This window comes from Spirillospora sp. NPDC048911 (assembly GCF_043198015.1).
In the GTDB taxonomy this organism is placed as follows: Bacteria; Actinomycetota; Actinomycetes; order Streptosporangiales; family Streptosporangiaceae; genus Spirillospora.
In genome coordinates this window covers 111,914-166,815 of sequence record NZ_JBICUD010000001.1, presented here as the reverse complement: position 1 = coordinate 166,815, position 54,902 = coordinate 111,914, and the positions used below count along the sequence as shown (strand labels likewise).

Genomic DNA, 54,902 nt, shown 5'->3' with positions numbered 1-54,902 from the left:
GGCTGGCGGTCGGAGGAGGTTCGGGAGGCGCTCGACCTGTGCCTGTCGTGCAAGGCGTGCGCGAGCGACTGCCCGGTCAATGTCGACATGGCGACCTACAAGGCGGAGTTCCTGCACCGGCACTACGGCGGGCGGATACGGCCGGTGGCGCACTATTCGATGGGCTGGCTGCCGTTGTGGTCGCGGGCCGTGACGGCCGTCCCGGGCGCGGCGCGGCTCACCAACGCGGCCCTGCGGCGGCGCCCGGTGGCCGCGCTGGCGAAGCGGCTCGCGGGGGCCGAGCCCCGCCGCGAGATGATCTCTTTCGCGGAGGAGACGCTGAAGCAGTGGTTCCGCGGGCGTCCAGGCAAGGACGGCACGCGCAGGCATCCCCCGCGCAAGGACGGCCCGAAGGTCGTGTTGTGGCCGGACACGTTCACCGCCTTTCACTCGCCGGAGGTCGGACAGGCGGCGGTCGAGGTGCTGGAGGCGCTGGGATACCGGGTACTGATGCCGCCCGGCCGGGTCTGCTGCGGGCTGACCTGGCACTCGACCGGGCAGCTGAAGGTCACCAAGCGGGTCCTCAGCCACACCCTGGACGTGCTGGAGCCCGCGCTGAAGGCCGGACTCCCCGTCGTCGGGCTCGAACCGTCCTGCACCGTGATGTTGCGCGACGAGGCGCCCGAACTCCTGCCGGACGACCCACGAGCGAAACTTCTCGCCGAGGGCATGGTGACGCTCGCCGAGGTCGTCGAGAAGCATGAGGGCGACTGGCCGTTCGAACGGCTGGACGTGGCGGCGGTGTCGCAGGTGCACTGCCACCAGGAGGCCAAGGGCTCGTACGACCCGGATCGCGCCGTCCTGGAGCGGCTCGGCGTCGACACCGACGTCATCGGCGCCGGATGTTGCGGGCTCGCGGGCAACTTCGGCTTCGAGCCCGGCCATTGGGAGGTCTCTCAGGCCTGCGCCGAACGCGAGCTCTACCCCAAGGTCCGCGAGGCCGGAGACGACGCGCTCGTCCTCGCCGACGGCTTCTCCTGCCGCACGCAGGTGGCTCAGGGAACCGAACGGCGCGGGCTTCACCTGGCCGAAGTCCTGCGCCGAGCCCTCCCCTGATCCTCCCCTGAGGCGACCCTGAACCTCCCCTGAGATCGGTTCTCAGCGCCGGATCGCGGGCCTAGCGTGACGAACGCCCCAAGATCCATTCAGGAGGAATCGTTCATGCTCAAGGCCAGACCCGCCTTGCGGCGCACCGTCATCTGGAGCACGGGCGCAGCCGCATTGATCACCGCGGGCGCCGTCGTCGCCCCCTCCTTCGGTGACGCCGCTCCCCAGGCGAACGTGACGGCCGTGGCCGCGACGAGCGTCCAGTGGTCGCCGTGCAAGCCGGACACCCCCGAGTGGGCGGCCTGGAAGGGGTCCGAGTGCGCGACCCTGCGGCTGCCCATCGACTGGGCCCGCCCGGACGGCCCGAAGTTCGACTTCGCGATCGCCCGCCGCAAGGCCGATCCCGCGACTCGTACCGGGACCCTCGTGTTCGGCCCCGGCGGCCCGGGCGACTCCGGTGTCGAACGCGTCGGGACCGGCCTCGCCCGGTTCAGCGCCGAGGTCCGCAGCCGGTTCGACATCGTCAGCTTCGACCCGCGCGGGGTGGGCCGCAGCAGCCCGATCACCTGCTCGCCCGAGCTGGTCGCCGAGCGGCCGGCGCCGGAGATGAAGAGCCAGGCCGACTTCGAGGCCACCGTCGCGTACAACGAGCGCCTGCGCGACGACTGCCGGGAGAAGACCAAGCCCGCGGGCATCTTCGACCACGTCGACTCGGGCCAGACCGTCCGCGACCTGGAGGCGATTCGCATCGCTCTCGGCGAGAAGAAGCTGACGTTCCACGGGAGCTCGTACGGCACGTTGCTCGGCGCGCAGTACGCCGAGACCTATCCCCGCAATCTCCGGGCGCTGGTGCTGGAGAGCGTGATGGACCGCGGCGTTCCCACCACGCGCGCCTTCGTGAAGGACGGTGCGGCCGCCGGGCAGGATCTCTTCAACGAGTTCGTGGAGTGGTGCGCGGACAAGGGCAACACGGACTGCGCCCTGCGAGGCCGCGACGTGCGCGCTGTCTGGACGACGCTGCTGGCCAAGGCCGAACGTGGCGAACTGGCCACCCCGGCGAGGCTGGCGGGCAAGCTCGGGCCGCGGCTGACGGCGAACGACCTGGTCAACATGGTCGCTTTCCGGTCGTTCTATCAGGCCAACTTCAAGGTGCTCTCGGCCGACATCGTCGAAATGGAGACGCGTGAGGCGTCCGGCCCGCCCGCGAAGCTCTCGCCGGTCCCGCCTGCGTGGCCGGTGTTCTGCGGGGACTGGCGGCTTCCGGCGCGCAATTACCGCGAGTACGCGTCGCTGGTGCGGACGATGAACAAGACGGCCCCTGACATGCCGTACCTGCTGCCCGCCCGGCTCGTGACCTCCTGCCTCGGAGGTCCCACCGCCAACCCGCAACACCGTCTGAAGCCGGCGGCGCGCACCGCCCCGCCGGTCCTGCTGGTGAACTCGATGCACGACCCGGCCACGCCGCACAAGTGGGCCGCCTCGGTCGAGCGTCAGTTCGGCCGCAAGAGCGTGCTGCTCACGTATGACGGCCGGGGACATGGCAGCTCCAACGACACCCGCTGCATGGAGAGCGCGGTCGACGCTTACCTGACCGACCTGAAGCTGCCCGCACGAGGCACGCACTGCCCGGCCGCGTAGGGACCCGGCCATAAGGCCTGGCCACAAGACCCGGCCTAAGGACGCGATCACATGACACAGCCGCCCCGGTCCCGCCGCGTGTTCAGCGGCGGGACCGGGGTGCTGGGCGCCTGATACCCGGCAGGGAGGGGTTCGCCGGAGATCGGGCGCGGGACGCGTCCGGATGTGGGCGGCCAGACGCACGTGGTTCTCACGGGGGGCGTTACGGGGCCGGGGCCGTCACGGGGTGGCGAGGGCCTCGGTCGGGGCCAGGCGGGCGGCGCGGATCGCCGGGTAGAGACCGGCGATCCCGCCGATCAGCAGAGTCGCGGCGACGCCGCCGACCATGGCCCAGGGCGGTACGACGGTCGGCCAGTCCTGGCTCAGCGCGTAGATCGCCGTGACGACGATGCCGAGCGCCACCCCGCCCACTCCGCCCAGGGCGGCCAGCAGCTGCGACTCGGTGAGGAACTGCAGCCGGATCTGTCCCCGCGTCGCGCCCAGCGAGCGCCGCAGGCCGATCTCGGCCCGGCGTTCCAGCACCGAGATGACCATGGTGTTGGCGACGCCGACGCCGCCGACCAGCAGCGCCACCCCGCCGAGTCCGAGGAGCAGCCCGGTGAACGCCTTGTCCGTGGCCTGCTCGGCGGCCAGCGCGTCCGACGGGCGGCTGACCTTGACCTCGTTCGGCGACTCGGGGTTGGCCGTTTCGGCGAGCAGCCCCCCCACGGACTCGATCGCCTCCTTCTCCACCCGCGTGTAGACGGTGGTCGGATGGCCGTCGAAGCCCAGCTGCGTCCCGGCGGCCTCCCAGCCCACGAGCGCGGCGGAGTCCAGCTCCGGCGCGAGGGCGTTCGGGCGCAGGACGCCCACGACCGTGAACCACTTGGAGCCGAGCCAGACCTGCTGGTTCGGCTGCGCGACGCCGAGCCGCTCGGCCGCGTCCCAGCCCAGCACCACGGCCGGATACCGGCTGGTGCCGGCGTTCAGCCAGGTGCCGGTGGCCATCTCGAGGCCGATCGTGGCGGGCAGGTCCAGCTTGGTCGCCTGCACGCTGATCCCGCCGCTCTCGCCCGCCGGGATGTGGTCGTTGCGGTAGACCTTCGCGTCCCCGACCTTGCCGGTGGCGGACGCGGACAGCACGCGCGGGATCCGGCCGATCATTCCGACGGCGTCCTTGGGCATCTTGGCGTCCGAGCCGAAGAAGTCCTGGCCGGGGGCCACGGTCAGCAGGTTGGTGCCCAGCCGGTCCAGCGTGGCCTGGAGCTGCGCGCGGCTCGACGTAGAGATGCCGACGACGCCGATCATCGCGGCGATGCCGATGGCGATGCCCAGGGCGGACAGGAACACCCGCAGCGGGCGGGCCCGCAACCCCGCGCCGCCGACCTTGATCACGTCACGCGGGCCCAGCCGCGCCGGCACGTCCTCGGCTCCGTCGAGCGGGCGGCCGTTCGGGCGGCCCCTCCTGCCTCTCATCGCGCGGCCTCTCATCGTGCGGCCTCCGCCCAGACGTCGTCGTGCTCGATGCGGCCGTCGCGCATCTGGACCTGCCGGGGCAGGAGGCCGGCGATGTCGCGGTCATGGGTGATCAGGATGACCGTGGTGCCGCCCCGCGCAAGCTCCCGCAGCAGGTCGATCACCCCGGCGCCGGTCGTGGAGTCCAGCGCGCCGGTGGGTTCGTCGGCGAGGAGCATCGCCGGTTCGCCGACGACCGCGCGGGCGATGGCCACGCGCTGCTTCTCTCCTCCGGACAGCTGGTGCGGCCGGTGGCTCAGCCGGTGCCCGAGCCCGACGCGTTCGAGCGCCACCCGGGCCCGGCGCCGCCGTTCCGCCGCGGCGACGCCCCCGTACAGCAGCCCGTCGGCGACGTTGTCGAGCGCGCTGACCCCGGCGGCGAGATGGAACTGCTGGAACACGAACCCGATCCGGCGGGCGCGCAACGCCGACAGCCGCCGGTCGGTGAGCCGCGAGACGTCCCGGCCCTGGACCAGCACGGTGCCCTCGCTCGGCCGGTCGAGCGTCCCGAGCAGGTGCAGCATCGTCGACTTGCCCGAGCCGGACGGCCCGACGACCGCCACCAGCTCGCCGGACTCGACCGTCACCGACACCCGGTCGAGCGCGGTGACGTCGCCGGGATAGGTCTTGGTGACCTCCCGGAGCTCCACGACCGGCGTCACTTCGGGACCCCGACCTTCATGCCCTCGGCGAGCCCGCTGCCGGAGATCTCGACGCGTCCCTCGGAGAAGACGCCGGTCTCGACCTTGACCGTACGGGTCGTCGATCCCTGGACGACCTGGACGCCGTAACCGCCACCGGGCTGCGCGACCAGCGCCCCGACCGGCACGGCCAGGACGTTCGCGTGCTTGCCGGCGGTGAACGCGACGTCCACCGGAGCCTTGTCGTAGGAGCCGAGCGCGTTCTGCTTGCGGACCGCGATGGTCACCTCGACGCTGGTGGGGTTCTCACCCTCGCCCTCCTTGGCGACCTTGCCGATCTTGGTGACCGTGCCCTTGGTGGTCTCGTCCTCGGTCAGCTCGATCGTCACCTCGGCGCCCTTCTTGACCAGGCGCTGGTACTTGACGTCGAGGTCGACGGTCACCACCCGGGTCGTGCCGGTGTAGGTGAACGCGGGGCCGCCGGCCTTGTCGCCGACCGCGGCCTTCCGCTCGGCCACCCGGATCTCCCGGCGGGTGACCATGGCCGAGCCGGGCGTCACCTTGCCCGTCTCCGCGACGCCGAGGTCCTCCTGCCACTCCTTCACCGCCGTGGCGGTGGCGGCGCTGAAGGTCTTGTCGACCGTGAACCCGGTGTAGCCGAGGGCCTGCAGGTTCCGTTCGAGCTGCCTGACGTCGGGGCCCTCACTGCCGGTGGCCAGCGTCCGGTAGATCGGCAACGTCCCGTACAGCAGCGGCACGGGCTTGTTGTCGACCTTGTACGCCGCGCGTCCCCGCGAGATCACCGTGCCCGGAGAGGGCAGCCAGGTGAGCGTGCCGCCGCCCGCGCTGGACGCGGTGCTGGTGGTGCCGTACGCGAGCGTGCCGCCCACCGACTCCGTTTCGACCAGGGTCGTGCGTTCGATCTCCGCGGTGGCGGGCGGAAGGGCGCTGTGCGCGACCGGGGTGCCGCCGCCCCCGCCCAGCCCGGCGGTCGCGAGCCCGGCGCCGCCGATCACGACCACCCCGGCGACGCCGAGCAGCGCCGCCCGCTTGCCGTTCAAGGTCAGTTCCCCTTCTCATCGCGCATGGGCCGGAGATGCGCGCAGGCCTTGTCGGCCGCCTTGAACTTCTGGCTTTCGGGGTTCTCGCCGATGCTCTCCTTCTGCGGCGCCCGGCCGCCCTTGGACTCGACCTTGTGCTGGATCATGCCGCTGTCATCGGGGTCGGGCATCTCGATGCCGTGCTCGCGCATGCACTTGGCGAACGCGCGCATCTTGGCGACCTCTTCGCGGCTGAGCTTGGGCGGCTTGCCGCCGTTCGGCTGCAGGTGGCGGCACTTCGCCTCGGCGGCCTTCATCTTCTCGGGGCCGTCGCCCTTCCCGGCCTTCTCGGCCCTCACCTCTACCTTGATTCCCCCAGAGCCGTCGGTCTGGGGGTCGGGCATGTCGATGCCGTTGTCACGCATGCACTTGGCGAAGGCGCGCATCGCCGAAAGCTGGTCGGTCTTCTTGCTGGAGGGCTGGGCGTTGGCGGTGCCGCCGTTGCCGCCGCAGGCGGGCAGGCAGAGGGCGAGCATCGGCACCATGGCCAGCGCCGCGAGGGTTTGTCGTCGCATCGATTCGTCTCCTTGTCGACTTCCGCCCGCAGCGTTCCGGCGGACGATCCGAAGTCCAGCGCGCGTGCGTTAAACCCCCCGTAACCACTTCCGGTTATGCCGGCGTTACGCCCGCTGCCGCAGGCTGTACCTCGGACACCGGTGGAGCGAGCGCTTTCGCATGGCGTGAGGACGGGAACGTGCGGGTACTGATCGCCGAGGACGAGCGCATGCTCGCCGACTCGATCGCCGAGGGCCTGCGGGCCGAGGCGCTGGCCGTGGACGTGGTGTACGACGGCGACGCCGCCCTGGAGAACCTCGGCGTGAACGACTACGACGTGCTGGTGCTCGACCGCGACCTGCCGGTCGTCCACGGCGACGACGTGTGCCGCGCCGTGGTGGAGTCCGGCGCCCCGGTACGGGTGATCATGCTCACCGCCGCCGTCACCGTGCCCGCCCGGGTCCAGGGGCTCCGGCTGGGCGCCGACGACTACCTGACCAAGCCGTTCGCGTTCGAGGAACTGGTCGCCCGCATCCATGCCCTCGGCCGCCGCGCCCGGCCCGCCGACCCGCCGACCCTGGAACGGGCGGGAGTCCGGCTCGATCCGGCGCGCCGGGAGGTCTATCGGGACGGGCGGTACGTCCAGCTGGCGCGCAAGGAGTTCGGCCTGCTCGCCGAGCTGCTGCGGGCGGACGGAAAGGTCGTCTCGGCGGAACAGCTGCTGGAGAAGGTGTGGGACGCGCACACCGACCCGTTCACCAACACGGTGCGCGTGACGCTGATGAAACTGCGCCGGAAACTCGGGGACCCGGCCATCATCGAGACCGTTCCGGGAGTGGGGTACCGCATTCCATGACGACGTTGAGAGGGACGCTCGCCGGGAAATTCCGGCCTACGGTCCGGGCCCGGCTGACACTGGTCTACGGAGGACTCTTCCTGGTCGGCGGCATCGTGCTCCTGGGTTTGACCTACTTCCTCGTGGACGCGAGCCTCGGGCCCAACGGGCCCAAGGAGGCGATCTCCGGCAACAGCGTCGGTCCCGGGGCCGCTTCTGGCGCGGAGCAGAGGATTACCTCGTTCGAGGAGGTGCCACCTGAAGCTCAGATCCCGAAGGACCAGGTCGGGCATCTGCTGATCGAGGCCAGGGGCGACACCCAGCGCGAGACGCTGAACGCCCTGCTCACCCAGGGCGGCATCGCGCTGGGCATGGTGGGGGCCATCGCGCTGGGCCTGGGCTGGTTCTTCGCGGACCGGGCGCTGAGCCCGATGCACAAGATCACTGAGACCGCGCGGCGGGTGGCGCGCAGCCATGACCTCGGCGAACGCATCGCCTACGACGGCCCGCGCGACGACGTGAAGGAGCTGGCCGACACGTTCGACACCATGCTGGAACGGCTGGCCAGGGCCTTCGACGGGCAGCGCCGCTTCGTCGCCAACGCCTCGCACGAGCTGCGCACCCCGCTGGCGATCAACCGGACCCTCGTCGACGTCGCGGTGCGCCGGCCCGACGCGACCGAGGACGTCAAGCGCCTGGGCGAGTCGCTGCTCGTCGTCAACGAACGCCACGAACGCCTCATCGACGGTCTCCTCACGCTCGCCGGCACCGAGAACACCGTCGTCGACAGGTCCCCGCTCGACCTGTCCCTCGTCGCCGGGCACGTGCTCGACCAGGCCGCCGCCGAGGCGGCCGAGCACGGGGTCATGGTGCACCGCCGCCTCGGGCCCGCGTCGGCCGAGGGCGATCCGGTACTGCTGGAACGCCTCGTCCAGAACCTCGTGGAGAACGCCATCCGCCACAACCACGAGGGCGGCGAGCTCTGGGTCTCGACCACGGCCGGCAACGGCCGGATCGAGCTCACGGTCGCCAACACCGGCCCGGTCGTCCCGCCCTACGACGTTGAGACGATCTTCGAGCCGTTCCGCCGGCTGGGCAACGACCGGGTGCGGTCGGACCGGGGCACCGGCCTCGGCCTGTCGATCGTCCGCGCCACCGCCGTCGCGCACGGCGGCGGCGTCAACGCCGTCTCCAGGCCCGCCGGGGGCCTCGTCCTCACCGTCGTGCTCCCGAGCTGGCCGCCCGCTCTGAGCCGTTCACCCGCTCTGGGCCGCCCGCAATCTGCCGAAACGTTGAACCTTGGCCCGGGTCGGGGCCGTACCTCGGACTGAAAGGACCATCGGGGCCGATCGCATCACCACACCTCGCTGGGGAGGCGCCGAGAGCGACATGGCCTCTCGATCTCGACCGCGAGGGCGGAGAGATGGCGATCATGACCGGACGGCGGGGGCTCGACGCACAGCGGTTCGAGCAACGAGTGCGGGCGGTGCCCGCCGCGGTGGGGCTGCTGCGCGACCTCACCGAGTTCCATCTGTCGATGTGGGGGATGACGGCGCACACCCCGGATCTCGTGCTGATCGTCAGTGAGCTGGCGACCAACGCGGTGAACGCGGCGCCGGGCGCGCAGATCGATCTGCGGTTCTGGGCCGAGGAGGGCGTCGTCGGCATCGAGCTGGAGGATCCGGCCGCGGCCCTGCCGGCCCTCCGGGCCGCGGCCCCCGAGGAGATCGGGGGCCGGGGACTGGAGATCGTGGACCTGCTCGTCGAGGAGTGGGGGACCCGGCAGGAGCCCCGGGGCAGCAAGGTCGTCTGGGTCCGCTACCGCGTCGGGGACGCGTCCTAGACCGGCGGGTCGCTGTGGGCGAGCTTCGCCGCGTCGGCCGGATCGAGGGCCACGTCGAAGACCTCGTCGAGCAGCCTGGGGAGCTCGGACTGCTCGACCTCGCGGGTCTCCGCGGTGCCGTCCGGCCGGGTGGTCGTCCAGGTGGTCCCGTCGAGGACGTGGAGTGCCTCCGCGGTGAATCGCTGAGCGTACGGCCGGGTCGTGAACGGCGAGCGCGGGCTGGTGGAGACGTAGTGGCTGCCCACCACGTAGTCCAGCGTGTACTGCGGGTTCAGCGTGAAGGTATGACGGTCGAGCCAGCCTTCCGGGCCGGCTTGGTGGAGCACCCACAGATCCGTGTTCAGCTCGCCGGTCCCGCGTTCCAGCCGGAACCGCCAGCCATCTTCCAAGATCTCCGCTCCGTCCGTGAACTCGATCGGCGCGTGCGGCCCGGCGCCGAAGCCGACGTCGCACAACCACACCCGGTCGTCGCCGGCCGTCGTGACCCGCAGGACCGCGTGGGTGGCGGGCCGGATCGCGGCCGCCCCCATCGTCACGCGCGCCGACAGGGCCGTCACGCCGAAGCCGAGCCGTTCGAGCGCGGCGGCGAACAGCAGGGTGTGCTCGTAGCAGTATCCGCCGCGGCGGTTCTGGACCAGCTTGTCCTGGAGGGCCTTCAGATCCAGCGGGATCGAGCGGCCCAGAATGATCTCCAGGTTCTCGAACGGGATCGACGTGGTGTGCCCGCGTTGCAGGGCCCGCAACGTCTCCAGGGTGGGCGCGCGGTCGCCGCCGAACCCGATCCGCGCGAGATAGGCGTCGAGATCGAGCTCGCCGCCGTTCCATCCGTACCCGTCGTCCGCCACCGTGGCCTCCTTCGCTCTCCCAGCGTTCAACTCCCGCGGTGCCGCCGAAGATTCCGGACGTCCGTCAGCGCTCGTCCGGAGGTGCGTTACGTGCGGGTGTAGGTGAGAACGGCCGCGCCGTTGTCGAACGTGCGGGTGCCGGTCAGGTCGAAGTGGCCGGCCTGGAGCTCCCGCGTGGCGAAGGCCCGGATGCCCGTGCCGATGACGACCGGGTAGAGCTTGAGGATGAGCTCGTCGATCTCCGGGAGCAGGGAACCGGCGAGCTTCCCGCCCCCGGACAGCCAGATGCCGAGCCCTTCCTCCTCGTTCTTCAGCCGCCGTACCGCTTCGAGCGCGTCGCCCTGGACCAGCGTGACCCCGGGCTCGTCGATCGCCGTGATGCTTCCGGAGAACACGTACTGCCGCAGGTGCTGCCAGGGGCTGGTGACCCCGTCCTGGAGGCCCATGCGGTAGGTGGTGGCGCCCATCAGAACCGTGTCGAAGCGCTCGTTGGCCGCTTCCGCCAGGCCCGCGGGCGCCCGGAAGGCGGTCGGGACGGTCTCGGGCATGCGCTCGTTCAGGTACTCCACCATGTCCGGCGACCAGGGGAGGAACTCGGACTTCCCGTCCGGCCCGCCGATGAAGCCGTCGATCGTGCTCGCCACGTAGTAGGTCAATTTTCGCATCACACTACTCCATTCGAAGTGCTTCAGTTGTAGTGGTTTGAAGGTAGTACTCTGTCTGTAGTGGTGTCAATCCTTGACGTGTTTGGAGGCCGGATGCGGCAGAACCCGGAGCGGCGTGCGGCGCTCATCGACGCGGCCATCGAGGTCCTGGCCCGCGAGGGCGCGCGCGGCCTGACGTTCCGGGCCATCGACGCCGAGGCGGGCTGCCCGATCGGGACGGCCTCGAACTACTTCGCCAACCGGGACGACCTGTTCGACCAGGTCGGCGGCCGGATCTACGAGCGCTACCAGCCGGACGAGGCCACGCTCGCCCGGAACCTGTCGGGGCCGAGGACCAGGGAGCGCCTCGTCGAGGTCATGCGCACCACCGTGGAGAACGTCGCCGCGTTCCGCTCGGGCTACCTCGCCCTCTTGGAGCTACGCCTGGAGGCCACCCGGCGGCCCGAGTTGCGCGAGGTCCTCACGCGAACGATCCGGCGCGACGTCCAGGCCAACATCTCGCATCACCGGGACTCGGGGCTGCCGGGTGACGAGACCACGGTCGTCCTGCTGCAGTTGGCGCTCAACTGGCTGATCGTGGAGCGGCTCACGCTGCCGGACGTCTTTCCGGAGGACGAGATCGACGCGCTGGTGGCCGCGGCCGTCGAACGCGCCCTGCCGCGCGAGCTGCCATGACGATCGCCGCACGTGCCGGATCCGGTGCCCGATCGCCGATGAGTTTTCGTCAGGGCCGCGGTCTACCCTCACGAAACCACGTTCCACAAAGGAGATGACCATGGCCGGCACCATGATTTTCGTGAACCTCGCCGTGCGGGACCTCGAGCAGAGCAAGGCGTTCTGGAGCAAGCTCGGCTACTCGTTCGACCCGATGTTCACCGACGAGAACGCGGCCTGCCTGGTGCTCGCCGAAGGGCACAACTACGCCATGCTCCTCACCGCGGAGTTCTTCGCCGGATTCCTGGTCAAGGGGAAGGCGGCCGCCGACGCCGCGACGACCACCGAGACCATGATCGCGCTGTCCGCGGACAGCCGCGAGGAGGTCGACCGGCTCGTCGACACGGCGCTGGCGTCGGGCGGCTCGGCCGCCGGCGACACCATGGACATGGGGCCGATGTACGGGCGCAGCTTCCAGGACCCCGACGGCCACCACTGGGAGGTCATGCACATGGACATGGCCGCCATGGAGCAGGCGGGACAGCAGGCGGGTCAGTAGGGCGTGGCCACGTGAAGGCCCGTGACCGTCCGGGGGACGGTCACGGGCCTTGTGCGTGCTCGGTTTGTTTTTGTGGCCCGGGTCAGCGCACGTAGACGCGGAAGCCGACCGGGATGATCTTGAACATCAGATCGGCGGTGTGCTTCATCGGGAGGCGCGCGCAGCCGTGCGAGGCCGGGTAGAGCGGCACGCTCGGCGAGCCGTGCAACGCGTAGCCCTGGTAGAAGTAGATCGGCTTGTAGAGGTCACCGAGCTTGGCGTGCCGCCAGCCGTTGATCTTGCGGGTGACCTTGAAGTTGCCGGTGGGCGTGCGCGCGACGTCGCACTCGCCCTTGTAGCAGTAACGCTGGTTGTTGCCGGTCGAGGTGTGCGTGATCAGGTAGACCTTGTTGTTCTTGTAGACCACGACCAGCTGGCGCTTCTTGGAGATCTCGACGCGGCTGGCGGCCGGCTTCTTGACGATCTTCACGGGCGCCTTGGGCTTGGCCAGCGCCTTCCAGGTCCCCTTGCCGACGGTGCCCTTGCTGCCGGGCTTGAGCCCGTTCACCTTCTGGAACGCCCAGACGGCGTAGAGCGTGTCCTTGCCGTACTTCCCGTTGATCGAACCCGGGTCGTAACGGAGCGCCCGCAGGCGCTTCTGCAGGTAGGTGACGTACTTGCCCTTGGAGCCGTAGTACAGCGTGGGCGCCGCCGCGGCCTTGGCCGTGGGCGCCGCCGTCGTGGCCGCGGCGCTCGGCGCGGATGTGGCCGCCTCGGCGGGTGCGGAGATGAGCGGTGCCGCCATGGCCCCGGCGACCAACGCTAGTCCGGCGATCTTCAGGCGCATGCCTACCGGCCCCCTGTCCTTGGAATTGTCAATTGACCCAAGGGCACCTTAGATCACACAAGTTGTGATTGGGGCCAGGGTGGACCATTCGCGGCCGTGTTGATGGCCACGATGCCGGCGCGGCCGTTGACGCGTGCCCTCAGCGGACACCGCGGGGGCGGAACTGCACGCTGATCCTGGGGCCGGTGGCCTTCGTGCTCTTCGGAATCGCGTGCTCCCAGGTGCGCTGGCAACTGCCGCCCATCACCAGCAAGTCGCCCGGACCCATGCCGTGGCGCTGCGCGGTACCCCCGCCGCGCGGTCGCAGCAACAACGATCGGGGCGCGCCGAACGAGATGATCGCGACCATGGTGTCCGCGGTCCGGCCGCGCCCGGTCCGGTCGCCGTGCCAGGCGACGCTGTCGTGCTCGTCGCGATAGAGGCAGAGGCCCGCGGTCTGGAACGGCTCGCCCAGCTCCGCCGCGTAGTGCGCGCTGAGGGCGGCCTTCGCCTCGTCGAGCACCGGATCGGGGAGCGGGGCGTCCTCGTCGTAGAAGCTCATCAGCCGCGGGACGTCGACCACCCGGTCGTACATCTGCCGCTGTTCGGCGCGCCAGGGCACCTCGGTCAGCAGCCGCTCGAACAGCGCGTCCGAGCCGGAGATCCAGCCGGGCCGGACGTCGACCCAGGCGCCGTGCTCCAGGCGGGTGCGCCGCACGGAACCGCCGAGCGCCTCGACGCGCGTCTCCTCGGTGCAGTCGAGCAGCAAGCCCTGGATGGGTCCGTTCATGCCGCCCAATCTACCCGGGCATGTCAAACATATGTTCGAATGTCCAGTCCCCGTCGCACTCAGCGCAGCTCGACCCGGATCCGCTCGTTGTCGGGCGGCGGATGGCTGGAGACCACCGGCGGCACGCGCAGATCCTCGTCGGCGTACGCGGCCTGGACGCGGTCGAGCGTCACCTCGGGGTCGTTGATGAGCGCGGCGAGGGCGTCCATCCGCTCGAACATGGGCTCGTCCGGCGCGTCCCTCGTGTCGATCACGCCCCAGCCGTCCCAGAGGAGCATCTCGTCCTTGTTGAGCGCGGCGAGGTCGAACACGAGGTTGTGGACCAGGTACGGCCACGACTTCAGGAACGGCAGATCGATCCCGGGCCCGACCAGGACCCGTTCCGGGTCGACCTTGCCCGCCCGGCACAGCTCCCACGCCTCGGACCCGGTCAGGAAACGATGCCGGGGGACGTCCGTCAGGTCGAGCGGCGCGTCCTCCCCGGGCGGCGTGTGCCCGTCCGGGAACTCCGGCTCGACCAGCCGCCAGCGCCCCTCCGCGGCGTCCCAGACCTCCGGGATCATGTGATCGATGAACAGGCCCGGGACGAGGTAGTCGGCGAAGCCGACACGGCCGCGCGCCGGGATCCCGTTGTGGCGGGCGAGCGCGAGGAACAGCACCGTGTTGTCGCGGCAGCACCCCACCAGCCGCTCCGTCGGAGCACGTTCGGCCGACGGGGGGGTGGGGTTGAGTTCGCGTGCGCGCCGCAGCATCACGTCGGCGTACCGCAGGTTGATCTCCGCCCGCCGTTCGGACGGGAAGCCGTGCTCGGTGATGTCGCCATGCGCCCAGTAGTGGAAGACCAGGTGCGCCGCCGCCCGCCGCACACCGTCCAGGTCGCCGGGCACGCCACCGATCCATGCCGCCAGTTCACCCGGATCGGTGACCTTGCTCTGCGACGAATAGAACTCGATCACGGCAACCTCCCTGAGACGACGCGCTGCCGCGATCGTGTCATTTTTCAGGTGCTTTATTCACCTCACTTAAATGCGGTCTCGCCCACATGAGGCCGCTAGGGCCGGCCGATTCCGGAGAGGTCTCGATGCATGACGCTGTTGCGGTCGGTGACGCGATTTCCCAGCGAGAGTTGCGGCCACCATCCGGACAGCTCCTGGCGGCTGCGTTCACTCCACGCCCGCGCGAGGTCGCCGCGCGTCTTGTAGAAGTTCAGCGCGTACCCGCCGGTGTGGACGCGCAGCAGCGTGAAGCCGCCCGGGTATTCCTTGACCGCGCCGACCTCCTGCTGCACGACGCGGGGCGCGAGCGGGAACACCGAGCGCTGGTTGCGGTGCGTGTGCCCGGCGTGGTGGAGGAAGACGCCGGGCGCGCCCGCGTACGCGCGCAGCATCGAGATCGCCTGGCCCGCCTCGATCGACTGCCCGCCGGTGATCGCCAGCGGCGAGTTCTCCACGAAGATCGGGTGGTGGCCGAACACGACGGTGGGCTGGTCGCGGTTCTCCTTCAGCGTGCTCTCGAACCACGCGTACTGGTCCTTGCCGAGCCCGCCCGCGTCCCCGCCGTCGCCCGCCTTGTCGTACGTGTCGAGCCCGATGACGCGCAGGCCGTGCAGGTCGTGCGTGAAGTACGCGGGCCCGTCGTCGACGAAGAAGCCGTCGCGGAAGCAGTCGTGTCCCTGCCACTGCCCTGGGCTGCACGAGGCGTAGGCGGCACCCTCATGGGCTCGATCGTGATTGCCCCGAGCGACGAGGTAGGCCCGTCCGTACGACCCGAACCCATCCAGCAGCGTCTTGGCGCGTCCGACGTCGACCGGCTCCGCCTCGCTGGTGACGTCACCCGCGGCCAGCAGATAGCTTGCTCCGCGCAGCCGCGCGTCCTCGACCAGAGCCCGCGCCATGACCTCCGGGTACGGCGGATGGCCGGGCACCTGCTCGATTCCCTTGATCCACGGCAGCTGGCCCACGAGCCCGGCCACCGTCTCGCCGAGGTGCAGGTCGTTGCAGAGGGCCACCGAGAAGAGGAACGAGCCGGGCGGCGGCTGCGGAGTCGTGAAGCTGTAGACCCCGTCCGCCCGCGGTGCTCCGGCGGCCTGCCCGAACGCCAGCGGCGTGGCGCTCGCGACCTGCCCTTCGGAACGGGCCCGGTAGTAGTAGGTGCGTCCCGGCTCCAGCCCGGTCAGCTCCACGTAGTGGTACGGGGTGTCCGCGGGTCCGGCGGCCCGCTGCGTGAGCCGGCCCGGGTGCGTCCCGTACTCCACCTCGCCGTCGGACGGGGCCGGCTTCATCCGCCCGAGCCCGTCGTCGGTGCCCGGGACGCCGGTGTACCAGGTGAGGATCGCGCTGTTCTCGGTGAGCGTGACGAGTTCCAGATCGACGGCCCGTACGGCCCCGGTTCGAGCAGCCGCCGCGTACACCCGCTCCGGATCGGTGACCGGCAGCAACGAGGCGCCCGCCACCACCGCGCTCCAGCGCAACAGATCCCGCCGGCTCGGCCTGCAACAGATCATGTGCGTCAGCGTCGCAGCGCCCCCGGAACCCGGCCAGGCCCAAACCTGAACGCCGCTCGAACTCCTCCGTTCGTTCGCTGGTGGGACGGCTCTTTAGGCTGCTTTTACACCTCACCTCGTTAGGTGCAAGTCAAGATCAGTGAATCTGGGAGCGCTTCCAGGGAAGTGCTTCGGAACGGTGCATTTCGGGAACGCCGACGTACGGTGGCAAAGGTGAGCGTGGTTCGCGGTGAGGCGCGGCGCCGGTGGCTTCTGGTCGCGGCGCTGGTGGCGGCGTTGTGTTCGGCGCCGTTCGCGATCGCCGCGATCCCGGCCGGCGGGACGAGCGTCGAGCCTCAGAAGCTGCGCGAGCTGATCCTCGGTTCGGCCGGACGGCCCTACCAGGGCGTCGTGGAGAGCACCGGCTCGCTGGGTCTGCCCGACCTCCCCGGCCTGGACGAGGCGACCGGGCTGCTCGGCGGCACCTCGCGCATGCGGGTCTGGTACGACGCGCGGGAGAGCTGGCGAGTGGCCCTCATGACCGCGACCGGCGAGCGCGACTTCCTGCGGTCGAAGGACGGCCTCGCCATCTGGGACTACGAGACCGAGCAGCTGACCAGGATCCAGGGCGCGCCAGCCGTCCGGCTCCCGAACGCCGCCGATCTGATGCCGCCCGACCTCGCCCGCAGGATGCTGCGCCTCGCCACCCCGGCCGACCGCGTGACCGGCCTCGACACCCGCCGCGTCGCGGGCCGCGCCGCCGCCGGGCTGCGCGTGACGACCGCCGATTCCGCCACCACGATCGGCTCCGTGGACATCTGGGCCGACCCTGAGACGGGGGTACCGCTTGAAGTACGGATCGTTCCGCGCGGAGGGGGCCGGGCCGTGCTGACGTCCCGGCTCCTCGACGTGCGCTTCGCGCGGCCCGCCGCGTCCGCCGTCGCGCCGCGGTTCTCGCGCGGGGTGCGGATGTCGGAGGTCGACACCTTCGACCTGCTCGCCCGCCTGGCGTCGCGGACGGCGGAGCGCATGCCGGGGTCGCTGGCGGGCCGCCCGGCGCTGGACTCCACGCCGTCCATCGCGAGTGTCCGCGCCTACTCGGGCGGGTTCTCGTCGTTCGTCGTCGCGCCGCTGCCCGGCCGCTACGGGCGGCGGGTCTTCGAGGCGGCGCGCACGGCCGGCGCGGGGCAGCTCGCGGTGTCGCGGGGCGAGGCGCTCGCGCTGCAGACCTCGGTGCTGACGGCCGTTCTGGTCCGCGACGAGCCGATCGGCCGGACGTTCCTGCTGGCCGGAGCGGTACGGCCGGAGCTGCTCCGCACCGCCGCCGACGAGCTGATCTCATGATCGTCACACGGGCGCTGACCAAGCGGTTCGGGCGCATCACCGCCGTGCACGAGGTCGGCCTGAACGTGCGGGAGGGCGACCGGTACGGGCTGCTCGGGCCGAACGGCTCGGGCAAGACTACGCTCGTGCGGATGATCCTCGGGCTGGTGTACGCGACGTCCGGCGAGATCGAGGTGATGGGAAAGCCCATCCCGCGCAGGACGGGCGAAGTGCTCCGCGAGGTCGGCGCGCTGGTGGAGGGGCCCGGCGCGTACACGCATCTCTCCGGCCGGGCCAACCTCGCCTTCCTCGACGCCGCCGGCCCTGGCGGCGGCGGGTCGCGCAAGGCCCGGCGGCTCCGCGTCGAGGAGGCGCTGGCGCGGGTCGGGCTCTCCGGCGTCGACGACCGGCCCGTCAAGACGTACTCGCTCGGGATGCGGCAGCGCCTCGGCCTCGCCGCCGCGCTGCTGCACGAGCCCAAGCTGCTGGTGCTGGACGAACCCACCAACGGCCTTGACCCGCAGGGCATCCGCGAGGTGCGCGACCTGCTGGAGGAGCTCAACGCGAACGGTACGACGATCTTCCTGTGCAGCCATCTCCTCGGCGAGGTCGAGCAGCTGTGCACGCGCGTGGGCGTGATGGACCGCGGCCACCTCGTGCTCGAACAGGAGATGAGCGAGGTGCGCTCGCCCACCGGCCGGGTCGTCGTCCACACGCCCGACGCCGACCGGGCGGCGGCGCTGCTCGACGGCGGGGTCGAGCACCGGGACGGCGCGCGGCTGCTGGTCCGGACGGCCGACGCCGCCGAGCTCAACGCCCGTCTCGTCCGCGAGGGCCTGCGGGTGGACGAGATCCACGTCCAGCGGCGAACGCTCGAAGACGTGGTGCTGGAGGCCACCGGGCCCGGCTCCGACCGGCTGGACGCGGAGCCCGCCGCCGAGCTGGACGAGCCCGGCGTGCGCGTGGACGGGGTGCGCAAGGTCGAGGTCCATCGGAGTTCAAGCCCGGGCTCAGGTTCGGGATTCGAGCCGGGCGCCGAGCCGGACGCCTGGCAGGGAACATCGCGGGAGTTCCTCGAATGATCGTCACTGAACTGGCCAAGCTCGTGCGGCGCCCGCGTACCTGGGTCTCGCTGGCCCTGCTCTGCGGCCTCCCGGGCATCGTCGCGATCTTCCTCGGCGTCACCGAGGTCGCGCCGCCGCCGGGGGAGGGGCCGACCTTCCTGTCCGCCGTCCTGTCGAACGGCTCGCTGTATCCGGCGGCCGCGCTCGCCATGGTGCTGCCGCTGTTCCTGCCGGTCTCGGTGGCGGTGGTCGGCGGCGACTCCATCGCGGGCGAGGCGGGCTCGGGCATGCTGCGCTACCTGCTGCTCCGGCCGGTCGGCCGCACCCGGCTCCTGGTGGCCAAGCTCGTCGCGCTCACGGCGTACGTGATGCTCGCGGTCGTGGCCGTCGCCGTCACCTCGTACGCCATCGGGGTTGCGATCTTCGGCACCGAGCCCGCGTCCGCGCTCGCCGGGTCCGAGCTGATCACCTCGGTGTCGGGGACGGGACTGTCGGACGTCCAGGTGGCCCTCCGCATCACCTACGCCGTGCTCTACATCGGGGTCTCGATGCTCGGCGTCGGCGCGCTGGCCCTCTTCCTCTCCACGTTCACCGACTCGCCGCTGGCGGCGGCCCTGGGCGCGCTCGCGGCCCTGGTGACCAGCCAGGTGCTCGTCACGCTCGACGCGGCCGCGTCCGTCCAGCCCTACCTGGTGACCCGCTACTGGCTGGCCTGGGTCGACTTCTTCCGCGACCCGATCCTGTGGCGGGACATCGAACGCGGCCTGGCGTTGCAGGCGGTCTATGTGGGCGTCCTGCTGGCGGCGGCCTGGGCCAATTTCGCCACCCGCGACGTCACGAGCTGAGGCGTCACGAGCTGAGAGGGCCGCAGGCCTTCGGGGTCTCGAACGGGCCCGCGCCGAGCGCGCGCAGCACGATCCCGACGACCCTGGGATCCGACGGCAGTTGCCCGTGCCCGGTGCGCGCGTCGGGACAGACGTCCTGGAGCCGCACGTTGAGGGCGTCATTGAGCCGGGACGAGTCTGGAGGCGTCACGGTGTCGTCCTGCATCGTCCAGACCGACATCAGCGGCGGCCGTTCGGGGGCCTCGTCGCCGAGCCCCCGCAGCAACGAGCTGCCCGGCACGAGCTGCCGGCAGGCCGTCGGACACGCCACGGCGAACGCCGACCCGGCCGAGGCGAGCTCGGCCCCGTGATGCGGCGAACCCAGCGTGATGATGCGCCGGGCCTTCCCCGCACCCCCATACTCACGGGCCCAGAGGCGTGCGACGACCCCGCCCGCGGAGTGCGCCACGAGATCGACGGAGGGAGCACCGCCGCTCAGCGCGTCCGCCACGTACCGATCGACGGTCCGGGCCTGCTCCCGCAGATCGCCGCGCCCGTCCCCGGGAAGCGTCACGAGCTCGGCCTTGCGGCCCTCGCGCCGCAGCCGCCCGGCCAGGACCCGCAGCCCGTCCGAGCCGCCGCCGTAGCCGGGGATGAGCACCACGGTCCCCGGACGGTCCTGCGCGACCGGCCGGTCATCGCCGTCGGGCAGCAGGACGCGGACGGCCACGACGGCCGCGACCACGAGCAGCGTGACCGCGACTCCGCCCGCGAGCAGCCGCCGGCGCGGGCTGAGCGCGCCCCAAGCTCCGATCACGTTCGCCACCACCTCTACCGGTCTACCCGATGATCGTGGATTCGGTCAGTGGGCGGGCGAGAGCGCCGCTTCGGCACGTCGCCCCGGCCCTGAAAGTGGTATTGACCAGTTTGGGAATCGCGACGTACGCTCACAGCCGTCGGTACCTGGGACAGGTGAGATGGCCGGGCGCCGGGTGCGCCTCTCACCGTCCGAAGAGGTATTTACCATTTGCCATCCGAAGGAGAAACGAATGGCTCTGGACCGCAGACTGGACGTCCTGGCTGTCTGTGGCGTCGGCATGGGGTCCAGCCTCATGCTGAAGATGACGGCGGAGGACGCGCTGAGCGCCCTCGGTGTGGACGCCCGCGTCGAGAACACCGACGTCTCGACCGCGCGCGGCATGACCGCCGACGTCATCATCGGCCAGGGCATGCACACCAGCGAGATCACCGAGCTGGCCCCCATCGTCATCACGATCAGCGACTTCCTCGACAAGGAGGGACTGGAGGCGCAGCTGCGGGTGGCGCTGAGCGAGAAGGGATGGCTGGCATGACGGAGGTCGGGGCGCGCGACGCCGTCGTGGCCGCCGACTGGCGGTCCGCGGTCCGCGAGGCGGCCGTCCCGCTGGTCGAGCTCGGAGTAGCGGGGCTCGAGTACCCGGACGCGTGCGTCGAGGTCGTCGAACAGAACGGCCCGTACATCGTGCTCACCAAGGGTCTGGCGCTGGTGCACGCCCGTCCCGAGGACGGTGGGCTCGGGGTCGGTGTCGCGGTGACGCGCCTGGCCGCGCCGGTGGAGTTCGGGCATCCGGACAACGACCCCGTCGACCTGCTCCTCGCGTTCTGTACCACCGACCCGGACGCGCACGTCGCGTCGCTGTCCCGGCTGGCCCGGGCGCTCTCGGCGGGCTTGGCCGACCGGCTCCGCGGTGCGGCCGACCAGGATGCCCTGGCCGCCGAGTTGAAGGGGGCCCTTCCCGATGGCTGAGGTCTTCCCCGGCCGGGTCCGCGCGCTGCTCGACGAGCTCGACGCGCGGTCCGCGAAGGCGATCTCCGCGGCGGCGGCACTCCTCCTCGACGCCATCGAGTCCGACGGCATCGTGCATGTGGCCGGCGCCGGGCATTCACTCGCGCTCGTCTTCGAGACGTTCTACCGGGCAGGCGGGCTGGCTCCGGTGCGTCCGATGTGGGATCCGGCCGTGTTCCCGTTGCCGGACGCCCTGCGCAGCACCCGGGCCGAACGTCAGGAAGGGCTCGGGCGCACGGTCGTCCGAACGGCCGCGCTCGCCCGGCCGGACGTCGCCGTGGTCTTCTCGACGAGCGGCCGTAACCCCTACCCGGTCGAGATCGCCCAGGAGTGCGCGGCGCTGGACGTGCCGGTGATCGCGGTGACGTCGCGCACGGCGTCCGTCCGGGCGGCCGCGCGGACGGAGACCATGCTGGCGGACCACGCGACGGTCGTGATCGACACGGCCGTTCCGGCGGGCGACGTCCTCCATCCCGCCGACGCGCCGCGTACCGCCGCCGTGTCGACGATCCTGGCCTCGTACGCCTGGTCACGCCTGCTGGCCGACCTCGACGACCTCGCCGCCGCGCGCGACGTCGAGGTGCCGCGCTGGGTCAGCGCCAACGTCCCGGGCGGCGACGCGGTCAACCGCGGCCTGCTGGAGCGCTATCGCGACCGCATCCCCGAGCTCACGGGCACGGCCGAGGTGCTGTCGTCCTTCCGTCAGTAGGCGGGAAGCGCGAGCATCCGGGCGAGCAGGCGCGACAGGAAGACCGTCTCGCGATGCATCAGCCAGGGGTCGATCTTCCCTAGATGGCCGTCACGGGCGACCTGGACGAGGTAGGCCGGGCCGCTGATCAGCGTCGCGGTCGGGATGCCGAGCCGGTAGGGATAGGTGGCCTCGCCGTAGAGGCCCTTGCCGTACGGCTTGAGCACCGCCGTCCGCTCCAGGTCGTCCCGCTTGACCTGGTCGATGACGAGGCGGGTGAGCGCGGCGCTGTTGCCGGTGCCGATGATGGCGGGCTCGGGATGCCCGGTCGGGCCGTACACGCCGGTCGCAGGGTCTTCTGACCAGCCGAGCGCGCCGAGGTGCTCGGGGACGAGGGCCGCCACGATCCGGCGCCTGTACCCGGACTTCTTCAGCCAGCTGCCCAGGTCGGGCGTGCCTCGGTGCGCGCTCATGTGGTTGGGCGAGAAGACGAAGACGATGTCGCGCGGACGGCCGGCACGGGGCACGCGGGTGAAGTACTTCGCGAGCGCGAGGATGGCCGGCACGCCGTTCTCCTCGATCGCGTTCTGGCCGTCGGTGTGCGTCCCGACCATGACCGCCCCGGGCAGCGCGCCGCTCCCCTTGAGCTCGGCGGTCAGGTAGTCGATCGTGCTCTTCTTCTTCCTCGCGGTGAGCTTGAGCGTCGCGTTGACCGGACCCGCGTTCATCAGATCGCGGAGACGCCGCCCCTGGACGCGGTCGAGATGGAGCGCGGGCAGGCCTGCCGGCGGCTGCTGGTGGGGTGAGAACTGGCCATGGGCGAGCTCCGGTGGCAGATCCATGATGCTGACCATCGCGATCGCGCCGTTCTGCTTGGCGAGGCCGAGATCGAGCTGGCCCGGCACCGCCTGCCAGACGCGCGTGTAGTCCTCGACGCTGAGCTCCGGCGCTTGCTCGGGGCGGTGGATGTATTCGGCGAGGGGGAACATGGCGCTGGAGGGCCTGCTGATCGGGAAGTCGGCCACCACGATCCCGCGGCGAACGTTCGTCCGCCGGTAGTCGGCCTTCTGACCGGCCTTGACGTCGACGAGCCGGCCGCGCACACCTCGTCGCGACGTCTCCCCTGAGTACGGACGGTAGTAGGCGACTGGGATCTGATGCGTCCGGCCGTCCGCATCGGTCACCTTCAGGGACCACGACCGTGCCTCCCACTGGTCGAGGGGAACGGGATGGCGCCGCACCTTCAGCCCGTACGACTCCAGTTGCCGTTCCACCTTGCGCAGGTAGCGGCGGTGGGCGTCGCTTCCGGCGAAACGCGGCCCGAAGGCGGACATCTCCTCGACCCACCGGAAGAGCGTGCGGGCACTGACCAGCGTGGGGGCTTCAACGCCCGCGCCCGCCGGCTCAAGGACGCCACCGGCACCGAGCCCGGCGAGGGCCGTCCCAGCCGTGGTGCCCACGGCGCGAGCCAGAAACCGTCGACGATCGTAAGCGGCCAGGGAATCCTTCACCGGCCGACCGTACCGCCGCCCCACGCCTGGCCTGCGCATTCGCGCCCCTCGGCGGGTCCGGTCCACCCCGACCGCCGCGACAGCGCCGTCACGGGCGCAGGTTCGCGGCGAGTCTCATTGTCAGAAGGCGGCGGCGTTCTCGCGGGCCCACTGCTCGAAGGTGCGGGCGGGCTTGCCGAGGAGGGTCTCGGTGGTATCGGCGATGACGGCGGGTCCGGCGGAGGCGGCGGCCCAGAGGGCGAGCAGGGATCCGACCACCGGCGCCGGCATGTACCGGCCCATCTGCTGTTCGGCCTCCGCGTGGCTGATCTTCTCGACCGGGATCTCGCGGCCGGTGACGTCGGAGAGGATGGCGAGCTGCTCGCGGAAGGTGAGTGACCGCGCGCCGGTGAGGGTGATCGACCGGCCCCTCAGCGCGTCGCCGGTCAGCGCGTCGGCCGCGATGTCGGCGATGTCGTCGGGGTGGATGGGCGCGATGTTCGCGTCCGGATAGGCGAGCTGGATCGGCATGTTCTGCCCGATGAGGTAGCCCCAGCCGAGCGCGTTGCTGGCAAAGGCGTCGGGACGCAGGAACGTGCACGTGATGTTGGACGCCGCCAAGGCGCGCTCGACGATGAGGCTGTGCGAGGCCAGTGGGTCGGTGTCCGCATCGGGGCCGAGCACCGACGAGGACGACAGCAGGACGATGTGACTGACGCCCGCCGCCTCGGCGACCTTGACGAAGGCGTCGATGCCGTCCGGCGCGGGGTAGAGGAACACCTGGTCGACCCCGTGAAGCGCGGCTTCGAAGGTCTCGGGCCGGTCGAGCTTGAGCTCGATGACGTCGTCGCCGGAGGGCTCGGCGCTGGCGGCGCGGATGGGACGTCCGGCGGCTTGCAGGCGCTTGATGACGCCTTGGCCGACCTTGCCGCGGGCACCGGTGATGAGGATGGTCACTCGAACTCCATTTTTATGTATAGGAACATGTGCATGCATGCTTGCATGCATATAGTTTCACGTCAACACATGTCTTCTGTCCGGCATAGATATACGATGGGGCGCATGACGGACGAGCCGATGACGGCGGACGAGCTGCTGGACGCCGTGGGCCCGGCGTTCTCCAAGCTGCGGCGCACCTCACTGCTGGAGGTCGAGAACCCGGTCTCGGCCAAGGACCTCAGCCGGACGCTCGTCCTCAACATCGTTCTGGAGCACACGAAAGACTCCGCCAAGGAGGTCACCGTCGGCGCGGTGGCCGAACTCCTGGCGGTCGATCCCTCGGTCGCCAGCCGCATGGTCACCGACAACATCAAGGCCGGCTATCTGATCCGCGCCGCCTCCCAGCAGGACGGCCGCCGTACGGTCCTCCAGCTCAGCCCCCAGGGCGTCGAACTCATGGACCGCTTCCGCCGCCACCAGCGTTCGGCGTTCGAATACATCACGGCCGACTGGCAGGAGAAGGACCGCCTGGAATTCGCCCGGCTGATGCTGAAGTACGTCGACTCCCTGGCGGGGCTCCGCGAACGTGGCCTGGCCAAGGACGCCTAGCTCGACGACCTGTGCGTGGAGCGCGGCCGGGACGGTGGCCCCGGCCGCGCTCCGGTTCAGGTCAGGGCTGCTTCGCCGGTGTGGATGGGCCTTGGTAGATGGAGTTGATGACGATCGGCCACGTCGCTCGTGGCCAGCTGCGGAACGTGATCTCGCTTCCGGCGACGGTGGCGTGGCCCTTGCCGACCTTGAAGGTCGCGACGTTGGCCAGGCCGCCCAGCGCCGACGTTCCGGCGGCGTATCCGCTGGCGAGCAGATCCCCGTCGCCCGGGTAGGTGGACGCGACGTCCGCCTCACCCTGGATCTTGAACGCGGCGTCCCGGTTGTACCAGACCGGCCAGCTCTCCGGCATGCCCCAGGCGGCCGGGACCGCAGGCTTGTACGAGGCGCGCAGCAGGGCGCCCGGGGCGTTGACCGACGACGGCGCGGCGTTCTCCATCGGCAGGTCGAGCAGGTCGCGGGCGGTCAGCGAGGAGCTGCCGATCGCGACCAGGTTGCCGCCGCCGGAGACGAATCCGGCCAGCGCCGACCAGCCCTTCTCGCCGACGCCGCGCGCCCACGCGAACTCCGGCGGGTTCTTGGCGGGGTCGAGTCCCTCGACGATCGTGTTCTTGGAGACGCCGTCGGCCAGGACGATCGTGTCGTACCGTCCCCGCAGGTCGGCGTAGTCGTCCGCGCTCACGACCTTGTAGTTGATGCCGTACTGGTCGAGCATCCACATCATCCAGCCGCCGGGCATGTTGTTCGCGCCGCGCACCAGCCCGACGCGCGTTCCGGGCTTCAGCTTGAATCCGTCGACCTTGGGCAGCGCGTCCGTCCCGTACACCTGCAACCCGGTCGCTGCCGAGATCGCCTCCAGCGTCTGGCGCGCTGTCGCGGATGGTGGGACGAGCACGGTGCCGGGCGCGAACGTGCGCCCGCCGGTCTCGAACTTCTCAGCCGTTCTGAAGACGGGCACGTTCGCCTTCTGCAGCCGCGACAGGACGTGCGCGACGCCGTACGACTCCGGCGGGACGAGGTACGCGCCGCGCGGCGCGTTCGGCATCCGCACGGCCTGCGGAACGACCCGCTGCACCCGCCGCAGTTGCGCGGTGAACGCCTTGTCCACGGCGTCGACGTCGACGCCCATCAGCAGCCCGACATTGTCGGTCGTCTCGCTATACGGCATGATCAGCGGGCACTCGGCGCACTTGCGCGCCGCCTTCTCCGGATACTTGTCGATCTTGAGGAGCTGGTCGATCCACCGGCCCAGCGGCTGGCGTGTCCGCAGCACGTACGATCCCGCCGCGTACCTCTCGCCGCCCGCCGTGAACGGCGCCGCGCCTGCTCGATCTCCACCCGTCCGAACTCGAACAGCCGCATCATCTCCAGCACGGCGAACGGGTCACGCTGCCCCGCCGGTACCACGTACGCGTACGGCGTGCCCGGCACCACGTCCGGCAGCGCCACGCCGTTGCGGGCCACCTGGTAGAGGTTGTTGAACAGCCACGACTCGCCGTTCTTCGCGACGTTCTCGATGCCCGCGTACGCAGCGGTCTTCGCGTACGCCACGATCTGCTCGAGCGTCCACGTGGCCTGGTCGTACGGCTGCAGCATGCGCATCGTCATGTTCTGCGGGCCGAGCGGCTTGCCGTCCGGGCTGGTGAACGGGTAGGCGAGATCCTTCGCGGAGGCGATCTCGGTCAGGAACAGCGACGTCGACGTGGACGAACTCCGGGTGCCTAGCCGCGCAGATCGTCCAGTTCGGCGGCGACCTCGGCGAGCTCCTCCGGACGGCCGTCGATCCAGGAGGACGCGCCGAACCAGTGGCCCCAGATCGCCCGAACCTGTTCCGCCGTGACGGGGGAGCCGCCCCGGACGAGTTCGACCAGGTCGTTCACCTCAGGGTCGTACTCGTCCTCGGGCGCTCCCCCTTCCAGAAGCCCCTCCGGATCGCGCCCGTTGACGATCGCCCGAACGGCCTCGAAGACACCGTCGCCGGTCACTACGACTTCTTGGACTTCTTCGGCTTCTTCGTGGAGGCCTTCTTGGCGTTCGCGGGCTTGGCGGCCTTGGCGGCCCTGGCCTCCGCAGGCTTGGCCTTGCCGTCCGCGGCCTTGGCCTTCTTCTTCTTGTTCTTCTTCGGCTTGGAGCCCTTGGGCTCGTCGACCACCGCGGCGGTCTCCGCCTCCGCGACCGCGGTCGCGGAGGCGCCGTCGGCGACGCGGCTCTTGAAGGTCTGCCCGATGCGGAACCGCGGCACCTGAGCGGCCGCGACCTCGACCGGGAGCCCGGTGCGGGGGTTGCGCGCCTTGCGCGCCGGCCGGTCAAAGCTGTCGAACGTGCCGAACCCGGTGACCATCACGCGGTCGCCGCCCGCCACGCTCGCCATGATGGTCTCGAAGATCGCGTCCACATGACGGCGGGCCGCCGCCTGGTCGCTCCCGGCGCGAGCCGCCACCGCCTCGATCAGTTCGCCTTTGTTCATGCGGATTCCTCCCGTTCGGCCTGGTGGTCAGGCTAGACCAGCCGTGTCGAGGGCGAAAGCCCTGCTCACGAGGCCCCGCGCGGGTCAGGCGAGGTCGGTGGCCTCGGGGACGAGGGGTGGGGTGAGGAGGAAGACCTTGGGGGTCACCCGTTCCATGGCACCGCCCCGGCCGACGATGAGCCCGGCGGCGAAGTCGACGAGGGGGAGGGCGTCGGCGTCGGTCATCGCGGTCAGATCCATGATCACGGCGATGCCCTGGCGGAAGAAGTGTCCGACGTAGTAGACCTCGTTGTAGCTGGTGGGGTGCAGCGTCTTGACCACCGCCCCAGTCTGCCCGCTCGATCTTGAACGTCAAGAGCGGGGCGGCGCGACCAGCCCGGATTCGTAGGCGATGATGACCAGGTGAACGCGGTCGCGGGCGTCGAGCTTGGTGAAGAGGCGCGCCACGTGGGCCTTGACGGTGGCCATGCTGATGGAGAGCTCGGCGGCTATCTCGGCGTTCGCCAAACCGCGGCCGACCAGGGTGAGCACCTCGCGTTCGCGGCCGGTGACGCCGTCCAGGGGGCGGTGCCGGGACGCGGGCGCCGAGCGGCCGGCCGCGGGCGCCGGGCGGTCGGCGAACTCCTCGATCAGGCGGCGGGTGACGCTCGGCGCGATCAGCGCGTCGCCGGCGGCCACGACGCGGATGGCGTTGAGGATCTCCTCCAGCGCCATGTCCTTGACGAGGAAGCCGCTCGCGCCCGCCCGGAGCGAGCCGTAGACGTACTCGTCGTCGTCGAACGTGGTGAGCATGAGGACGCGGGTGTCCCGGGAGATCGCCCGGGTGGCCTCGATGCCGTCCATGCCGGGCATGCGGATGTCCATGACGACGACGTCCGGCCGGGTCGCGCGGACGAGGTCGATGGCTTCGGAGCCCGTCCCGGCCTCGCCGACGATGGTGAGGTCGGGGGTGTCGGCGATGAGGACGCGGAGTCCCGTGCGGATGAGGGGCTGGTCGTCGGCCAGCACGACGGTGACGGTCATGCCGGCAGCCGGGCCGAGACGCGGAAGCCGCCCTCGGGCCGGGGGCCCGCGGTGAAGTGGCCGTTCAGCAGGCCGGCGCGTTCGCGCATCCCGACGATCCCGTAGCCGGTGCCCGGCGCGGCGCGGCCGGTGCCGTCATCGGTGATCTCGATGGCCAGCGCTTCGTCCCGGTAGTCGACGACCACCTGGCAGGTGGCGGTGTTCGCGTGGCGGACCACGTTGGTGACGGCCTCCTGGATGATCCGGAACGCGGAGAGGTCGAGATCCGGGGAGAGGGATCGGGGGGTGCCGCGCCGTTGGACGTCGACCTTGACACCGGCGTCGAGCGTCGTGGCCACCAGGCGGTCGAGGTCGGCGAGGCCGGGAGTGGGCGCGAGCGGGGCGGCCTCGCGTTCGGCGCCGGGTTCGGTGTCGGCCCGGCGGAGGGCCCCGAGCATGCCGCGCAGCCCGGTCAGCGTCTCCCGGCTGGTCGCCTCGATGGCGGCGAGCGCGTTGCGGGCCTCGGCGGGCTGGGTGTCGATCACGCGGTTGCCCACCCCGGCCTGGATGGCGATGACGCCGATGCTGTGGGCGACCATGTCGTGCAGTTCGCGGGCGATCCGGAGCCGTTCGGCGGCGACGGCCTGGCCCACGGCCCGCGCGGCGAGTTCCTTGGCGTGCGCGCGGCGTTCGCGGATCGAGTTGCCGGTGACCCAGGCGGCGGCGACCGCCACGGCCGCCAGGACGACGACGGTGTCGACGACGCCGGTGGAGAAGCCGGCGGAGGCCGTCTGCACGGTGAGCGCCAGAGCGGCGGCGGTGAGCGAGACCCGTGGCGACCGGGTGGCGGCGATGTACCCGACGGCGGAGTCGGTGATCAACAGCTCCCAGTAGCCGATCTCCACGTTCGGCATCTCCTGCAGTGCCGTGAACCAGCCGGCGAGGAGGAGCGCGAGGGCGGCCAGCGGCCGGTAGCGCAGCAGGGACGCGACCACCGTGGTGAACGCGGCGATCGAGAGGATCTCCGTGGGCGTGAAACCGTCGTGCCCGGCCCACATGGCGGCGTACATGACGGCGGGATAGGGGAGGGCGAGGCCCCAGGTCAGCGCCCTCAGGACACGCGGCGGCACGCGGCGCGGCCTCGCGGGGCGTGACGTGGCGATCATGCCCCTGATCGTACGGCGCGATCGTCGTCGCGGACATTGGCCCGTGGACGTACGCCCGTGGGCTCATATCCCGCGGTAGTACGTCCGGGGGCCAGGCGGGACGGCCCCGAATGTGATCGCCGGAACGATGTGGAACGGGTGTCCTTCGCAGCACCGTTTCCACGTGATCGAAACCAGAAGGAACGGCGTCCGTTCGCGGGACGGGATCGTCCTTGGCGTGCTAGCGGTCGAGCTGCTGGCGATCGTGTATTTCGCCGCCACGTATGACTCGCTCGATTTTCATATCTATATGTGGGGTGGCGAAGCCGTCTTCGACGGCAAGCGATTGTACGCCGAGCAGGGGCTCGCGCATTGGTTCACCAACACCCCCTTCGCGGCCGTCACGTTCGCCCCATCGGCTACCTTGCCACTGGTCGTCGCTCGGGTGTTGTGGCAGTTGAGCTCGGTCGCGGCGTTCGCCATCGCCTGCCTCATGGCCATGAGGCTCGCGGGCTGGCGGGCTTCCCGGACGGCGGTCTGCGGTGTGGTGGCGGCCGGTCTGGCCCTTCAGCCCATGTACCAGACGTTCTTCCAGGGCCAGGTCAATCTGATCCTTCTCGCCCTCATTCTGGCGGACGTCTGGCGGGCTTCTCAGAACGGTGGCTCCCGCTCGGTGGGAATCGGAGTCGGGATCGCCGCCGCTATGAAATTGACACCCGGTATCTTCATCGTCTTCCTCTTTGTAGCTGGGCGTACAAAGGCCGCTGTGACGGCAGGGGTCACCTTTGTTTGCTGCACGGCGATGGGATTCGTCGTCGCTCCTGGAGCTTCGTGGCTCTACTGGACGGAGACCTTTTACGACACCAGCCGCGTCGGCGTTCCCTACATTTCCAACCAGTCGCCCAATGGCGCGTTCGCCCGGCTTCTTGACGGGGCCGAGAACGTCGGCGCCTGGTACCACGTCCTCCAGATCGCGTTCGCGGTGGCCGGACTCGGCGCGGCAGCGGTGCTGGCCCGGCACGACGAGTGGCTGGGCGCGGTGGCGGTGACCGGCACGACCGGGCTCCTGGTCTCACCGATCTCCTGGGCGCACCACTGGGTGTGGGTCATGCCGGCGCTCGTGTTGCTCGTGCGCGGCGGCCGCAAGGCCCGGATCGCCGCCGGTGCCGCCTACGTCCTGTTCGTGCTGGCTCCGTTCTGGTGGACGCCGCACGACGGGGGCCCGCGGGAGTACGGCTTCCACGGCCTGATGACGCTGGTCGCCAACTGCTATCTGGTCGCGGGTCTGGCGTTCCTCGGCTACATGGTCAGGCGGGCGTGTCTGGCCCATCGCGGCGGCGACTCGGCCGGGGTCGCCGCGCGGCACCCGAGGGGCCATGCTCCACTCTCACTGCCGCGCGGGGGGCGACGGCAGGTGGGGTGACCTGGGGTTTTCCGTCATGGTCGAGGTGGCCGCGGCATGGCAGGCGCCGCGGCCGTCCGCCTGGGCGGTGATCCGGCCCGACTCGACGCGCACCGCCACCTCGGTCGCGTCGCTGACGGCGCGGACCCCGGCGGCAGCGGCCACGGCACCGGCCGGATCGTGGACGATCTGGAGTCGCGGCCAGGCGGAGCCCGGGAACGCCTGCCCCAGGCAACCGCGCAGATCGGCGACGGCCAGGCGGGCGAGCGGGCCCAGTTCGTCGGGGTCGCTCGTCACGAGGACGGCCGTCACCATGGCGCCGGCCGCCGCACCGCGCACCGCCTCCTCGATCGCCTCCAAGCGATGAAGCCCGAGGACCGCCACCACGCCGTCGCCCGCGAGCCGTGCCGGCTCGGCTCGGAGGGCGTCCGTGGCGGGCGGGGGATCCCACGGCTCGTCCGCGGGCCGCGCCGGCGCGACCCACGGCATGTGCGGGGGCGGCCATCCGCCGTCCAGCTCCAGGTCCGCGAGCTGCCCGCACACGCTGATCGCATCGAACGGCTCGACGAAACCGGGCGCGGCGGCGACCAGCTGGCTCACCCCGTGCAGGGTGGTCAGGACGGTTTCGGCGACCTTGACCATGCGCCGGTCCGACCGGCCGAGCCCCTCCAGCGAGAGCCCGAGCATGATCGCGTTCAACCTCATGAGCTGCGCGAACGGCAGTCGCAGGCGTTCCTCGGCGGCGATCTCCGGCATGAGGTCCAGGCCGAGCCGGGCCGTTCCGTGCGGATCATCGGGAGTGAACGGCAGCCGGGCCACCCAGGCGCGCGCGAACGCGCCCAGCGCCTCGTTCGCCGTGCGATGCCCGGCCGGCACGGTGGCCCGGACCTGGTGGGCGAGCTCCGCGAGCACCGCGAAGTAGAGGGCGCGCTTGCCCGGGAAGTTGGAGTACACCGCGCCTCGGGTGAGCCCGGCGCGGTCGGCGATGTTGTCGATCTTGGCGTCGCGGAAGCCCCGTTCGGCGAACTCCTCCCGGGCGGCCGCCAGCACCTTGGCGCGGTTGCGCTCCTGGGTCTCCGCCCGCGTCAGCCGTCCCATCGCCCCCACGCTCCGCTGGTCGCCCGTCCGATTGCCGCGACGGCGCAATCCAAGATAACGTCACCATTCAGATGATGAGATCATGTGATGTGAATATCTCGAATGCCGGAGAGAGCGTACGAGCGACATGGACGTTCCCGAGATCGATCTCGCCGACGCAGAGGTGATCCGCGACCCCTTCGCCGCGTACGGGCGTACCCGCGAACGGTCGCCACTCGCGCGCCTCCTGATGCCGGGCGCCGGCCCGTGGTGGGTGGTGACGCGGACATCACACGGCCCGCCGCGGCGCATCTGGGCTTCGCGCACGGGCCGCACTTCTGCCTCGGCGCGTCCATCGCCCGCGTGCAAACCCAGGTGGCCCTCACAGTGCTCCTACGGCGTTTCCCCGACCTCGCGCTCGCCCCCGGCACCGACCCGGAGGCGTTGCGCGCCCCCGACCCGGGGACTTGGCGAGTGACAGCGCTCCCCATTTCGCTCTGACGCCGACGTCGTCCTGACCACGTTCCCAGAGGAGATTCCGGCAGGAGAAGTCTGCCTAGCGCTCGCCCACTGCATCTGAGCAGGCCTGGCCCCAGGGAAAGGCTTCCCATGTCTGCGGGGGGAGGGATCGGGTCGCGTGGCAGACTCAGGGCCATGACCTACGTCGCCGCAGAAGAGCGTTACGACCGGACCCCGTACCGCCGCACCGGACGCAGCGGGCTCAAGCTCCCGGCCGTGTCGCTCGGGCTGTGGCACAACTTCGGTGACGACCGGCCGATCGAGATCCAGCGGGCCATCCTGCGCCGGGCGTTCGACCGGGGCGTCACGCACTTCGACCTCGCCAACAACTACGGTCCGCCGTACGGCTCCGCCGAGCTGAACTTCGGCCGCCTCTTCCGCGAGGACTTCATTCCGTATCGCGACGAACTCGTCATTTCGACCAAGGCGGGCTACGACATGTGGGCCGGCCCGTACGGCGAATGGGGTTCGCGCAAGTACATGCTGAGCAGCCTCGACCAGTCGCTCAAGCGGATGGGCCTGGAGTACGTCGACATCTTCTACAGCCACCGTTTCGACCCCGAGACCCCGCTCGAAGAGACGATGGGCGCGCTCGACCAGGCGGTGCGTTCGGGCAAGGCGCTGTACGCGGGCATCTCCTCGTACTCGCCGGAACGTACGGCCGAGGCGGCGGCCATCCTGCGCGGCATGGGCACGCCGCTGCTGATCCACCAGCCGTCGTACTCCATGCTCAACCGCTGGATCGAGGACGGTCTCCTCGACACGCTGGAGGACGAGGGCGTCGGCTGCATCGCGTTCTCCCCGCTGGCTCAGGGCATGCTCACCGACAAGTACCTGAACGGCATCCCCGCCGGCTCGCGAGCCAGCCAGGACAAGTCGCTGAGCGGCGACATGCTCAGCGACGAGGCGCTCGGGCACATCCGGAGACTGAACGACCTCGCCGCTTCGCGCGAGCAGTCTCTCGCGCAGATGGCCCTGGCCTGGGCCCTCCGCGATCAGCGCGTCACGTCGGTGCTCATCGGCGCCAGCAGCGTCGCCCAGCTCGAAGACAGCCTCGCCAGCGTCGACAACCTTTCCTTCACTGACGAGGAACTCCAGGCCATCGACAAGGACGCGGTCGACTCGGGCATCAACATCTGGTCCACGTCCAGCGACCACTAGCGGCGTCCGACCGCTCGCCGCTGGTTCGAAACCGGCGGCGAGCGGCGGACCGTCCTTCAGGCTCTCGCGCGATCAGGCGGCGGCGATGATCGCCTCAGCCAGGGTGCGCGGGACCTCGGCGTACGAGTCGAACTGCATCGAGTAGCTCCCTCGGCCCGAGGTATGGCTCCGGAGATCTCCGACATAGCCGAACATCTCCGACAGCGGCACCAGCCCCCTGACGACGCGGGCGCCGGACCGTTCGTCCATGGCCTGGACGTGGCCGCGGCGTGCGTTCAGGTCGCCGATGACCTCGCCCAGGTAGTCGCCGGGCGTGGTGATCTCGATCGCCATCACCGGCTCCAGAAGGACCGGCGCGGCCTGGCGGGCGGCCTCCTTGAACGCGTGGAAACCGGCCAGCCGGAACGCGAGCTCGGACGAGTCCTCCTCATGGAAGCCGCCGTCGACGAGCGTGACGCGCACACCCGTCATCTCGTGCCCGGCCAGGACGCCGATCTGCATGGCGTCCTGGCAGCCGGCGTCGACCGAAGGGATGAACTCCTTCGGCACGCGGCCACCGGTGACCTTGTTCACGAACTCGTAGCCTTCCGCGATCGGTTCGACCGAGATCTGCACCTTGGCGAACTGTCCCTTTCCTCCCGTCTGCTTCTTGTGCGTGTGGACGACCTTCTCGACCGGCCTGCGGATGGTCTCCCGGTAGGCGACGCGCGGGCGGCCGACGTTGGCCGTGACCCCGAACTCGCGCGCCATCCGGTCGACGAGGATCGACAGGTGGAGCTCGCCCATCCCGCCGATGACGGTCTGGCCGGTCTCCTTGTCGGTGTGCACCTGGAACGACGGATCCTCGTCGGCGAGCCGCTGGATCGCCAGGCGCAGCCGTTCGTCGTCCGACTGCGATCTGGCCTCGATGGCGACCTCGATGACCGGCGCCGGGAAGTCCATGGACTCCAGGACCACCGGTTCGCGGCCGTCGCACAGCGTCTCGCCGGTCGTGGTCTGTTTCAGCCCCATGACGACGACGATGTCGCCGGCGCCCGCCGACTCCAGTTCCAGCCGCTTGTTCGCGTGCATCCGGTAGATCTTGCCGATGCGTTCCCTCCTGCCCTTGACGGAGTTGAGCACCGTGGCGCCCGCCTCCAGCCGGCCGGAGTAGACCCGGACGAACGTGAGCTTGCCGAGGTGTGGATCGGTAACGATCTTGAACGCCAGCGCGGCCAGCGGCTCGCCGTCGGACGGCCTCCGCCGGACGCCGCCGCCGTTGAGGGATTCGCCCTCGATGACGTCGACGTCGAGCGGGGACGGCAGGTAGCGCACGACCGCGTCGAGGAGCGGCTGGACACCCTTGTTCTTGAACGCGGTACCGCAGAGCACCGGCGTGATCGTGGTGCCGCGCGACGTCCGGCCGGACGCGATCGTGAGCCGGCGGATCGCGGCATGCAGTTGCTCCTCGGACGGATCCACGCCGTCCGCGTACAGCCGCATGATCTCGTCGTCGTGCTCAGCGACCGCTTCCAGCAGCCTGCCGCGCCACTCGCCGGCGGCGTGGACGTGCGTGTCCGGGATGGCCACGACGTCGTAGGCCTCGCCGAGGGCGGCCTCGGCGGACCACACGTACGCCCGCATCCCGACCAGGTCGACGACGCCGGTGAAACCGGCCTCGGACCCGATCGGCACCTGCACCACCAGCGGCACCGCGCCGAGCCGATCGACGATCATGTCGACGCAGCGTTCGAAGTCGGCCCCCGTCCGGTCGAGCTTGTTGACGAAGCAGATCCGCGGGACGCCGTACCTGTCGGCCTGGCGCCAGACCGTCTCGGACTGCGGCTCGACCCCCGCGACACCGTCGAAGACCGTCACGGCACCGTCGAGCACCCGCAGGCAGCGCTCCACCTCGACGGTGAAGTCGACGTGCCCGGGCGTGTCGATGATGGTGACGGTGTGCTCGACGCCGTCGAGCGGCCAGTGACAGGTGGTCGCGGCGGACGTGATCGTGATGCCGTGTTCGCGTTCCTGATCGGTGTAGTCCATCGTCGTCGTGCCGTGATGGACCTCGCCGATCTTGTACGAGACGCCGGTGTAGAACAGGATGCGCTCGGTGGTCGTCGTCTTGCCCGCGTCGATGTGGGCCATGATCCCGATGTTGCGGACCTTGGCCAGATCCAGACGAATCGTGGTGGCCATAAGGCTTCGGTCCTTTCCGTGTTCGATGGGGTTGCGACGACCGGCCGTACTCGGCCACGAGTATCCGCGCGGAGCGGCAGCGCGCGCACGTCATTTTCCGGCCACTGACCAGCCCGGAACCGCCCGACCGGCGTGTGGGCGTGCTCAGGAGAAGAGGGTGTCGCGGGGGGAGCGGTCGTAGCGTTCGCGGTAGGCGGCGGCGAAGCGGCCGTGGTGTGTGAAGCCCCAGGTGTTCGCTATGGCGGCGACAGTGTCGCCTTGGGTGGGGTCGGCCATTTGCAGGTCCAGGTGGGCGCGGTCAAGGCGAACCTGGCGCAGGTATGTGGTCGGCGTGATGCCCAGGTGCCGATGGAACGCGGCCTGGAGGGCGCGCGGTCCCACCCGGGCGGCCGCCGCGACCTCGGTGACACCGATGTCGGTCTCCGCGTGGGCGTCGATGAACGCGATGGCGCGGCGTACGGCACCGGGCTCGACCGTGCCGCGCGGCGGCGTCTCGTCCATGGCGACCGGGAACGTCTCGAGGAGCGTGGCCGCCAGCAGGTGGAAGATCTCCGCACGGATGAGCGGGCTGGCCAGCGCGACCGGGTCGGTGAGGAAGTCGCGGGTGACGTGCTTGACCACGGACCGCCAGTAGCGCGCTCGCGCGGCCGACACCGGACGCGAGAGCGGGAAGCGGACCCGGCCGTCGGTGAGCTCGCCCGCGAACCGGATCACCGCCGCGGTGTTGAGGCGGAGGATCCCCAGCTCGTCGCCCTCCCAGCGCAGAGCGAACCGGGCGTCCGGTGAGATGAGGAGCTCTTCGCCCATTCCGGCGCGTACGTCGTCGTCCCGTCCGGCGACGGCCAGACCGCCATTGAGCACATGCGGGACCAGCAGGTCGCCGACGGGTTCGGCCACCGTCCGCAGCTCCATCGAATGGGCGACGAACTCCACGCCGAACCGTTCCTCGCGCGTGGAGGTGGCCCGGAAGCGGAAGTGCTCGCGGTCGCCCGACAGGTGCGGCGCATGGTCGGCGTAGGTGAGGCGCAGGTAGTCGTGCGCCATGTCAACGTCGGCGGTCGTGAACTCGGTGTGCGCCATGGGAGCCGCCATGCGCGCCACCTCCCGACTCGTGTTGAGTCCCTCACCGTAGATTGACCGGTTGCCCGGCCCGCCGTCCAGTTGTCCGTAGGGCGAAAGGGATGTCCTTAAGACGAACGCGTCCGCTTGCCACCGCGGTTCACCGCTCGTATCCATGTGCCAGGGCTCGCGCGATGCCCCCGGTCGCGGGAGCCCAGCGGCGGAGGGCGCCGCGGAGGGGGGAATCCCTTCTTGGGAGCTCCCAGGGCGCACCCCTGGGGGCCTCCCTTCGGGAGGGGCGAGCGCCCTTCGCCGCGTGTCGACACCCGCCCTCCGCCGCCCGGCTTCCGTGGCTTCAGGTCTGGTCAGACGTAGCAGAACACGGTGTTGAACAGCTCGTCGTCCAGCGGGTTGTAGCTGTAGTCACGTTCGGAGTAGGCCCAGGTCATGCTGCGGTTGCCGTTCTCTGTGTGGGCGGAGAAGCTCCGATAGCCGGGGATGCGGCCGTCGTGCCACCATACGTTGACCCCGCACGAGAGCGTGCTGCGGAAGATGCCCTTGCCCGCGTACATCGAGCCGTTGCCGGTGTGGACGAGACCGCTCTTGAGCTCGGTGAGCTGGGCCGCCGGGAGCACCTTGCCTTGCAGGAGCGACCGGAAGAAGGTGTTCTCGTCCGCCGTCGTCGACACGAGCTGGCCCGCGCCGAACCACCGGGTCGGATGCTGGCCGGTGGTCTCGATCAGCGAGCCGCTGGAGGGGTTGGTCCAGAATCCGCGCAGCGTGGGCGTGGGCATGGTCGTCGTGGTCGGCACGGAGGTGCCGCTGAGCCCGAGGGGATCGATGATGTCGCGCTTGATTGCCTCGCCGTACGGCAGGTTGGTCACCTTCTCGATCACCATCGCGGCGAGCAGGAAGTTGGTGTTGGAGTAGCTGTACTTGGCGCCGGGCGTGAAGTCGGGATCGTGCGCGTTGACGATGGCCAGTAGTTCCTGCGGCGTCCACGCTTTCGTCATCGTCGAGGCGAAGTCACCCTGGTCCCTGGTGAAGTTGTAGAGGCCGCTGGTGTGGTGCAGCAGCATCCGGATGGTGACCTTGTCGCCGCCGTTGACGGCCCCCGGCAGGTACTGCGAGACCGTGGCGTCCAGGCTCACCCGTCCGGCGGCTACCTGCTTGAGCAGTTCGGTGGAGACGAACGTCTTGGAGATGCTGGCTGTGCGGAAGCGTGCATTCGTGCCAGGGGAGTTGCCTGCGGTTGCCGTGAACGTGCCCTTGCTCGAATCCCTGAACTCCGCCACACCACCGCTGCCTCGGGCAGCCACCGTCTGGGAGAGCGTGTTTCGGATGACTTCGCCAGGCAGATTGGCGCTGTTGATGTTCCGGTTGATGACGCCCAGGAAGCGGTACGTGCCGGCGTCGTCATAGCGCTGCGCGTTGAGGAGCCGTCCGCCGGTGCGGAGGGCCTTGTCGGTGAGCTCGGCGTGGCTGAATCCGTACCACCAGCCGGGCGTGCGTCCACCCGGGTCGGCGACCATGACCGCGTTGAACGAGCCGTCCGCGTTGCGATCGACGTCGATGAGCCGCGCGGCGTTCTGGTTCGCGAGGTCGTTGATCTGGGTCGCGCTGCCGCCGAGCCAGTACCACCACCCGACGTTGCCCGCCGTCATCAGCACGTCGTACTGCGTCCCGGTGTCGCTCTGCCAGTTGCGGACGCGCTGGATCCGGGCGCCCGTGCTCGCGACCTTCGACTGGATGAACGCGGCGTCGCCCGCCCACCACCACCAGCCCCGCGTCTGGGAGCCGGAGTTGTCGACCATGGCGACGACGAAGCGCCAGCCGTTCGTGGTCCAGTAGCGGTTCACCGAGACGGGCCGCGCGTTCCACTGCTGGAGGCGCTGGAGGACGCCGTCCATCGTCTCGCCGTAGTACCAGGCCCAGCTGGACGTCGCGTAGGCGCCGCTGTTGGCGACCATGGTCACGGTGAACGTGGGCGTGCCGCCGGAGCCGCTGGCCTCCGCCACGATGTCGGTGGGCCGGGCGCCCTTACTGTCCATGAACGTCTGGATCTCGGCGGCGGTGACCCCGTTCAGGCTCCACCAACCGGTCTGCGAGGTGAGCAGCTGATCGTCGCCGTAGGCCGGATCGGCGGCGGCCGCCTTCCGCACGGTGGTCTTCGCGAGGCGATGAGCGCCGCCACGTTCGGCCGAGACCGGATGTTGCTTGGCGGCGGGCGCCGCCTTGGCGCCGGGACGTTGTGCCTCGACCACCCCGCGGGCGGCCGGTGGATCGGCCGCGTGAACGGCGGGCGCGAGCGGCAGAGTCAGGCCGCTCAGCGCCGCGGCCAGCGCGGCACCGGACAGAACGCGGCGCAGTGGACGGAGGACAGGTCGGCCCATCGGTACTCCCCGGGAGGTAAGCCAAGATCGCGCCCACTCGCCAGCAGACCAGACGAATGATCAAGTTTCAAGATCAAGAACTTGGTGGGCCTGGTCACATGTCGTGGCCCCGTGATAGATCCAGATGCCATGCCGAAGCTCCGTGGTCTCACCGCGTCCGTACTGGCAGTGCTGGTCCTGGGCGCCGCCGTCCCGTCCGCCTCGGCCTCGGTCTCCGCCGCGAAGCCGAGGCCCGAGCCGAAGGCGCCCAAGGAATTCGTCGCGCTGCGGGACATCGACTCGACGATCATCCAGGAGATGCGCTACAAGACCCGGCACAACTTCGTGGGCAAGCCCATCGACGGCTACAAGCAGCCGATCTGCATCCTCACCCGTCCGGCCGCGCTGGCTTTGCGCAAGGCCCAGCGCCAGCTGCTGCGCAAGGGCTACACGCTGAAGGTGTACGACTGCTACCGGCCGCAGCGCGCCGTCGACCACTTCGTGCGCTGGGCCAAGGACCTCGACGACCAGAAGATGAAGCGGGAGTTCTACCCGCGGGTCGACAAGTCGAGGCTCTTCGTCGACGGCTACATCGCCGAGAAGTCCGGCCACAGCCGCGGCAGCACCGTCGACCTGACGATCGTGAGGCTCCCGGCCCGCCACACCCGCCCGTACCGTCCGGGCGAGCGCCTGGTGCCGTGCTACTTCCCGAAGGACAAGCGCTTCCCGGACAACTCCGTCGACATGGGCACCGGCTACGACTGCTTCGACACCCTGTCGCACACCCTCGACCTGCGCATCAAGGGCCGGCAGCGCGCCAACCGCCTCCTCCTGAAGGGCACCCTCGAAGGCCTGGGCTTCGTGAACCTGGCCGAGGAGTGGTGGCACTTCACGTTCAAGCCGGAGCTCTTCCCCAGCACCTACTTCGACTTCCCGGTGACCCGCCGCTCCCTGACCCATCGCTGAGGTGACAGGCCGCGCGGCGGGTGGGGTGTGCCGCGCGGCCTGCCGTGTCACCCGGACGTCGGGTCAGGTGATGCGGGCAGGGTCAGACGCGGGGAGTGCCGCGCACGCGCGTCCGTTGGAGAGCGCGACCGCTCCGGCCACCACGGTGGCGCTGTAGTTGCCACCGCGAGGAACGTTGCTTTCGCGCGAGCCTTCCCACTTCTTGCGCAGGCGCAGCCCCCCGTCCCACTTGTGCCGCTTGCCCCAGTGCCGCGGGCCGTTGGCCTGGACGCGCCAGCTGTAGGCGACGGCCCGGCGTCCTCCGGACAGCTCGAAGCCGGTCCTGACCTTGTACTTGCGCCGGCCCGCGTCGCTCAGCCACAGCCACGCCTTCCCGCAGTTGCCGCGCACGACGTTCATCGGGGTCACCGTGCCGGACTCGGCCGCCTGGAGCGAATCGACCTCCACCAGGCCGACCTCCACGAGCCGGCCCGAGCCGGCCCCGCGCGCGTCGGCCGCCGAGATCGAGGCGGACGCCGCCGTTCCCGATGCCAGCGTGGCGCCGGCTATCGCCAGCGGCACCAGCGCTTTGACCAGAGACCTCATCTGAGACTCCTTTCGAGGGGTGTGCCGTCGTGCACGTTCACGACGGCCCGTCGGCGACCAGTGCAGCGATCACCGCCCCCGGCCCGGAAGCCGGTCGCCCGGCCCGGACAGACCCGGACGGCCTCGACCGCCCGCAGGCACCGGCAAGGCGAGCATCGGCGGCCAAGCTTGCGCGGTCTCCGATCGCCGCTGACAACTCACGAAAACTCTCGCCCCTTGAGGAAGCGCACGTTCCACAAGGCTCCGTAACGTACGGGGTACAAGAAGGAACGAGGGGAGCAGGACATGTTGCGAGGATTCGCCACCATCAACTTCTGGGTCGACGACGTTCAGGCCGCGTCCGACTGGTACGCCGAGCTCCTCGGCATCGAGCCGTACTTCAGCCGCCCGGGCCCCGACGGCCGCCCGGCCTACATCGAGTTCCGCGTCGGCGACCACCAGGCCGAGCTGGGCCTGATCGACAGCCGCTTCGGCCCGACCGGCGCCAAGGGTCCTGGCGGCGGCGTGATGCACTGGCACGTGGACGACCTCGAAGCCACCGTCGACAAGCTGCTCTCCATGGGGGCCACGGAGTACCAGCCCATCCACGAACATGGTCCGGGCTTCATCACCGCTTCGGTGATCGACCCGTTCGGGAATGTCCTAGGCGTCATGTACAACCAGCATTACCTCGACACTCTCGACGGCAAGCCTTGAACAGCCGCGGGCGGGTCGATCGGCTCGCCCCCGGTCACTCGCCAAGGGTCTTCACGAGGAGCGTCACCGCGGCCACACTGACGCCGACGGGATCACGAACTCCGTCCTGACGCCGTGAATATGCATATGCAAGTGCCCGGTACTATGCACTTGCGCGAACGACTGTCCACAGATCGTAAGATGACGCTGAGCTGGATGAGGAAGTTTGCGAGACTTGGGCCGACGACAGGAGAGTCCGTGGATCAGCTGCCGGTGGAAGCGGCGTCACCCCCGCGAGGCGGGCCGACCGTGCAGCGCATCCTCCTCGGCACGCAACTCCGCCGGCTTCGCGAGGCCCGGGGCATCAACGCCGAGGCCGCCGGCTACGAGATCCGCGGCAGCCAGTCCAAGATCAGCCGCATGGAGCTGGGGCGTCTCAGCTTCAAGGAACGTGACGTGGCCGACCTGCTCACCCTGTACGGAGTCACGGACGAGGCCGAACGTGAGTCGCTGCTCGCGATAGCCCGCCAATCCAACAAGCCGGGCTGGTGGCAGCGGTACGCCGACATCCTGCCTCCCGGGATCGACACCTTCATCGGCCTCGAAGAAGCCGCGTCGCTCATCCGCAGATTCGAAGCGGGCCACATCCCGGATCTCCTCCAGACTCCCGACTACGCGCGCGCGTTCGAGTCGTACAAGAACCAGGGAGCCGAACCCAACGACATCGAACGCCAGGTGACCCTCAAACTGAAACGCCAGGAGCTGCTCAGAGGGCAAGGCGGCCCCACCCTGTGGTTCGTCCTGGACGAGGCGGTTCTGCACCGTCACCTGGAGAGCGAAAAGGTCATGGGCGCGCAGTTGGAGCACCTCATCGAGGTGAGCCAGCTCCCGAACGTCCAACTTCAGCTGGTGCCGTTCAGCGCCCCCCACGTCAAGCGAGCCGGCTCCTTCACCTATCTCCGTTTCGCTGAGCCGACCCTTCCCGACGTGGTTCATATCGAGCAGCTGACCTCCTCTGCCTTCCTGGACAGGCGCGACGACGTGGAGAGCTACAAAAGGGAGATCGACACCCTGAGCATCCTGGCCCTGCAAGCGGATGAGACTCGCTATTTCCTCAGCTCGGCCAGGGCCCAGCTCACAAGCTAGAGGGCGCCCATTCATCTCTTCCGTTGCGCCGTGAAGCGCGCGGGAACCGATCGCGCGGGACCGATCGCGCGGGACCGATCTGCAACCGACTTCCAACCGACGCCTCGGAACATTGATCACGTCGGCGGCCGGATGTCCCAGCCCCCGGTCGCCGACGTCTTCTGTCGAGATGTCTTAGGAAGGACGCAGATGAGCAGTCCACTTCCCCGGTTCGCGCGCACGATGACCGCCACCGGCGTCGCCGTCGTGTCGTTGGGCACCGCGGCGGCCCTGACCAGCGGCACCGCCGTCGCCGCTACCAATACCGCCACCACCGCCACGAGCTCCGCCGTCGCCGCCGACGGCGCCGCCGGTGCCGAGGTCAAGGCGCCTCGGCCCCGGCTTCGCGCGGTCAAGCTGTCCGTCCGCCGATCGGTCATCTACCCCGGGGGAACCGCGCCGCGGACGAGCAAGCACTACCGCAAGATCTACGTCAAGCTGGTCAAGCAGCAGCGGAACCAGCCGGTCCGGGTGCGCGCGATCGCTCGCAACGGTCGGCCGATGGGCCCCTGGATCAAGGTCTCCGCCCACCGCGGACGGACCGTCGCGCTGACCAAGGCGGTGCGGGACGGCGTGCCCTTCAAGCTCCAGTGGGCCCAGTCGAGGGCCGGCCAGGTGCGGTTCTACCTCTACTACTGACGGACGGGGAGCTCAGGGCTTCGCCGCCTGACCGGAGTGTGCACGAACTTTCCCGCCATCGGCGTCTCGTGACGGTATCGGCAGAGGTCTCGATCACCTGACCGAGCAGCCGAGCAATCTTGACGGGCCTGGGGCGCGGGGCTCCGGGCCCGTCAAGCACGTTAGGAAGAGACCAGGCGTCCGGACGGAGGACGAGGTCAGGCGTCCGGGCCGAGGAAGACGCGGCGTTCTTCGGCGGTCAGTTCACGGGTGCGGCGGGTCTTGGCCAGGTCGAGCAGCGGTGCGTCGCGATCGCACACCTCACAGGTCCAGGTCCTGACGACGTCCTTTCCGAGCCCGGTCCCCAGTCGCCGCCCGGAGAACACGGGACGGCTGAGCAACCGGACGACCCTCTTCCCGTCCGGGCCGAAAGCCGGGAGGCGTCCGCTCGCTCCCCACCCGCTCAGCTCCAACGGCTCGCCGGCACTCGCGGCCGGCCACAGCCGCAGCTTCCCCTCGGGCTCGCTCGTGGTCAGCCAGGCGCCGTCGGGACTGAATCCCACCTTCCGGATCCGGCTCGCGGCGCCGCGCAACACCGCCGTCGGCTCACCCGAGCCCTTGCTGTCCCACAGCCGGATGGTGCCGTCTGCCGCAGCCGCGGCGAGCTTGCGTCCATCAGGGCTGTAGGCCAGCCCTGTGATGTCCTCTTGATGGCCACGAAGGATCTCGGGCTTCGCCCTGCGGGCCAGATCCCAGACGACGACAGTGTGGTCGTTACGTGCGTCGGCCAGGCGCGTGCCATCCGGGCTGAAGGCCACATGTCCGGTGGCGCGGCCAGTGGGCTCAAGCTCCCAGCCCTGAAGTCGCGTCAGGCCACCCGCCGGGGAGAGCTGCCACACCCTCGGCTCGGCGGCGTACCCGCCGACCGCCAGCCGCTTGCCGTCGGGGCTGAAGACCAGGCTCGCGGGCCGTCCACGGAAGGCGGCAGGCACGGTGATCGGCGCTCCGCCCCTGGTCAGATCCCACAGACTGAGCGTGCCCGCGCTGCCGACGCCCGCCATCTTTCGCCCGTCCGAACTCAGCGCGATGAGATAGGCGGCGTCGTGCGGGCCTTTGACATTGAGCGGTGCCTGGTCGCGGGTGGTGTTCCACACCTGGATCGGAATGTCGCGCGCGTTGATGAGCGAGTCGGCGCTCACCGGAACGGACGCCACGATGCCGCCATCGGCATTCAGCGCCTTGGGTACCCCGTCGACCGGAAAGCCGCGCAACACAGGTGTCCCAGCCGAAACGTCCCACTGCCGCAGAGATCCGTCCGCGTCCATGGTGACGAGAGATCTGCCGTCGGGACCGAACGTCACGCCCTGCGGATTACCGCGGTGCGTGCGCAGTACCAATGGGTCGCTTGTACTGCCCGTCGTCCAAACGCGAATGACACCGTCCGTCCCGTAGGTCGCCAGCCGGTCTCCGTTCGGGCTGAACGTTAGGCCGTTCAACTGTGGTGAGTGAGGCGTGAGTTCGACCTGCGGCTGCCATTCGCCGGAAGGCCTCTCCAGGACGTTCCAGACCTGCGGAACGTCCCCTTCCATGGCGGCGGCCCATGGTCCTCGAGGGCTGATCGCCACCTGCGCAGGCCCGCCGCGCCGCGCCTCCCGTTCCAGCCGGGGCCGGTCCTTGGTGACGTTCCAGATCCGCAGCGGAGAGCCGACCCCGCCGGTGGCGAGCAAGGCGCCGCTCGGGCTGAACGCGACGTCCCGTACCCGGCCACCAGGGACCCGAAGCTTGGTCGGCGACTTCCGTCCCGCCGAATCCCAAATCCGAACACCGTCTTCATGCGCGCTAGCAACCCGTCCGTCCCGGTTGATGCTCACCCCCGAAATGGCACCGCCGTTAACCTCTCCGACAACCCGACGTGAACCGCCAGCGGCGAGATCCCACAACTCCACCTTCCCTACCGAGTCGCCGGTGACGAGAGCGCGCCCATCGGAACTGAACGCCGCGCTAGCGATCCGTTGAATCCCGTGCGCGGGAAGCCTGCGGTCGCGGCGCAAACGACCGGCCTCGTCCAGGCTCCAGACCTCCAATTCCACCGAGGTCGCCCCCGGCCCCCAAACCACAAACCTCCGCCCGTCCGCGGTGGCCGCCATCCCCTCGGCTCTGCGCATCGCCGTTGGCTGGGAGCCGCGCAGCCGGGAGTCGACGATGGCCTGCCGGAGCACCAGGTCGGCCTCCTGGGTCGGCTCGGCCTCGTACGCCTTGACCGCCAGCAGCAACGCCAGCTCCGGATCCATCGAGAGCTGACGGCGGGCCTCCACCGCGAGCCGCCGGGACGCGGCGCGATCGCGTTCGGCATCGGCGTCACCGGCCTGGACCAAACCGAGGACGGCCAGCACAGTGACCACCGCCGCCACGAGCCCGAGCCCGCCGACGCCGAGACGGACCCGACGACGAGCTTGAGCGTGCTTGATGGCCGCATCGGACCGGGAAGCCGCCAGAAAGGCACGCTCCCGCTCGTTCAGCCAATTTTCGTCGTCCCAAAGGGCCAGGCGGCTCCCGCGGTAAAGAAACTCGGCACCACGCCCATTCCGATGCCATTCGTCAGCGTCGCCGGTGAGCCGCCGATGCCGAAGGAGCGCTTCTCGACTGTCGCTCAGCCATTCGCGCAATCGAGACCAGCTGCGGATGAGCGCCTCGTGCGCCACCTCAACCGTGTCGCCGTCCACAACGACAAGCCGAGCGTCGACGAGCCTCTCAAGCACAGTGTCCACGTCAGTGTCGGATCCGATACCCGCCAGCTCGTCCCGCTCGATCCTGCGACGCGCGTCCTCCGTACCAGGCGCAGTAAGCCGCAACAACAAAGCTCGCAGAACGTCCCGCAGATGGTCGTCCAGTTCCTCGTACACATGGTCGGCCGTTCGGCCAATCACCCCGGTCACGCCACCGGCCGCCTGGTAGTCAGCCAGCCGCATGGTGCCGTCCTGCTGGCGGCTCCAGGTCTCCCGCAGCGCATGCGCGACCATCGGGAGCGCTCCCACCTGCTGGTCGGCCTCGCTGAGTACGGCCGTCACCACCTCGGGTTCCACGCTCAGCCCGACCGAAGAGGCGGGCTCGCAGACGATCGCACGCAGTTCCGGCTCGGAAAGAGGCCCAACCGTCAGATGAACGGCATCGCCAAGGAGACCAGCCAAGCCAGAATGCTCCGCGCACCGCCCATAGAAGTCGGAGCGCACCCCGATCACCACCGACGCGTCCGCGCCAGTCAACGCGTCCAAGAACTCAGCACGTTGATCCTCATCAGCGCAGAGCGTGAACACCTCCTCGAACTGGTCGACGACGACCACAGAAGCATCAACGTCCAGTTGCAGCGGATGCTCCCTCGGAGAGATCAGGACACTGCCGGCGCTCAGCCTGGGCAGCAGCCCAGCGCCCAAGAGCGACGACTTGCCACTGCCAGACGCGCCGATGAGCACCGTCAACCGCGACCGTTGAACGGCTTTCACCAGGTCCTCAAGCAGCTGATCCCGGCCGAAGAACAGATCCGCCTCATCAATGCCGAGCGGTCGCAGCCCTGGGTAGGGGCAGCGGCGTTGTGACCGTTCGAGTTCGTCCGCAGCTTCGCGCCACCGCCGTTCCCACTCAACACGCTCACCACCGCAGGCAACGGCGTACGCCAGGGTCGCCTCCAATGACGGCAGCCGCATCCCGTTGGCAGCCTCGGCCAAGGTGCTCCGGGAGAAGTGAGCGCGCTGGGCGAGCTCGCGATAGCTAGGCCGCCCCGCCTCATCCCGAAGCCGCCGCAACTCCCAGGCGAACCTCTCGACCGGACCGGCGAGCGGATCCACCGGTTGTTCAGGCCGCCCCAACTGTCCACCCCCGTTGTCCAGACCCATTGCCGGTTGTCCGGAGCAGGTCGGAAGCCCATTTCGGACATCTTCGAGACGCCCTAGACCTTAGGGAGCCGGTGTCGCCGGCACAACATGCACACCACGACAGAAGGACACCTGTGAAGCTCCGCGTACTGGGACCGCTGGAGATCTGCACGGGGGACGGCTCCGTCCCCCTGTCGCCGAAACTGAGAGACCTGCTGGCGCTCCTCCTGTGCCATTCCAACAGAACAATCTCGGCCGACCGGCTGATCGACGCCCTGTGGCCGCACACCACACCACGTACGGCGGCCAAGACGCTGCAGGGCTACGTGCACCATCTGCGCAGGGCACTAGGACCCGACCGCCTAGTCTTCCGCCCACCCGGCTACGTACTAGTGACACAATCCGGCGAGCTAGACGCCGACTGCTTCACCGCCCGCGTCCAATCAGGCCGCCAGGCCATCGCCGCCGGCGAGACCGATCGAGGAACACACCTGATCCGCGAGGCGTTCGCCCTGTGGCGAGGCGTCCCCTACGACGGCCAGGACCACCTCCACCCAACCCACGCAGAGGCATACCGCCTGACCGAGCTCCGCCTCTCCGCAGCCGAAGAGTGGGCCGAGGTAGAACTAGCCCGCCGCCATCACACTGAAGTCGCCTGCGAGTTGCACGGGATCGTCGCGGAGCACCCCTTCCGCGAACGCCCCCGCGCCCAACTAATGCGAGCCCTCTACGCCACGGGACGAACCGTCGAAGCCCTAGACGTAGCGCGCGAAGGCAGAAGACGCCTAGCCGAAGACCTGGGCCTAGACCCGAGCCCCGCCCTCCAACGCCTAGAACAAGCAATCCTGACCCACGACCCAACCCTCACCGACCTCGCCCCGCGCTCCGGTCGCCTTCACGACAGCGCGCAAATGTAGGTCGGCAGCATCACCGTTCAGTCGGCCTGAAAGCCGATCTTAATAGCCCGAACCGGCCTAACCTCCAACTCGCCCCGTAGCCCCGACTCTCAATCCCTCTAGCGGAGGGCCTCGCCTTCCTGCATGCGGACGTGCGATCAGTTGCTTGAGATCATGGACAGGGTGTGCGTCGGCGTCCAGGAGCAAAGATGGGCGCGGACGAGGTGCCCGAGCGGCTCGTCGCGGTGGCTGGCGGCAGGGGAAGTAGCGCATCACGGAGGTCTTGAATCTTCGAGGACGGCGGCGTGGTCGCTTTCGTAAATAAACTCCGAGTCTCCTTCGTTGAGCAGGCCGACCGGGTTGCCGTGCACGGCCGTGCGTTGAAGCTGGAAGTGGTTCTCTTGGGCGAGACGGCGGTCACGGGGCGGTCAGCGGAAGCCTCCGGCGCGTTCTGGCCGGGCAGCTTTCTCGGCCCACCTTGGGCTCCGCATCGCGCGAGTCGCCGACGTCGAGCCCTCAGACGGAGCGACCCTATGGCGGGGCCGTGGCGCGAGGCCCAAGCAGGGCCGCCGGGGGATGGGAGGAGGGCTTGATGCACCGTTGAACGTCGGCCCCCCTCAGCAGCGGCGGCCCTGGACGTTTCGAGACTTCGCAATCCCGATCCTTCCAGGCCAGAGGCACTTTCTTATGTGAACGAACCCGCTGGGCACCCACCGTCATGAAAGCCCGAGGCTAGGCATGACCAGTCGCGCCACCAATCCATCGAACGTCGTCTGGCGCAAGAGCAGCCGCAGTGGCAGCGGGAACGCCTGCGTAGAGGTCGCCCGCACCGGCCGTTCGATCGGCGTACGAGACTCCAGGGATCCAGACGGTCCTCGTCTGATCATCACTCCAGCTGCCTTGCGGGCAGTTGTCAGCCAAATTCGTGCCGGGCTCTACAACCCCTCCACACAGCACGATTGATCAGCATGCGCGAGGCAGGGGGCCTCACGCGACGAGGCGGTCTTGCTGGGCTTTGGATCCCTGTCGTCCGCGTGGTGGGTCAGGGTTTGAGGAGGTAGGGGAGTGAGGCGGTCAGGAACTGGCGGGGGAATTGCTCGCGTAGCCGCCACAGGCCTGCGTCGATGACGAAGTGCGCCATCACGGCGCCCAGGTAGGCGCCATAGAGGGTGCGCTCGAAGACGGCGGGTGAGCCGTGGAGGTGGGCGGCGTAGTTGAGTGCGGTCCCGCCGATGAGGGCCACCGTCAACATGACGCCTAGGCCCACGGTGCTGGTTCGGCCGGGCCGCGGAGCGCCGGCCACGAGCCCGACAATGAGCAAATATTGGTATCCGTGCGCGATGGTGAGCTGGACACGTTGCGCGAGCTTCCGCCGGACATGGTGTTCGATCTGGCGTTCGTCGACGCCGACAAGCCGTCGTATGTGGCGTACTGGGAGGAGCTCGTGCCGAGGATCCGGGCCGGTGGCGTTCTGCTCGTCGACAACACGTTGTGGGCGGGAACGGTCGCCGATCCGAGCCGGCAGGACGACGGGGTGCGCGCCATTCGGATGTTCAATGATCACGTCGCCGCGGACGAACGGGTCGAGCAGGTGATCCTCCCGATCGGCGACGGGCTGACGCTTGCCCGTAAGCACTAGGCCGTATGCAGGAGCCGCATGCTTTACCGGTCCGGCCGAAAATTCGGCGAGCACAATAAGGGCGGGCCGTTTCGCTCTGGGAGCTGACGGGGGTGATCTATTTCTGTGACCATGGGCTCGGGTGGGCATCGCGGTCAAGAAGATGAGTCATCAGGAGCAGTCGCATGGCGGAAAGTGGCGAGGGGCTGGTCGGGCGCGGGGCGCGCTGGAAAGAGTCCGACGCTTACGAGATCGCATGGCGGGATGTGCAGCCGGTCGTGGAACTCCTTTCCGCTCCAAGGGTGCTGACGATCATCCGTGAACTGGTGGTCGGCCCGCGAAGTCATGACGACCTTATGAGGGCCGCGGATTTGGGCTCTGAGCATCTGGAAGGTGCTATCAAGCAGCTGGTGGATGTCGGTGGGGTTGAGCAACATAGTTCTGGCTACCGGCTTACCCGGTACGGGCGTGAGCTCCTGATTCCGCTTACCGACCTCGGCCACTGGCGGGAGCGCGGGCGGATCGAGCGGGAACGTTTGCAGGCGCAGGGCCTTGGGGTCGATGTGCAGACTCCGACCGTGGCCAGGATCTGGGACGCCATGCTCGGCGGGAAAGACAACTACGCCATTGACCGCGCCGCCGCGGAAAGGCTGCTCGAGATCGAGCCTTACGCTGCGAGGTTCGCCAAAGAGAACCGGAAGTTCCTCGCTTTGGTCGTCGGCCGTCTCATTCAGGAGGGGGTGCGGCAGTTCATCGACATCGGCACCGGCCTGCCCACGATGGACAACGTCCACCAGATCGCGCACAGGCTGGCGCCCGAATCGCGGGTGGTCTACGTCGACAACGACCCGGCTGTGTGCGCGCATGCCCGGGCTCTGCTGGCGGCGGATCCGGAGACGGTCACTGTGATCCAGGAGGACATCCGGCGTCCGACGGCCATCCTGGCGCACCCGGAGCTCCGTCGAATGATCGACTTCACCCAGCCCGTCGGGGTGCTGACGACCGGCATCCTTCACTTCATCCCCGATCACGATGACCCCGTTCGAGCGATCAAGGTGCTGAAAGACGCGATTCCTTCGGGGAGCTACCTCGTGCTCACCCATCTCACAGACGTGACCATTCGCAACAGCAGGGCGGAGGACGCGCAAGCCGGCCTGGCGGTGTTCGCGCGGAGCAACGCGCCGCTTCATCTCCGGAGCCATGAGGAGATCGAGGCATTCCTCGAAGGGGTCGACCTCATCGATCCTGGGCTCGCCTGCCTGACCGATTGGGGCTTGGACACGCCGATCGAAATCAAGCTGAAGCTTCGCGACGTCTGGGTGGGAGCGGCCGGACGTAAACCCTGACCCCTATCTGGGTACGACAGTCGCGGGGAGCTTCGCGAATCCACGGATATAAGGGGACTGGCGGCGGCCGGCCTGCGACATGTCGAGGTCGAAGTTCGTTGCTTGGGCTATGAATTCCTCAAGTGTCACTCTGGCCTCCAGCCGGGCGAGTGAGGCGCCGAGACAGAAATGGGGGCCGCTGCCGAAACTGATCAGCGGTCCTGGCTCCCGTTCCATGTCATAGCGGTCAGGCTCCGGGAAGGCTGCCGGGTCTCGGTTGGCTGCACCTGGGAGCAGGAGGATGCGTGATTCGCTGGGGATTTCCACTCCGTGCAATTCGACATCGCAACTGACCGTCCGCAGTAGCGTTGGCGCGGCGGTGTCGTAGCGCAGCGTCTCCTCAACCCATTCCGAGACGCGTCCTTCGAAGGCCAGCGCCTTCTGGTCCGGATACCGCCAGGCCCAATACACGGCGTTGCCGAGCAGGTTGGTGGTGGTCTCGTTGCCGGCGCCGACCAGCAGATGCAGGAACGCGACGACCTCCTCATCCGTGAGACGGTCGCCCTCCACGCGTGCGTCGAGAAGCGCCGACACCATGTCGTCACGGGTCTTTTGCCGCCGGTCCGACACCAGGTCGGTGAAATGCCCGATGAGCTCGATGAGGGCCGTGAGGCCCTCCGGCGTGATCTCGCGTCCTCCGCCCTCCCGGTGCAGGGCGAGGTCGGCCAGCCGGCGAAGTTCCGCCCGGTCAGGCTCCGGAACGCCGACCAGCTCCGAAATCACATCGGTCGGAATCTTCGCGGCGATGTCGGTGACGAAGTCGACCTCGCCTTTCAGGAGAGCCGCTTCGATATGCCGCCGGGCCACGTCCCGGATGTGCGGTTCGAGCTCGGCGACGCGTCGCGGAGTGAAAGCGCGGGAGACCAGTCCCCGCATCCGAGTGTGATGCGGTGGATCCATGGCGATGAACGAGAGCGCACGCCGCGCCTCGGGGCCCCAGACAGAGGCGTCCAGCAGCGGCCCGTTGACGCTGGAGAAACGGCGGGGATCTCGTACCGCCGCGACGACGTCCTCGTGCCGGGACAACGCCCAGAAGTCCAGCTCTTCGTTGCGATAGACCGGCGCCTCTTCCCGCAACCGTGCATACACGGGGTAAGGATCAGAGTCGACGTCGTCGTAGAAGTCATAAGGACTGAACACCAGGTCTGCCATCAGGCCCGCACCTCGCCGTTTGTCCTGATCTCCTGATCGAGACAAGTGTCCACACAAGAGCCCGGCCCGTCCATAGGCGCGGGCAGTGTGTGAAGCAGTCGTTCTGCTGGAGAAGGCGCGATGGCAGTTTCGGCTGTCCTTAAAGCGAACCTGACGATGTCAGTGAAACCGCGCGTCACATTTGCCGATGGCCTTGCGGGCTCGCTCGCACCAGTTTCTATCGCGGCTCGCTCAGGAGCTGGTTTGAAACGGTTGGCTCGTAAATCTAAATATGTAACGCTTCATCGTCATCCACCTCGCCTGTAGCTTCGATCTTCGTTGACTCTCTTGGAGGGGTTCTGATCTGTGGGCCCAGCGGCATGATCAAGGTCGGTCGCTCCAGGCCTTGAGGAGAGCGCGTTCCCGGCGTCCCTCTCGCTGTGACGCCCGCGATGTGGGTGGGGCACACCACGGGCTGGGGCGGAATCGTTCCGGGGCCCGGGATGTTGTGGCGGGGGAAGGTTCAACTTTGAAAGGTGCCCCGCATGAGCGACAAGCTGACCGTCGAGGTGTGGACTGACATCAACTGTCCCTTTTGCTACGTGGGCGAGGGGCGGCTGGAGCAGGCGCTGGAGGCGTTTCCGCATCGGGACGAGGTAGAGGTCGTCTACCGGTCGTTCGAGCTCAACCCTGAGGCGCCCAAGGACGTGACCCGGCCGGTGGTCGAGGCCGTCGCCGAGAAGTACGGGGCGACGGTCGAGCAGATCGAGGGCAACGAGGACCGGATCGGGGCGATGGCCGCCGAGATGGGCCTGGACTACCGCACCCGCGGCCGTGACAGCGGCAACAGTTTCGACCTGCACCGGCTCACCCATTATGCCAAGGAGCAGGGCAAGCAGCGCGAGCTGTTCAACCGGCTCTACAAGGCCAACTTCGCCGAGGAACGATCGGTTTTCGCCGACCGGGAATTCGTCGTGGAGGCCGCCGGCGAGGTCGGACTCGACCCGGCGGAGGTCCGCAAGGTGCTCGACGACCCGGCCGCTTACGCCGCCGAGGTGCGCGCCGACGAGCGGGAGGCGGCCGAGCTCGGTGCGCGCGGCGTGCCGTTCTTCGTGCTCGACCGCAAGTACGGGATCTCCGGCGCCCAGCCGACCGAGGTCTTCTCCCAGGCGCTCGACCAGGCCTGGTCGGAACGCCCCCACCGCTCCCTGATCACCGTCGAGGGCACGGACGACGCGGAGGCGTGCGGCCCGAACGGCTGCTGACCGACCCGCCCCTCAGACGTCGGAGATGGCGAACACCTCGCTCGTGCCGAAGGGGCCCGGTTGGGCGTAGACGAGGCGGGACGTTCGCGGCGGGTTGGTGCCGAACGCGGACCAGCCATGCCACTTGCCGGCGGCGTCGAGATAGTCGTAGCGGAGCGCGCCGTCGGCGGTGATGGCGAAGACCTGGATGTCGGCGGTGGGACTTGCCACGGCCAGCCCGGCCACTGCCTTGACCTTCGGAGCTCCATCGAAGTTCGGCGTCCAGCCGTGCCAGCCCTGCCGGTCGGCATGATCGTGGTAGAGCGTGCCGTCGAGCCCTATGCCGAAGACCTCCCCGCTGAACGGGGCGGTGTGCGCTCCCGTCACGGCCTTCATCTTGGGTGCTCCGTCGAAGTCCGGCGTCCAGCCCTGCCAGCCCTGGTCGTTGCGGTAGCCGTGGTAGAGCGTGCCGTCGAGCGCTATGGCGAAGACGTCCATCGTGGACGGGGTGAGGCTCGCGCCGTAGACGGCACTCACCTTGACCGGTATCCCGCCGGGATCCGGCGTCCAGCCGCGCCAGCCTCCGCCGTCGCGCCTGTCGTAGTAGAGCGTGCCGTCGATGCCGATGGCGAAGACCTGCGGATTCCCGTTGCCCTGCTCGGCGAACGACGTGACCGCCTGCACCTTCGGCGCTCGGTCGAAGTTCGACGTCCAGCCTTGCCACCGGCGGCCCTTGTTGCTGTCGTGCCAGAGCGTGCCGTCGAGGCCGATCCCGAACAGGTCGAGCCCGAAGTAGCTCGTGACGCTGTCAATGCCCAGCATCTTGGGCGCGTTGTCGAAGTCCGGCGTCCACCCGTGCCAGCCGTCCTTGTCGAGTCTTCCCTGGTAGAGCGTCCCGTCGACCCCTACGGCGAAGGTCAGGGTGGTGTCGGAGCCCGCCCAGAGGCCGGAGACCGCCTGCATGGGCTGGGGTGCCCGGTCGAAGTCGGGTGTCCAGACCTGCCAGCCCTTCGCGTCGCCGGAGGTATGGAACAGCGTCCCAGTAGGTGAGACATCATTGACGAGGAGCTTGTCGGCATAGCCGTTCACTCCCGCGTACAGGTTCCGCCCGCGGACGGCCAGCCGCGTGTCGTAGTCGCCGACACCGGCCAGGTAGGTGAGCAGCAGGCTGTGCTGGATGTTCCCGTCGTCGGGATTGAGTTGGTAGACGTAGCCGTTCGAGCCTGCGAACAGCCTGCCGTCGGAGGTGAGCACGCTCACCTTGTCGTAGGTGAGTTTGCCACCGAGACGTTGCCACCAGTCTGGTTTGGTCCAGTCGCCGTTGAGGCGGATGGCGTAGGCGTAGCCGTGTACGCCTGCGTAGAGGGAGGTGTTGTCGGTGGCTAGGCGGGTGGTGGCTCCGGCTCCGGTGGTGGTGAGGTGGAGGTTGTGGATTTTGTTGCCGGTGGTGGGTTGTAGTTCGTAGACGTAGCCGTCGCAGCCTGCGAAGAGTTTTCCGTTGGTGCTGAGTAGGTTGACTTCTTCGTAGGTGAGTGTGCCGCCGAGGCCTTGTGTCCAGTCTGGTTTGGTCCAGTCGCCGTTGAGGCGGATGGCGTAGGCGTAGCCGTGTACGCCTGCGTAGAGGGAGGTGTTGTCGGTGGCTAGGCGGGTG

Annotated in this window: 53 protein-coding genes and 2 pseudogenes (1 of these 55 cut by a window edge); 26 read left to right on the top strand and 29 right to left on the bottom strand. The window is 69.4% G+C overall.

Features of this window, described 5'->3' with window-relative positions; genetic code table 11:
• Both ACGFNU_RS00775 and ACGFNU_RS00770 read left to right on the top strand, forming a co-directional pair.
• A protein-coding gene (locus ACGFNU_RS00775) for an FAD-binding and (Fe-S)-binding domain-containing protein (RefSeq protein WP_392589127.1) crosses the window boundary here: on the top strand, window positions 1-1,095 show its 3' portion. It extends 1,815 nt beyond the left edge of the window; 1,095 of the gene's 2,910 nt are visible here — the last part of the coding sequence; its start codon lies off the left edge, out of view; its stop codon occupies window positions 1,093-1,095.
• A 105-nt stretch (window positions 1,096-1,200) separates the two neighbouring features.
• Window positions 1,201-2,724 (top strand): alpha/beta hydrolase, encoded by a 1,524-nt coding sequence (locus ACGFNU_RS00770; RefSeq protein ID WP_392589126.1) that lies wholly within the window; start codon window positions 1,201-1,203, stop codon window positions 2,722-2,724.
• Window positions 2,725-2,943: 219 nt separating this feature from the next.
• Here ACGFNU_RS00770 and ACGFNU_RS00765 read toward each other — a convergent pair whose 3' ends face one another.
• From ACGFNU_RS00765 to ACGFNU_RS00750, 4 genes are read right to left on the bottom strand one after another with little or no spacing between them, the layout of a single operon-like run.
• Entirely contained in the window at window positions 2,944-4,179 is a 1,236-nt protein-coding gene (locus ACGFNU_RS00765) for an ABC transporter permease (RefSeq protein ID WP_392589125.1), read from the bottom strand.
• Window positions 4,180-4,190: 11 nt separating this feature from the next.
• On the bottom strand, window positions 4,191-4,880 hold the full coding sequence (locus ACGFNU_RS00760; RefSeq protein ID WP_392589124.1) for an ABC transporter ATP-binding protein: 690 nt from the start codon (window positions 4,878-4,880) through the stop codon (window positions 4,191-4,193).
• Entirely contained in the window at window positions 4,877-5,920 is a 1,044-nt protein-coding gene (locus ACGFNU_RS00755) for a peptidoglycan-binding protein (RefSeq protein ID WP_392589123.1), read from the bottom strand. Before ACGFNU_RS00755 ends, ACGFNU_RS00760 begins: the two co-directional genes overlap by 4 nt.
• A gap of 2 nt (window positions 5,921-5,922) precedes the next feature.
• Entirely contained in the window at window positions 5,923-6,474 is a 552-nt protein-coding gene (locus tag ACGFNU_RS00750; protein WP_392589122.1) for a hypothetical protein, read from the bottom strand.
• A 179-nt stretch (window positions 6,475-6,653) separates the two neighbouring features.
• Here ACGFNU_RS00750 and ACGFNU_RS00745 point away from each other — a divergent pair, with 179 nt between their 5' ends.
• The 3 genes from ACGFNU_RS00745 (at window position 6,654) to ACGFNU_RS00735 (ending at window position 9,132) form a co-directional block, all read left to right on the top strand.
• Complete coding sequence (locus tag ACGFNU_RS00745) at window positions 6,654-7,310, top strand: response regulator transcription factor (protein WP_392589121.1); 657 nt, start codon at window positions 6,654-6,656, stop codon at window positions 7,308-7,310.
• On the top strand, window positions 7,307-8,620 hold the full coding sequence (locus ACGFNU_RS00740) for a sensor histidine kinase (protein ID WP_392589120.1): 1,314 nt from the start codon (window positions 7,307-7,309) through the stop codon (window positions 8,618-8,620). Before ACGFNU_RS00745 ends, ACGFNU_RS00740 begins: the two co-directional genes overlap by 4 nt.
• 101 nt (window positions 8,621-8,721) lie before the next feature.
• Entirely contained in the window at window positions 8,722-9,132 is a 411-nt protein-coding gene (locus ACGFNU_RS00735; protein WP_392589119.1) for an ATP-binding protein, read from the top strand.
• Here the strand turns inward: ACGFNU_RS00735 and ACGFNU_RS00730 are convergent.
• On the bottom strand, window positions 9,129-9,977 hold the full coding sequence (locus ACGFNU_RS00730) for an arylamine N-acetyltransferase (protein ID WP_392589118.1): 849 nt from the start codon (window positions 9,975-9,977) through the stop codon (window positions 9,129-9,131). The two genes, ACGFNU_RS00735 and ACGFNU_RS00730, sit on opposite strands and share 4 nt — an antisense overlap.
• Window positions 9,978-10,063: 86 nt before the next feature.
• Window positions 10,064-10,642 (bottom strand): dihydrofolate reductase family protein, encoded by a 579-nt coding sequence (locus ACGFNU_RS00725; protein WP_392589117.1) that lies wholly within the window; start codon window positions 10,640-10,642, stop codon window positions 10,064-10,066.
• 93 nt (window positions 10,643-10,735) lie between these two features.
• Between ACGFNU_RS00725 and ACGFNU_RS00720 the strand changes: the two genes are divergently transcribed.
• Both ACGFNU_RS00720 and ACGFNU_RS00715 read left to right on the top strand, forming a co-directional pair.
• Window positions 10,736-11,317, top strand: a complete 582-nt coding sequence (locus tag ACGFNU_RS00720; RefSeq protein ID WP_392589116.1) for a TetR/AcrR family transcriptional regulator — start codon at window positions 10,736-10,738, stop codon at window positions 11,315-11,317.
• Between the two features lie 100 nt (window positions 11,318-11,417).
• Entirely contained in the window at window positions 11,418-11,855 is a 438-nt protein-coding gene (locus tag ACGFNU_RS00715) for a VOC family protein (protein WP_392589115.1), read from the top strand.
• Between the two features lie 82 nt (window positions 11,856-11,937).
• Here ACGFNU_RS00715 and ACGFNU_RS00710 read toward each other — a convergent pair whose 3' ends face one another.
• From ACGFNU_RS00710 to ACGFNU_RS00695, 4 genes are all read right to left on the bottom strand, one after another.
• Window positions 11,938-12,681 carry a L,D-transpeptidase family protein gene (locus ACGFNU_RS00710; RefSeq protein ID WP_392589114.1) on the bottom strand — a complete coding sequence of 248 codons (744 nt, stop codon included), beginning with the start codon at window positions 12,679-12,681 and terminating at the stop codon, window positions 11,938-11,940.
• Window positions 12,682-12,820: 139 nt separating this feature from the next.
• The gene (locus ACGFNU_RS00705; RefSeq protein WP_392589113.1) at window positions 12,821-13,450 is read right to left on the bottom strand and encodes an alpha-ketoglutarate-dependent dioxygenase AlkB; all 630 of its coding nucleotides are present in this window, start codon (window positions 13,448-13,450) and stop codon (window positions 12,821-12,823) included.
• 59 nt (window positions 13,451-13,509) lie between these two features.
• Window positions 13,510-14,406, bottom strand: coding sequence for a transglutaminase-like domain-containing protein (locus ACGFNU_RS00700; protein WP_392589112.1), 897 nt, complete (start codon window positions 14,404-14,406; stop codon window positions 13,510-13,512).
• A 95-nt stretch (window positions 14,407-14,501) separates the two neighbouring features.
• Complete coding sequence (locus tag ACGFNU_RS00695; RefSeq protein ID WP_392589111.1) at window positions 14,502-15,953, bottom strand: fibronectin type III domain-containing protein; 1,452 nt, start codon at window positions 15,951-15,953, stop codon at window positions 14,502-14,504.
• Window positions 15,954-16,166: 213 nt separating this feature from the next.
• Here ACGFNU_RS00695 and ACGFNU_RS00690 point away from each other — a divergent pair, with 213 nt between their 5' ends.
• Genes ACGFNU_RS00690 through ACGFNU_RS00680 form a run of 3 tightly spaced genes read left to right on the top strand, consistent with a single transcriptional unit; the run spans window position 16,167 to window position 19,164 of the window.
• Window positions 16,167-17,276, top strand: coding sequence for a hypothetical protein (locus ACGFNU_RS00690; protein ID WP_392589110.1), 1,110 nt, complete (start codon window positions 16,167-16,169; stop codon window positions 17,274-17,276).
• Window positions 17,273-18,337, top strand: coding sequence for an ABC transporter ATP-binding protein (locus ACGFNU_RS00685; RefSeq protein WP_392589109.1), 1,065 nt, complete (start codon window positions 17,273-17,275; stop codon window positions 18,335-18,337). The genes ACGFNU_RS00690 and ACGFNU_RS00685 overlap by 4 nt, the downstream gene beginning before the upstream one ends.
• Window positions 18,334-19,164 carry an ABC transporter permease gene (locus tag ACGFNU_RS00680; RefSeq protein WP_392589108.1) on the top strand — a complete coding sequence of 277 codons (831 nt, stop codon included), beginning with the start codon at window positions 18,334-18,336 and terminating at the stop codon, window positions 19,162-19,164. Before ACGFNU_RS00685 ends, ACGFNU_RS00680 begins: the two co-directional genes overlap by 4 nt.
• 4 nt (window positions 19,165-19,168) lie before the next feature.
• Here the strand turns inward: ACGFNU_RS00680 and ACGFNU_RS00675 are convergent, their stop codons facing one another.
• Window positions 19,169-19,960, bottom strand: coding sequence for an esterase/lipase family protein (locus ACGFNU_RS00675; protein ID WP_392589107.1), 792 nt, complete (start codon window positions 19,958-19,960; stop codon window positions 19,169-19,171).
• A gap of 232 nt (window positions 19,961-20,192) precedes the next feature.
• Between ACGFNU_RS00675 and ACGFNU_RS00670 the strand changes: the two genes are divergently transcribed.
• The 3 genes from ACGFNU_RS00670 to ACGFNU_RS00660 are packed head-to-tail and all read left to right on the top strand — an operon-like array spanning window position 20,193 to window position 21,677.
• Entirely contained in the window at window positions 20,193-20,495 is a 303-nt protein-coding gene (locus ACGFNU_RS00670) for a PTS sugar transporter subunit IIB (RefSeq protein ID WP_392589106.1), read from the top strand.
• Window positions 20,492-20,929, top strand: a complete 438-nt coding sequence (locus ACGFNU_RS00665) for a PTS sugar transporter subunit IIA (RefSeq protein ID WP_392589105.1) — start codon at window positions 20,492-20,494, stop codon at window positions 20,927-20,929. Before ACGFNU_RS00670 ends, ACGFNU_RS00665 begins: the two co-directional genes overlap by 4 nt.
• The gene (locus ACGFNU_RS00660) at window positions 20,922-21,677 is read left to right on the top strand and encodes a sugar isomerase domain-containing protein (RefSeq protein WP_392589104.1); all 756 of its coding nucleotides are present in this window, start codon (window positions 20,922-20,924) and stop codon (window positions 21,675-21,677) included. The genes ACGFNU_RS00665 and ACGFNU_RS00660 overlap by 8 nt, the downstream gene beginning before the upstream one ends.
• On the opposite strand, the gene ACGFNU_RS00655 is transcribed toward ACGFNU_RS00660, so the two are convergent.
• Both ACGFNU_RS00655 and ACGFNU_RS00650 read right to left on the bottom strand, forming a co-directional pair.
• Window positions 21,671-23,116, bottom strand: a complete 1,446-nt coding sequence (locus tag ACGFNU_RS00655) for a hypothetical protein (RefSeq protein ID WP_392589103.1) — start codon at window positions 23,114-23,116, stop codon at window positions 21,671-21,673. The genes ACGFNU_RS00660 and ACGFNU_RS00655 overlap by 7 nt on opposite strands.
• Before the next feature lie 171 nt (window positions 23,117-23,287).
• Window positions 23,288-24,103, bottom strand: coding sequence for an NAD(P)H-binding protein (locus tag ACGFNU_RS00650; RefSeq protein WP_392589102.1), 816 nt, complete (start codon window positions 24,101-24,103; stop codon window positions 23,288-23,290).
• A 105-nt stretch (window positions 24,104-24,208) separates the two neighbouring features.
• On the opposite strand from ACGFNU_RS00650, the gene ACGFNU_RS00645 reads away from it, so the two are divergent.
• Window positions 24,209-24,694: a MarR family winged helix-turn-helix transcriptional regulator gene (locus ACGFNU_RS00645; RefSeq protein WP_392589101.1), complete on the top strand. Its 486-nt coding sequence runs from the start codon at window positions 24,209-24,211 to the stop codon at window positions 24,692-24,694.
• Between the two features lie 61 nt (window positions 24,695-24,755).
• Here ACGFNU_RS00645 and ACGFNU_RS00640 read toward each other — a convergent pair whose 3' ends face one another.
• The 7 genes and pseudogenes from ACGFNU_RS00640 to ACGFNU_RS00610 all read right to left on the bottom strand — a co-directional run bounded on the left by ACGFNU_RS00640 (window position 24,756) and on the right by ACGFNU_RS00610 (window position 29,329).
• Entirely contained in the window at window positions 24,756-25,967 is a 1,212-nt protein-coding gene (locus ACGFNU_RS00640; protein ID WP_392589100.1) for a hypothetical protein, read from the bottom strand.
• Window positions 25,865-26,296: a hypothetical protein gene (locus ACGFNU_RS00635; protein WP_392589099.1), complete on the bottom strand. Its 432-nt coding sequence runs from the start codon at window positions 26,294-26,296 to the stop codon at window positions 25,865-25,867. The genes ACGFNU_RS00640 and ACGFNU_RS00635 overlap by 103 nt, the downstream gene beginning before the upstream one ends.
• A gap of 119 nt (window positions 26,297-26,415) precedes the next feature.
• Window positions 26,416-26,679, bottom strand: coding sequence for a hypothetical protein (locus ACGFNU_RS00630; RefSeq protein WP_392589098.1), 264 nt, complete (start codon window positions 26,677-26,679; stop codon window positions 26,416-26,418).
• The gene (locus ACGFNU_RS00625; RefSeq protein WP_392589097.1) at window positions 26,679-27,161 is read right to left on the bottom strand and encodes an HU family DNA-binding protein; all 483 of its coding nucleotides are present in this window, start codon (window positions 27,159-27,161) and stop codon (window positions 26,679-26,681) included. The genes ACGFNU_RS00630 and ACGFNU_RS00625 overlap by 1 nt, the downstream gene beginning before the upstream one ends.
• A gap of 117 nt (window positions 27,162-27,278) precedes the next feature.
• Window positions 27,279-27,485: pseudogene (locus tag ACGFNU_RS00620) on the bottom strand (cell division protein SepF); the annotation flags it as partial.
• A 27-nt stretch (window positions 27,486-27,512) separates the two neighbouring features.
• Window positions 27,513-28,184, bottom strand: coding sequence for a response regulator (locus ACGFNU_RS00615; protein ID WP_392589096.1), 672 nt, complete (start codon window positions 28,182-28,184; stop codon window positions 27,513-27,515).
• Window positions 28,181-29,329 carry a sensor histidine kinase gene (locus ACGFNU_RS00610; RefSeq protein WP_392589095.1) on the bottom strand — a complete coding sequence of 383 codons (1,149 nt, stop codon included), beginning with the start codon at window positions 29,327-29,329 and terminating at the stop codon, window positions 28,181-28,183. Before ACGFNU_RS00610 ends, ACGFNU_RS00615 begins: the two co-directional genes overlap by 4 nt.
• A gap of 163 nt (window positions 29,330-29,492) precedes the next feature.
• On the opposite strand from ACGFNU_RS00610, the gene ACGFNU_RS00605 reads away from it, so the two are divergent.
• Window positions 29,493-30,731 (top strand): glycosyltransferase 87 family protein, encoded by a 1,239-nt coding sequence (locus ACGFNU_RS00605; protein WP_392589094.1) that lies wholly within the window; start codon window positions 29,493-29,495, stop codon window positions 30,729-30,731.
• On the opposite strand, the gene ACGFNU_RS00600 is transcribed toward ACGFNU_RS00605, so the two are convergent.
• Complete coding sequence (locus ACGFNU_RS00600) at window positions 30,696-31,808, bottom strand: TetR/AcrR family transcriptional regulator (RefSeq protein ID WP_392589093.1); 1,113 nt, start codon at window positions 31,806-31,808, stop codon at window positions 30,696-30,698. The two genes, ACGFNU_RS00605 and ACGFNU_RS00600, sit on opposite strands and share 36 nt — an antisense overlap.
• 246 nt (window positions 31,809-32,054) lie before the next feature.
• On the opposite strand from ACGFNU_RS00600, the gene ACGFNU_RS00595 reads away from it, so the two are divergent.
• Entirely contained in the window at window positions 32,055-32,288 is a 234-nt protein-coding gene (locus ACGFNU_RS00595) for a cytochrome P450 (protein ID WP_392589092.1), read from the top strand.
• A 153-nt stretch (window positions 32,289-32,441) separates the two neighbouring features.
• Window positions 32,442-33,467 carry an L-glyceraldehyde 3-phosphate reductase gene (mgrA, locus tag ACGFNU_RS00590; RefSeq protein ID WP_392589091.1) on the top strand — a complete coding sequence of 342 codons (1,026 nt, stop codon included), beginning with the start codon at window positions 32,442-32,444 and terminating at the stop codon, window positions 33,465-33,467.
• A gap of 72 nt (window positions 33,468-33,539) precedes the next feature.
• Here mgrA and fusA read toward each other — a convergent pair whose 3' ends face one another.
• From fusA to ACGFNU_RS00575, 3 genes are all read right to left on the bottom strand, one after another.
• Window positions 33,540-35,648, bottom strand: a complete 2,109-nt coding sequence (gene fusA, locus ACGFNU_RS00585) for an elongation factor G (RefSeq protein ID WP_392589090.1) — start codon at window positions 35,646-35,648, stop codon at window positions 33,540-33,542.
• A gap of 144 nt (window positions 35,649-35,792) precedes the next feature.
• A complete protein-coding gene (locus ACGFNU_RS00580; RefSeq protein ID WP_392589089.1) occupies window positions 35,793-36,740 on the bottom strand; it encodes an AraC family transcriptional regulator in 948 nt (315 codons plus the stop codon).
• Window positions 36,741-37,072: 332 nt separating this feature from the next.
• The gene (locus ACGFNU_RS00575) at window positions 37,073-39,100 is read right to left on the bottom strand and encodes a serine hydrolase domain-containing protein (RefSeq protein WP_392589088.1); all 2,028 of its coding nucleotides are present in this window, start codon (window positions 39,098-39,100) and stop codon (window positions 37,073-37,075) included.
• A gap of 129 nt (window positions 39,101-39,229) precedes the next feature.
• On the opposite strand from ACGFNU_RS00575, the gene ACGFNU_RS00570 reads away from it, so the two are divergent.
• Window positions 39,230-40,045 (top strand): M15 family metallopeptidase, encoded by an 816-nt coding sequence (locus ACGFNU_RS00570; RefSeq protein WP_392589087.1) that lies wholly within the window; start codon window positions 39,230-39,232, stop codon window positions 40,043-40,045.
• A gap of 63 nt (window positions 40,046-40,108) precedes the next feature.
• Here the strand turns inward: ACGFNU_RS00570 and ACGFNU_RS00565 are convergent, their stop codons facing one another.
• Window positions 40,109-40,630 (bottom strand): hypothetical protein, encoded by a 522-nt coding sequence (locus ACGFNU_RS00565; protein WP_392589086.1) that lies wholly within the window; start codon window positions 40,628-40,630, stop codon window positions 40,109-40,111.
• A gap of 285 nt (window positions 40,631-40,915) precedes the next feature.
• On the opposite strand from ACGFNU_RS00565, the gene ACGFNU_RS00560 reads away from it, so the two are divergent.
• The 3 genes from ACGFNU_RS00560 to ACGFNU_RS00550 all read left to right on the top strand — a co-directional run bounded on the left by ACGFNU_RS00560 (window position 40,916) and on the right by ACGFNU_RS00550 (window position 43,129).
• Window positions 40,916-41,326 (top strand): VOC family protein, encoded by a 411-nt coding sequence (locus ACGFNU_RS00560; RefSeq protein ID WP_392589085.1) that lies wholly within the window; start codon window positions 40,916-40,918, stop codon window positions 41,324-41,326.
• A 237-nt stretch (window positions 41,327-41,563) separates the two neighbouring features.
• Complete coding sequence (locus ACGFNU_RS00555) at window positions 41,564-42,451, top strand: helix-turn-helix domain-containing protein (protein WP_392589084.1); 888 nt, start codon at window positions 41,564-41,566, stop codon at window positions 42,449-42,451.
• 189 nt (window positions 42,452-42,640) lie between these two features.
• Window positions 42,641-43,129, top strand: coding sequence for a hypothetical protein (locus ACGFNU_RS00550; protein WP_392589083.1), 489 nt, complete (start codon window positions 42,641-42,643; stop codon window positions 43,127-43,129).
• Between the two features lie 197 nt (window positions 43,130-43,326).
• Here ACGFNU_RS00550 and ACGFNU_RS00545 read toward each other — a convergent pair whose 3' ends face one another.
• Window positions 43,327-46,998 (bottom strand): hypothetical protein, encoded by a 3,672-nt coding sequence (locus ACGFNU_RS00545; protein WP_392589082.1) that lies wholly within the window; start codon window positions 46,996-46,998, stop codon window positions 43,327-43,329.
• A 113-nt stretch (window positions 46,999-47,111) separates the two neighbouring features.
• On the opposite strand from ACGFNU_RS00545, the gene ACGFNU_RS00540 reads away from it, so the two are divergent.
• Together ACGFNU_RS00540 and ACGFNU_RS00535 are read left to right on the top strand one after the other, a co-directional pair.
• Complete coding sequence (locus tag ACGFNU_RS00540) at window positions 47,112-47,894, top strand: BTAD domain-containing putative transcriptional regulator (protein ID WP_392589081.1); 783 nt, start codon at window positions 47,112-47,114, stop codon at window positions 47,892-47,894.
• A gap of 717 nt (window positions 47,895-48,611) precedes the next feature.
• A complete protein-coding gene (locus ACGFNU_RS00535; RefSeq protein WP_392589080.1) occupies window positions 48,612-48,836 on the top strand; it encodes a DUF397 domain-containing protein in 225 nt (74 codons plus the stop codon).
• A 79-nt stretch (window positions 48,837-48,915) separates the two neighbouring features.
• Here ACGFNU_RS00535 and ACGFNU_RS00530 read toward each other — a convergent pair whose 3' ends face one another.
• Window positions 48,916-49,125, bottom strand: a complete 210-nt coding sequence (locus tag ACGFNU_RS00530; RefSeq protein WP_392589079.1) for a hypothetical protein — start codon at window positions 49,123-49,125, stop codon at window positions 48,916-48,918.
• 96 nt (window positions 49,126-49,221) lie between these two features.
• On the opposite strand from ACGFNU_RS00530, the pseudogene ACGFNU_RS00525 reads away from it, so the two are divergent.
• Together ACGFNU_RS00525 and ACGFNU_RS00520 are read left to right on the top strand one after the other, a co-directional pair.
• Window positions 49,222-49,512: pseudogene (locus ACGFNU_RS00525) on the top strand (O-methyltransferase); the annotation flags it as partial.
• Between the two features lie 164 nt (window positions 49,513-49,676).
• Window positions 49,677-50,837, top strand: coding sequence for an SAM-dependent methyltransferase (locus ACGFNU_RS00520; protein ID WP_392589078.1), 1,161 nt, complete (start codon window positions 49,677-49,679; stop codon window positions 50,835-50,837).
• A 3-nt stretch (window positions 50,838-50,840) separates the two neighbouring features.
• Here the strand turns inward: ACGFNU_RS00520 and ACGFNU_RS00515 are convergent, their stop codons facing one another.
• Window positions 50,841-52,028 carry a cytochrome P450 gene (locus ACGFNU_RS00515; RefSeq protein WP_392589077.1) on the bottom strand — a complete coding sequence of 396 codons (1,188 nt, stop codon included), beginning with the start codon at window positions 52,026-52,028 and terminating at the stop codon, window positions 50,841-50,843.
• Between the two features lie 524 nt (window positions 52,029-52,552).
• Between ACGFNU_RS00515 and ACGFNU_RS00510 the strand changes: the two genes are divergently transcribed.
• Window positions 52,553-53,272: a DsbA family oxidoreductase gene (locus tag ACGFNU_RS00510; RefSeq protein WP_392589076.1), complete on the top strand. Its 720-nt coding sequence runs from the start codon at window positions 52,553-52,555 to the stop codon at window positions 53,270-53,272.
• A gap of 12 nt (window positions 53,273-53,284) precedes the next feature.
• Here the strand turns inward: ACGFNU_RS00510 and ACGFNU_RS00505 are convergent.
• On the bottom strand, window positions 53,285-54,902 hold a 1,618-nt coding region (locus ACGFNU_RS00505), incomplete at its 5' end, for a hypothetical protein (RefSeq protein WP_392589075.1).

Excerpts from the sequence above, each read along its gene's own strand:
- ACGFNU_RS00720 (WP_392589116.1), top strand. The coding sequence starts at position 10,736 with ATGCGGCAGAACCCGGAGCGGCGTGCGGCGCTCATCGACGCGGCCATC.
- ACGFNU_RS00770 (WP_392589126.1), top strand. The coding sequence starts at position 1,201 with ATGCTCAAGGCCAGACCCGCCTTGCGGCGCACCGTCATCTGGAGCACG.
- ACGFNU_RS00565 (WP_392589086.1), bottom strand. The coding sequence starts at position 40,630 with ATGAGGTCTCTGGTCAAAGCGCTGGTGCCGCTGGCGATAGCCGGCGCC.
- ACGFNU_RS00560 (WP_392589085.1), top strand. The coding sequence starts at position 40,916 with ATGTTGCGAGGATTCGCCACCATCAACTTCTGGGTCGACGACGTTCAG.
- ACGFNU_RS00765 (WP_392589125.1), bottom strand. The coding sequence starts at position 4,179 with ATGAGAGGCAGGAGGGGCCGCCCGAACGGCCGCCCGCTCGACGGAGCC.
- ACGFNU_RS00705 (WP_392589113.1), bottom strand. The coding sequence starts at position 13,450 with ATGAACGGACCCATCCAGGGCTTGCTGCTCGACTGCACCGAGGAGACG.
- ACGFNU_RS00685 (WP_392589109.1), top strand. The coding sequence starts at position 17,273 with ATGATCGTCACACGGGCGCTGACCAAGCGGTTCGGGCGCATCACCGCC.
- ACGFNU_RS00550 (WP_392589083.1), top strand. The coding sequence starts at position 42,641 with ATGAGCAGTCCACTTCCCCGGTTCGCGCGCACGATGACCGCCACCGGC.
- ACGFNU_RS00725 (WP_392589117.1), bottom strand. The coding sequence starts at position 10,642 with ATGCGAAAATTGACCTACTACGTGGCGAGCACGATCGACGGCTTCATC.
- ACGFNU_RS00520 (WP_392589078.1), top strand. The coding sequence starts at position 49,677 with ATGGCGGAAAGTGGCGAGGGGCTGGTCGGGCGCGGGGCGCGCTGGAAA.
- ACGFNU_RS00645 (WP_392589101.1), top strand. The coding sequence starts at position 24,209 with ATGACGGACGAGCCGATGACGGCGGACGAGCTGCTGGACGCCGTGGGC.
- ACGFNU_RS00580 (WP_392589089.1), bottom strand. The coding sequence starts at position 36,740 with ATGGCGGCTCCCATGGCGCACACCGAGTTCACGACCGCCGACGTTGAC.
- ACGFNU_RS00635 (WP_392589099.1), bottom strand. The coding sequence starts at position 26,296 with ATGCGCATGCTGCAGCCGTACGACCAGGCCACGTGGACGCTCGAGCAG.
- ACGFNU_RS00625 (WP_392589097.1), bottom strand. The coding sequence starts at position 27,161 with ATGAACAAAGGCGAACTGATCGAGGCGGTGGCGGCTCGCGCCGGGAGC.
- ACGFNU_RS00610 (WP_392589095.1), bottom strand. The coding sequence starts at position 29,329 with ATGATCGCCACGTCACGCCCCGCGAGGCCGCGCCGCGTGCCGCCGCGT.
- ACGFNU_RS00735 (WP_392589119.1), top strand. The coding sequence starts at position 8,722 with ATGACCGGACGGCGGGGGCTCGACGCACAGCGGTTCGAGCAACGAGTG.
- ACGFNU_RS00530 (WP_392589079.1), bottom strand. The coding sequence starts at position 49,125 with ATGTTGACGGTGGCCCTCATCGGCGGGACCGCACTCAACTACGCCGCC.
- ACGFNU_RS00510 (WP_392589076.1), top strand. The coding sequence starts at position 52,553 with ATGAGCGACAAGCTGACCGTCGAGGTGTGGACTGACATCAACTGTCCC.
- ACGFNU_RS00600 (WP_392589093.1), bottom strand. The coding sequence starts at position 31,808 with ATGGGACGGCTGACGCGGGCGGAGACCCAGGAGCGCAACCGCGCCAAG.
- ACGFNU_RS00535 (WP_392589080.1), top strand. The coding sequence starts at position 48,612 with ATGACCAGTCGCGCCACCAATCCATCGAACGTCGTCTGGCGCAAGAGC.
- ACGFNU_RS00710 (WP_392589114.1), bottom strand. The coding sequence starts at position 12,681 with ATGCGCCTGAAGATCGCCGGACTAGCGTTGGTCGCCGGGGCCATGGCG.
- ACGFNU_RS00670 (WP_392589106.1), top strand. The coding sequence starts at position 20,193 with ATGGCTCTGGACCGCAGACTGGACGTCCTGGCTGTCTGTGGCGTCGGC.
- ACGFNU_RS00665 (WP_392589105.1), top strand. The coding sequence starts at position 20,492 with ATGACGGAGGTCGGGGCGCGCGACGCCGTCGTGGCCGCCGACTGGCGG.
- fusA (WP_392589090.1), bottom strand. The coding sequence starts at position 35,648 with ATGGCCACCACGATTCGTCTGGATCTGGCCAAGGTCCGCAACATCGGG.
- ACGFNU_RS00715 (WP_392589115.1), top strand. The coding sequence starts at position 11,418 with ATGGCCGGCACCATGATTTTCGTGAACCTCGCCGTGCGGGACCTCGAG.
- mgrA (WP_392589091.1), top strand. The coding sequence starts at position 32,442 with ATGACCTACGTCGCCGCAGAAGAGCGTTACGACCGGACCCCGTACCGC.
- ACGFNU_RS00660 (WP_392589104.1), top strand. The coding sequence starts at position 20,922 with ATGGCTGAGGTCTTCCCCGGCCGGGTCCGCGCGCTGCTCGACGAGCTC.
- ACGFNU_RS00545 (WP_392589082.1), bottom strand. The coding sequence starts at position 46,998 with ATGGGTCTGGACAACGGGGGTGGACAGTTGGGGCGGCCTGAACAACCG.
- ACGFNU_RS00750 (WP_392589122.1), bottom strand. The coding sequence starts at position 6,474 with ATGCGACGACAAACCCTCGCGGCGCTGGCCATGGTGCCGATGCTCGCC.
- ACGFNU_RS00575 (WP_392589088.1), bottom strand. The coding sequence starts at position 39,100 with ATGGGCCGACCTGTCCTCCGTCCACTGCGCCGCGTTCTGTCCGGTGCC.
- ACGFNU_RS00680 (WP_392589108.1), top strand. The coding sequence starts at position 18,334 with ATGATCGTCACTGAACTGGCCAAGCTCGTGCGGCGCCCGCGTACCTGG.
- ACGFNU_RS00615 (WP_392589096.1), bottom strand. The coding sequence starts at position 28,184 with ATGACCGTCACCGTCGTGCTGGCCGACGACCAGCCCCTCATCCGCACG.
- ACGFNU_RS00515 (WP_392589077.1), bottom strand. The coding sequence starts at position 52,028 with ATGGCAGACCTGGTGTTCAGTCCTTATGACTTCTACGACGACGTCGAC.
- ACGFNU_RS00695 (WP_392589111.1), bottom strand. The coding sequence starts at position 15,953 with ATGATCTGTTGCAGGCCGAGCCGGCGGGATCTGTTGCGCTGGAGCGCG.
- ACGFNU_RS00570 (WP_392589087.1), top strand. The coding sequence starts at position 39,230 with ATGCCGAAGCTCCGTGGTCTCACCGCGTCCGTACTGGCAGTGCTGGTC.
- ACGFNU_RS00740 (WP_392589120.1), top strand. The coding sequence starts at position 7,307 with ATGACGACGTTGAGAGGGACGCTCGCCGGGAAATTCCGGCCTACGGTC.